At 44.7% G+C, this 57,671-nt stretch carries 58 protein-coding genes (2 of these 58 running past the window's edge); 37 read left to right on the top strand and 21 right to left on the bottom strand.

Annotated features, from left to right (window positions below):
- Nucleotides 1-434, top strand: partial view of an NADH-quinone oxidoreductase subunit A gene (locus tag LZG74_RS17250; RefSeq protein WP_233797777.1) — the 3' portion only. 37 nt of this gene lie to the left of the window's left edge; the window shows 434 of its 471 coding nt (coding positions 38-471); its start codon lies off the left edge, out of view; it ends in the stop codon at nt 432-434.
- A gap of 18 nt (nt 435-452) precedes the next feature.
- On the opposite strand, the gene LZG74_RS17245 is transcribed toward LZG74_RS17250, so the two are convergent.
- From LZG74_RS17245 to LZG74_RS17235, 3 genes are all read right to left on the bottom strand, one after another.
- The gene (locus LZG74_RS17245) at nt 453-908 is read right to left on the bottom strand and encodes a hypothetical protein (RefSeq protein ID WP_233797776.1); all 456 of its coding nucleotides are present in this window, start codon (nt 906-908) and stop codon (nt 453-455) included.
- Nucleotides 909-972: 64 nt separating this feature from the next.
- Nucleotides 973-1,428: a hypothetical protein gene (locus LZG74_RS17240; protein ID WP_233797775.1), complete on the bottom strand. Its 456-nt coding sequence runs from the start codon at nt 1,426-1,428 to the stop codon at nt 973-975.
- A 5-nt stretch (nt 1,429-1,433) separates the two neighbouring features.
- Nucleotides 1,434-2,681, bottom strand: coding sequence for a Spi family protease inhibitor (locus tag LZG74_RS17235; RefSeq protein WP_233797774.1), 1,248 nt, complete (start codon nt 2,679-2,681; stop codon nt 1,434-1,436).
- Nucleotides 2,682-2,920: 239 nt separating this feature from the next.
- On the opposite strand from LZG74_RS17235, the gene LZG74_RS17230 reads away from it, so the two are divergent.
- The gene (locus LZG74_RS17230) at nt 2,921-3,274 is read left to right on the top strand and encodes a helix-turn-helix domain-containing protein (protein WP_233797773.1); all 354 of its coding nucleotides are present in this window, start codon (nt 2,921-2,923) and stop codon (nt 3,272-3,274) included.
- On the opposite strand, the gene LZG74_RS17225 is transcribed toward LZG74_RS17230, so the two are convergent.
- On the bottom strand, nt 3,268-4,020 hold the full coding sequence (locus LZG74_RS17225; protein WP_233797772.1) for a hypothetical protein: 753 nt from the start codon (nt 4,018-4,020) through the stop codon (nt 3,268-3,270). The genes LZG74_RS17230 and LZG74_RS17225 overlap by 7 nt on opposite strands.
- A gap of 134 nt (nt 4,021-4,154) precedes the next feature.
- Here LZG74_RS17225 and nuoB point away from each other — a divergent pair, with 134 nt between their 5' ends.
- The 5 genes from nuoB (at nt 4,155) to carB (ending at nt 11,932) form a co-directional block, all read left to right on the top strand.
- On the top strand, nt 4,155-4,679 hold the full coding sequence (gene nuoB / locus LZG74_RS17220) for an NADH-quinone oxidoreductase subunit NuoB (protein ID WP_026629955.1): 525 nt from the start codon (nt 4,155-4,157) through the stop codon (nt 4,677-4,679).
- Between the two features lie 13 nt (nt 4,680-4,692).
- Nucleotides 4,693-5,235, top strand: coding sequence for an NADH-quinone oxidoreductase subunit C (locus LZG74_RS17215; RefSeq protein ID WP_233797771.1), 543 nt, complete (start codon nt 4,693-4,695; stop codon nt 5,233-5,235).
- 27 nt (nt 5,236-5,262) lie between these two features.
- Nucleotides 5,263-6,945, top strand: coding sequence for a hypothetical protein (locus LZG74_RS17210; RefSeq protein WP_233797770.1), 1,683 nt, complete (start codon nt 5,263-5,265; stop codon nt 6,943-6,945).
- 104 nt (nt 6,946-7,049) lie between these two features.
- A complete protein-coding gene (locus tag LZG74_RS17205; RefSeq protein WP_233797769.1) occupies nt 7,050-8,891 on the top strand; it encodes a hypothetical protein in 1,842 nt (613 codons plus the stop codon).
- A gap of 197 nt (nt 8,892-9,088) precedes the next feature.
- A complete protein-coding gene (gene carB, locus LZG74_RS17200) occupies nt 9,089-11,932 on the top strand; it encodes a carbamoyl-phosphate synthase large subunit (RefSeq protein ID WP_233797768.1) in 2,844 nt (947 codons plus the stop codon).
- Between the two features lie 118 nt (nt 11,933-12,050).
- On the opposite strand, the gene LZG74_RS17195 is transcribed toward carB, so the two are convergent.
- From LZG74_RS17195 to bshA, 4 genes are all read right to left on the bottom strand, one after another.
- Nucleotides 12,051-13,205 (bottom strand): hypothetical protein, encoded by a 1,155-nt coding sequence (locus LZG74_RS17195; protein WP_233797767.1) that lies wholly within the window; start codon nt 13,203-13,205, stop codon nt 12,051-12,053.
- Nucleotides 13,206-13,467: 262 nt separating this feature from the next.
- Complete coding sequence (locus tag LZG74_RS17190) at nt 13,468-13,716, bottom strand: DUF4834 family protein (RefSeq protein WP_233797766.1); 249 nt, start codon at nt 13,714-13,716, stop codon at nt 13,468-13,470.
- 111 nt (nt 13,717-13,827) lie between these two features.
- Complete coding sequence (locus tag LZG74_RS17185; RefSeq protein WP_233797765.1) at nt 13,828-15,174, bottom strand: NAD(P)/FAD-dependent oxidoreductase; 1,347 nt, start codon at nt 15,172-15,174, stop codon at nt 13,828-13,830.
- A gap of 46 nt (nt 15,175-15,220) precedes the next feature.
- Nucleotides 15,221-16,360 carry an N-acetyl-alpha-D-glucosaminyl L-malate synthase BshA gene (gene bshA / locus LZG74_RS17180; protein ID WP_233797764.1) on the bottom strand — a complete coding sequence of 380 codons (1,140 nt, stop codon included), beginning with the start codon at nt 16,358-16,360 and terminating at the stop codon, nt 15,221-15,223.
- Nucleotides 16,361-16,542: 182 nt separating this feature from the next.
- Between bshA and LZG74_RS17175 the strand changes: the two genes are divergently transcribed.
- From LZG74_RS17175 to LZG74_RS17125, 11 genes are all read left to right on the top strand, one after another.
- Entirely contained in the window at nt 16,543-17,424 is an 882-nt protein-coding gene (locus LZG74_RS17175; protein ID WP_233797763.1) for a geranylgeranylglycerol-phosphate geranylgeranyltransferase, read from the top strand.
- A 101-nt stretch (nt 17,425-17,525) separates the two neighbouring features.
- Nucleotides 17,526-18,221 (top strand): hypothetical protein, encoded by a 696-nt coding sequence (locus LZG74_RS17170; RefSeq protein WP_233797762.1) that lies wholly within the window; start codon nt 17,526-17,528, stop codon nt 18,219-18,221.
- Between the two features lie 124 nt (nt 18,222-18,345).
- Nucleotides 18,346-18,918, top strand: a complete 573-nt coding sequence (gene purN, locus LZG74_RS17165) for a phosphoribosylglycinamide formyltransferase (protein ID WP_233797761.1) — start codon at nt 18,346-18,348, stop codon at nt 18,916-18,918.
- A 9-nt stretch (nt 18,919-18,927) separates the two neighbouring features.
- Complete coding sequence (locus tag LZG74_RS17160) at nt 18,928-19,857, top strand: hypothetical protein (protein WP_233797760.1); 930 nt, start codon at nt 18,928-18,930, stop codon at nt 19,855-19,857.
- Between the two features lie 28 nt (nt 19,858-19,885).
- Nucleotides 19,886-20,959: a hypothetical protein gene (locus LZG74_RS17155; protein WP_233797759.1), complete on the top strand. Its 1,074-nt coding sequence runs from the start codon at nt 19,886-19,888 to the stop codon at nt 20,957-20,959.
- Between the two features lie 190 nt (nt 20,960-21,149).
- Nucleotides 21,150-21,791: a porin family protein gene (locus tag LZG74_RS17150; RefSeq protein ID WP_233797758.1), complete on the top strand. Its 642-nt coding sequence runs from the start codon at nt 21,150-21,152 to the stop codon at nt 21,789-21,791.
- A 145-nt stretch (nt 21,792-21,936) separates the two neighbouring features.
- A complete protein-coding gene (locus LZG74_RS17145; RefSeq protein ID WP_233797757.1) occupies nt 21,937-23,265 on the top strand; it encodes a DEAD/DEAH box helicase in 1,329 nt (442 codons plus the stop codon).
- 59 nt (nt 23,266-23,324) lie between these two features.
- Nucleotides 23,325-25,109: an ABC transporter ATP-binding protein gene (locus tag LZG74_RS17140; protein WP_233797756.1), complete on the top strand. Its 1,785-nt coding sequence runs from the start codon at nt 23,325-23,327 to the stop codon at nt 25,107-25,109.
- 140 nt (nt 25,110-25,249) lie between these two features.
- Entirely contained in the window at nt 25,250-26,830 is a 1,581-nt protein-coding gene (locus LZG74_RS17135; RefSeq protein WP_233797755.1) for a DUF4394 domain-containing protein, read from the top strand.
- 277 nt (nt 26,831-27,107) lie between these two features.
- Nucleotides 27,108-27,806, top strand: coding sequence for a ferritin-like domain-containing protein (locus tag LZG74_RS17130; protein ID WP_233797754.1), 699 nt, complete (start codon nt 27,108-27,110; stop codon nt 27,804-27,806).
- A 20-nt stretch (nt 27,807-27,826) separates the two neighbouring features.
- Complete coding sequence (locus tag LZG74_RS17125; protein WP_233797753.1) at nt 27,827-28,645, top strand: ferritin-like domain-containing protein; 819 nt, start codon at nt 27,827-27,829, stop codon at nt 28,643-28,645.
- Nucleotides 28,646-28,745: 100 nt separating this feature from the next.
- Here the strand turns inward: LZG74_RS17125 and hemA are convergent, their stop codons facing one another.
- Nucleotides 28,746-30,008 (bottom strand): glutamyl-tRNA reductase, encoded by a 1,263-nt coding sequence (gene hemA / locus LZG74_RS17120; protein ID WP_026629936.1) that lies wholly within the window; start codon nt 30,006-30,008, stop codon nt 28,746-28,748.
- A 205-nt stretch (nt 30,009-30,213) separates the two neighbouring features.
- On the opposite strand from hemA, the gene LZG74_RS17115 reads away from it, so the two are divergent.
- The gene (locus tag LZG74_RS17115) at nt 30,214-31,491 is read left to right on the top strand and encodes a PAS domain-containing sensor histidine kinase (RefSeq protein ID WP_233797752.1); all 1,278 of its coding nucleotides are present in this window, start codon (nt 30,214-30,216) and stop codon (nt 31,489-31,491) included.
- A 9-nt stretch (nt 31,492-31,500) separates the two neighbouring features.
- Here LZG74_RS17115 and LZG74_RS17110 read toward each other — a convergent pair whose 3' ends face one another.
- Nucleotides 31,501-32,028: a hypothetical protein gene (locus LZG74_RS17110; RefSeq protein ID WP_233797751.1), complete on the bottom strand. Its 528-nt coding sequence runs from the start codon at nt 32,026-32,028 to the stop codon at nt 31,501-31,503.
- Between the two features lie 30 nt (nt 32,029-32,058).
- Nucleotides 32,059-32,583: a hypothetical protein gene (locus tag LZG74_RS17105; protein ID WP_233797750.1), complete on the bottom strand. Its 525-nt coding sequence runs from the start codon at nt 32,581-32,583 to the stop codon at nt 32,059-32,061.
- 38 nt (nt 32,584-32,621) lie between these two features.
- Between LZG74_RS17105 and LZG74_RS17100 the strand changes: the two genes are divergently transcribed.
- From LZG74_RS17100 to LZG74_RS17080, 5 genes are all read left to right on the top strand, one after another.
- Nucleotides 32,622-33,677 (top strand): acyl transferase, encoded by a 1,056-nt coding sequence (locus LZG74_RS17100; protein ID WP_233797749.1) that lies wholly within the window; start codon nt 32,622-32,624, stop codon nt 33,675-33,677.
- A 238-nt stretch (nt 33,678-33,915) separates the two neighbouring features.
- Entirely contained in the window at nt 33,916-34,515 is a 600-nt protein-coding gene (locus tag LZG74_RS17095; RefSeq protein ID WP_233797748.1) for a gluconate 2-dehydrogenase subunit 3 family protein, read from the top strand.
- A gap of 67 nt (nt 34,516-34,582) precedes the next feature.
- Nucleotides 34,583-36,301, top strand: a complete 1,719-nt coding sequence (locus LZG74_RS17090; RefSeq protein ID WP_233797747.1) for an FAD-dependent oxidoreductase — start codon at nt 34,583-34,585, stop codon at nt 36,299-36,301.
- An 84-nt stretch (nt 36,302-36,385) separates the two neighbouring features.
- A complete protein-coding gene (locus tag LZG74_RS17085; protein ID WP_255699366.1) occupies nt 36,386-37,573 on the top strand; it encodes an acyltransferase family protein in 1,188 nt (395 codons plus the stop codon).
- A gap of 38 nt (nt 37,574-37,611) precedes the next feature.
- On the top strand, nt 37,612-38,001 hold the full coding sequence (locus tag LZG74_RS17080; RefSeq protein ID WP_233797746.1) for a VOC family protein: 390 nt from the start codon (nt 37,612-37,614) through the stop codon (nt 37,999-38,001).
- A 10-nt stretch (nt 38,002-38,011) separates the two neighbouring features.
- On the opposite strand, the gene LZG74_RS17075 is transcribed toward LZG74_RS17080, so the two are convergent.
- Nucleotides 38,012-38,494, bottom strand: coding sequence for a hypothetical protein (locus LZG74_RS17075; RefSeq protein WP_233797745.1), 483 nt, complete (start codon nt 38,492-38,494; stop codon nt 38,012-38,014).
- A gap of 344 nt (nt 38,495-38,838) precedes the next feature.
- Here LZG74_RS17075 and LZG74_RS17070 point away from each other — a divergent pair, with 344 nt between their 5' ends.
- The 4 genes from LZG74_RS17070 (at nt 38,839) to LZG74_RS17055 (ending at nt 45,211) form a co-directional block, all read left to right on the top strand.
- Nucleotides 38,839-41,136 carry a peptidylprolyl isomerase gene (locus LZG74_RS17070; protein ID WP_233797744.1) on the top strand — a complete coding sequence of 766 codons (2,298 nt, stop codon included), beginning with the start codon at nt 38,839-38,841 and terminating at the stop codon, nt 41,134-41,136.
- An 80-nt stretch (nt 41,137-41,216) separates the two neighbouring features.
- On the top strand, nt 41,217-42,590 hold the full coding sequence (locus tag LZG74_RS17065; RefSeq protein ID WP_233797743.1) for a peptidylprolyl isomerase: 1,374 nt from the start codon (nt 41,217-41,219) through the stop codon (nt 42,588-42,590).
- 51 nt (nt 42,591-42,641) lie between these two features.
- The gene (locus LZG74_RS17060; RefSeq protein WP_026629924.1) at nt 42,642-43,604 is read left to right on the top strand and encodes a MoxR family ATPase; all 963 of its coding nucleotides are present in this window, start codon (nt 42,642-42,644) and stop codon (nt 43,602-43,604) included.
- Nucleotides 43,605-43,618: 14 nt separating this feature from the next.
- Nucleotides 43,619-45,211, top strand: a complete 1,593-nt coding sequence (locus LZG74_RS17055; RefSeq protein WP_233797742.1) for an aldehyde dehydrogenase (NADP(+)) — start codon at nt 43,619-43,621, stop codon at nt 45,209-45,211.
- Here LZG74_RS17055 and truA read toward each other — a convergent pair.
- A complete protein-coding gene (truA, locus tag LZG74_RS17050) occupies nt 45,204-45,941 on the bottom strand; it encodes a tRNA pseudouridine(38-40) synthase TruA (RefSeq protein ID WP_233797741.1) in 738 nt (245 codons plus the stop codon). The two genes, LZG74_RS17055 and truA, sit on opposite strands and share 8 nt — an antisense overlap.
- Before the next feature lie 108 nt (nt 45,942-46,049).
- Here truA and LZG74_RS17045 point away from each other — a divergent pair, with 108 nt between their 5' ends.
- From LZG74_RS17045 to LZG74_RS17025, 5 genes are all read left to right on the top strand, one after another.
- Complete coding sequence (locus tag LZG74_RS17045; RefSeq protein WP_233797740.1) at nt 46,050-47,720, top strand: glutamine--tRNA ligase/YqeY domain fusion protein; 1,671 nt, start codon at nt 46,050-46,052, stop codon at nt 47,718-47,720.
- Between the two features lie 36 nt (nt 47,721-47,756).
- Nucleotides 47,757-48,035: a type II toxin-antitoxin system RelE/ParE family toxin gene (locus tag LZG74_RS17040; protein WP_233797739.1), complete on the top strand. Its 279-nt coding sequence runs from the start codon at nt 47,757-47,759 to the stop codon at nt 48,033-48,035.
- A 6-nt stretch (nt 48,036-48,041) separates the two neighbouring features.
- The gene (locus tag LZG74_RS17035) at nt 48,042-48,356 is read left to right on the top strand and encodes a HigA family addiction module antitoxin (RefSeq protein ID WP_233797738.1); all 315 of its coding nucleotides are present in this window, start codon (nt 48,042-48,044) and stop codon (nt 48,354-48,356) included.
- A 102-nt stretch (nt 48,357-48,458) separates the two neighbouring features.
- Nucleotides 48,459-48,806: a hypothetical protein gene (locus LZG74_RS17030; RefSeq protein WP_233797737.1), complete on the top strand. Its 348-nt coding sequence runs from the start codon at nt 48,459-48,461 to the stop codon at nt 48,804-48,806.
- A gap of 109 nt (nt 48,807-48,915) precedes the next feature.
- On the top strand, nt 48,916-49,440 hold the full coding sequence (locus LZG74_RS17025; protein ID WP_233797736.1) for a ferritin: 525 nt from the start codon (nt 48,916-48,918) through the stop codon (nt 49,438-49,440).
- Nucleotides 49,441-49,498: 58 nt separating this feature from the next.
- On the opposite strand, the gene LZG74_RS17020 is transcribed toward LZG74_RS17025, so the two are convergent.
- The 8 genes from LZG74_RS17020 to LZG74_RS16985 all read right to left on the bottom strand — a co-directional run bounded on the left by LZG74_RS17020 (nt 49,499) and on the right by LZG74_RS16985 (nt 55,468).
- Entirely contained in the window at nt 49,499-50,071 is a 573-nt protein-coding gene (locus LZG74_RS17020; protein ID WP_233797735.1) for a GNAT family N-acetyltransferase, read from the bottom strand.
- Between the two features lie 298 nt (nt 50,072-50,369).
- The gene (locus LZG74_RS17015) at nt 50,370-51,440 is read right to left on the bottom strand and encodes a hypothetical protein (RefSeq protein ID WP_233797734.1); all 1,071 of its coding nucleotides are present in this window, start codon (nt 51,438-51,440) and stop codon (nt 50,370-50,372) included.
- Between the two features lie 50 nt (nt 51,441-51,490).
- Nucleotides 51,491-52,054 (bottom strand): hypothetical protein, encoded by a 564-nt coding sequence (locus tag LZG74_RS17010; RefSeq protein ID WP_233797733.1) that lies wholly within the window; start codon nt 52,052-52,054, stop codon nt 51,491-51,493.
- Complete coding sequence (locus LZG74_RS17005) at nt 52,047-52,499, bottom strand: hypothetical protein (protein ID WP_233797732.1); 453 nt, start codon at nt 52,497-52,499, stop codon at nt 52,047-52,049. Before LZG74_RS17005 ends, LZG74_RS17010 begins: the two co-directional genes overlap by 8 nt.
- Nucleotides 52,477-52,827, bottom strand: a complete 351-nt coding sequence (locus LZG74_RS17000; RefSeq protein WP_233797731.1) for a hypothetical protein — start codon at nt 52,825-52,827, stop codon at nt 52,477-52,479. The genes LZG74_RS17005 and LZG74_RS17000 overlap by 23 nt, the downstream gene beginning before the upstream one ends.
- Nucleotides 52,828-53,147: 320 nt before the next feature.
- Nucleotides 53,148-53,441 (bottom strand): hypothetical protein, encoded by a 294-nt coding sequence (locus LZG74_RS16995; RefSeq protein ID WP_233797730.1) that lies wholly within the window; start codon nt 53,439-53,441, stop codon nt 53,148-53,150.
- Between the two features lie 22 nt (nt 53,442-53,463).
- On the bottom strand, nt 53,464-53,871 hold the full coding sequence (locus LZG74_RS16990) for a hypothetical protein (protein WP_233797729.1): 408 nt from the start codon (nt 53,869-53,871) through the stop codon (nt 53,464-53,466).
- Between the two features lie 250 nt (nt 53,872-54,121).
- A complete protein-coding gene (locus tag LZG74_RS16985) occupies nt 54,122-55,468 on the bottom strand; it encodes a helix-turn-helix domain-containing protein (protein ID WP_233797728.1) in 1,347 nt (448 codons plus the stop codon).
- Between the two features lie 161 nt (nt 55,469-55,629).
- On the opposite strand from LZG74_RS16985, the gene LZG74_RS16980 reads away from it, so the two are divergent.
- The 4 genes from LZG74_RS16980 to LZG74_RS16965 form a co-directional block, all read left to right on the top strand.
- The gene (locus tag LZG74_RS16980; protein ID WP_233797727.1) at nt 55,630-55,851 is read left to right on the top strand and encodes a hypothetical protein; all 222 of its coding nucleotides are present in this window, start codon (nt 55,630-55,632) and stop codon (nt 55,849-55,851) included.
- Nucleotides 55,848-56,612, top strand: a complete 765-nt coding sequence (locus LZG74_RS16975; RefSeq protein WP_233797726.1) for a hypothetical protein — start codon at nt 55,848-55,850, stop codon at nt 56,610-56,612. Before LZG74_RS16980 ends, LZG74_RS16975 begins: the two co-directional genes overlap by 4 nt.
- Before the next feature lie 362 nt (nt 56,613-56,974).
- Nucleotides 56,975-57,265 carry a helix-turn-helix domain-containing protein gene (locus tag LZG74_RS16970; RefSeq protein ID WP_233797725.1) on the top strand — a complete coding sequence of 97 codons (291 nt, stop codon included), beginning with the start codon at nt 56,975-56,977 and terminating at the stop codon, nt 57,263-57,265.
- A 2-nt stretch (nt 57,266-57,267) separates the two neighbouring features.
- Nucleotides 57,268-57,671: the 5' portion of a hypothetical protein gene (locus LZG74_RS16965; RefSeq protein ID WP_233797724.1), read on the top strand. 166 nt of this gene lie beyond the right edge of the window; only the first 404 of its 570 coding nucleotides appear in the window; its start codon is at nt 57,268-57,270; its stop codon lies beyond the right edge, outside the window.

The raw sequence follows: 57,671 nt of genomic DNA, 5'->3' as shown, positions 1-57,671 counted from the left end.
TTGCAGCAATCGCCTTGCTGGGCTTAATGCTTACCATTGCCAAATTTTTGCGACCGCACCGGCCGAATGAGGAAAAGCTGACCACCTATGAATCAGGTGAAGATCCATTGGGAAATGCCAACATTCAGTTCAATGTGCGTTTTTATGTGATTGCATTGATCTTTGTCTTATTTGAAGTTGAGCTGCTTTTCCTGTTTCCCTGGGCGATTGTTTTCGGAAATGAAGACCTCATCACCCAAACCAACGGACAATGGGGCTGGTTCGCCCTCGCCGAAATGACCGTCTTCATAGGCATCCTCATCCTAGGCCTCGCCTACGCCTGGGGCAAAGGCTACCTCGACTGGGTAAGGCCAAAACCACAAATTCCTGTGATTGACTCGCCTGTTCCGGCGGATCTGTATATCCGGGTGAATGCGAAGTATCAGAAAAAATAATCCTTTTTGGGTCTTAACTCACCAAACCTCTTTATAAAAATACTTCACCGTATCAGCCGCTGCTCCTAGCTCCGGTAGATAGGCGGATGCTTCTAGAATTGTTGGTTGTGATGTTGTTCTGTGCAGTTTATAAAAGCGTTTAAGGCCATAACGATAACTTATTGATACAGTCATATCCTTCGTTTTTGCGATCGGTGCGGGATTGATACGCCAAACTTCTGTTCCAGTGAGGGTGTCATCTCGAAAAGTATTTTCAATATGACCATCATTGGATATTATTACCAACTTTTCGGAAAAGCCAATTTGACTTCCTAGAAGTGTTCTTGATGGAGTTACTATCTTTTCGAGCTGCCAAGTTCCAAGCAGAAACATGGTTATCGGGCCACCAGCAGTCCAGCCATCGTGACGTCCACAACGACCGGCCAGCAGGATTAAACTAGCTAATATCACGAAAGGCACAAGTAACTTCTTCATATTTTACTTTTTAAAATTGGCTATGTTGACATTACATAAGCTTCTTAACTGGCGTTGTTATAAACTACTGCACTTCTTTATAGAAGAATTTGACGGTATCAGCGTTCCCGCCCAGCTCTGGCAAATACGCCGATGCTTCAAGAAGGGTCGGTTGGCCGGTTTGTTTCCTGATTTTATATGATCGTTTGAGACCGCTGCCCCGGTAGGTAACAATCACTGTCATTGTTTTGGTTTTAGAAACAGTTCCCGGCACACGCGACCATATGTGCTTGGCGAAAAGGGTGTCGTTTCGGTAAACCCGTTCAACCTCATCATCAATTTCATGTCCGCTTTCCAGGACTTCCTTGTATCCAATTTGCGCACTATCAAATGATTTTGTCGGTGTTACAATCAGTTCCAAAGCCCATTTTCCAATCAAATTTACCTCGATCGGTACGCCTCCGAACATCCCGGTGTCACGTTCACAGCTAACCGTAGTCAGCATAGTTAGGATGGCTAAAAGTCTTGCTAGCTTTATCATGTGCTTTAAGGTCTAATACCGGTTATGATATGCAAATTGCCGTTATAATTTTCGCCCTTAGGATTGTATTGCCCAAAAGCGTAGTAGTCGTTCCACTTCCCGTCCCAGCCCCAGTTCATCCGCAGGTAAGTATATGACCACTCCTTGCATTGTTTTGTTGCGCAGTCAAATTCACTATACTGATTTTCTTGATATCCCTCACAAACCCAAATGTGATACTTTTCAAAGCAACTCAGACATGTAGAGCCCCAGAAAAGTACCGGATGAGCACCGCCTAGCTCGCTTTTTATAATTGAGTAATTATAGGCTTCACTGCCGGAGCCACCACTTGAAAACCCAAAGCTTTTCAATCCACTCTTTACATCTGCAGGCCATGTGAATGTGTTGCAGGTTCCCATATAATTATAGCTTGCTTTTGCTTTGTCTCCCATCGTTTTCATGAGCGAGCCCAGACTGTGTTGCCCGGCAGTAGTTGCAATGCAGATCCCCTCAGAGACGCGTGGACGTAAGAGATCAGGATGATAATATTCTTCCAACTGTGCCATTGCCACAGGCCCGCACCCGGCGAGTCTTCTCCCACAGTCATCACAGTCTCCTGCAGTACTCAGTTTAGTAGTTGATAATGCAGTTTGTCCCCAAACCGTTGTCATCAAAGGGCCAATGATTGTGCTTTTATTCTTACATTGATACTGGCCCCATTGATACCATTCAATACAATTGGTGTCAGTCACCCTAAATTTTCTAGTAAGAAATTTCTCCCATTCTTGAAGGACAATAGGATGCGGTGGGGATTTGTCGGCTTTGGCTCTTTTGATTTTCGTTGTAGCAGTTTCTAACCAGAGCTGGATGCCGTTTGGAATGTTGTGCGGGTCGATTTCAGACTTGTCTGAAAAAGCCAGAATGGGCATTACCCGCAAATCTGCTGATACAACTGTGAATCCTCTTGCTTTCTTGAAAATATAGAGAAGCGGAGTGCCGTCTGTGGAATCCCTGATGGTTACCTGATCCACAATTTCATTTCTTTCACCTCCTATTCTGGCGGAGGAATCCGTGGTCGCGCCGGTTACAGCGGCGTTTGCGGCAGAGGCAACCTCAGACGCTTCAATTAGGGAGACCTGCAAAGAATCAGACCTGGCCTCTTTTAACGATTCCGATTTTCTGATCGGCTCATCGCGATGGCATTTTAAAAATACAAGCGCGATGATTAATAGCAATAGCGCAGTCTCAGCTGCTTGATAGTGTGTCTTTATCATATAAAAGCATGTGTTAAATCCCACCCTCCCGCCGCACTATTTCGAACGACTTTGGATGGTTTGCAAAATTGCTTTGTAATGATACTTCAATCCAACAAGCTGTGCTTATAAGTCAATAGCTAATGCTTATAAAATATAACCGGTGCTTATAATTGAATTTTGGGCTTGGTTGAAATGGAAAAAATATTGATTTTGCGCACCGAATGGCTTGCGTGCTTAAATACTTTCAACACACTATTATGAACATATTTGCGAATAACCTGCTCACCAAACGTGAGGAAAAACGGCTTACACAAGCGTATATGGCGTTTCTCAGCGGGATGTCACAACCTAATTACTCGGACATTGAAAGAGGCAAAACACGCCCGTCGATCGACCAGCTCAAAAAGTTTTCTGAGATTTTAGAAGTGTCTGTCGATGAGCTGATTTCAGATGTAAAAGCCAAGAAAAACCCTTGGGATGCCGATGTTACGGAGAATCCCAAGGGAAAACAATCTGCCCTGATCCGGGCCATTGAGGAAAAAGACAGCTATATAAAAATTCTGGAAAGGCAGCTGGATGACTTACGCAAAAAAGATATGGGATGTCAGTGATGTTTTCCCATTCCATTCCACATTTTCGCATCCTTTTTCGGGAAAAACACCAGACCCAGTTGCAGATAAACCTGGTTAAGTTTCAGGGACGACAAATCGCTGATCGTTACGTCCTCTCCTTTCCATTTTCTACGTCCCAGCAAGGGTAGATGATACGATGCTTTTCCGCTCAGATATACCTGATCATGCCATTTGGGTAGCACATTCATTTTATAATCGGCCCCGATACCCGCATGGAAGTTGATATTCCCTGTCCGGAGCCTTACAGGTTGATACGATTGCGGATTTTGCGTTACCTGGCCAATAGTTGCGGTCTGGTTGCTTTTGATTTTCAGTTGGTACAACATCAGGTCAAAACCGATGGGAACCAGCACATTCCAGCGACGGTTGTTGACCAATTTCGGCCCTCCGTCTGTTCCGATCCCGATGCCGTTGAGATATGCTTTTCTTAGGTCCTTATCCGTTGTATAATTGGTGCTGTTCATGATAATAATCCGGCCTTCTGTAAACCAGCGCTGGGATTCGGTCCGCTTGGCGAGGACGATTGAGCCCATGAAGGAAGTGAAAGGCTTAATCTGCAATCTGTCAAGCTGTTCGCGCATGGTTTTGTTATTGGGAAGCAATCCGAATTCGGCATAAATGGCCATGCCGCTCTTGAACATCCGCACGGTGCTGTCGGTTTGGGCCTGCACATTAGTGAAAATAGACATAGCCAGAATGGCGCTGAAAAGTAATTTGTTTTTCATAGAGTTGTGTTGTTGAATGGCTTCCAGATGAAAGCTTGAAACAGATTTTTGCTAAATATGGTTACTTTTGTATACATTGATGTAGCTTAACAAGCAATATCTGTACCACTGGATTTTTAGGAGCACAATATAGGATGAGTGATAAAATAAAAACAGGAGACGGAGGCATTATTCTTACAAATGCAGAGGATCTGATGAATTGGGCGAGACTGTCGTCTCTCTGGCCGATGGGGTTCGGGATTGCTTGCTGTGCTATTGAAATGATGGCTGCATATGCTTCAAACTACGATCTGGAACGTTTTGGTATACTACCCCGCCCTTCCCCGCGCCAGTCGGATGTGATGATCGTGGCGGGAACTGTGACATTTAAAATGGCAGACCGGATCAGGAGATTGTATGAACAAATGCCCGAACCGCGCTACGTTATTTCGATGGGCAGCTGTTCAAATTGTGGCGGGCCTTATTGGGAACATGGTTATCACGTTGTAAAGGGTGTCGACAGAATAATACCGGTGGATGTATACGTTCCTGGCTGTCCGCCGAGACCCGAGGCCCTGATCGGTGGTTTTATGAAGTTGCAGGAAAAAATCAGAGGCGAACACCCGCTCGCTCCGGAGCTCTTCTTGGAAATGGAAGCAACTGAAACCGCAACTGTCTAATTAATTGATTACAATGACTTTTCAGGAAATTTCGGAGCTGGTAATTACTACTTTTTCGGATAAAAATTTCGAAACGGACACGAAAGGGCCGCAGCCTGTTTTGATTGTTCCTGTGACGGATATCTACGGCATCTGTGATTTTTTATATCGGGACAGCCGCTTGTATTTTGATTTTCTGGCTTGTGTTACCGCGATAGACAATGGCTTGGCTGCTGGCACGATGGAGCTGATCTATAACCTCACATCCATTCCATACGGGCATGATCTGATGCTGAAAACAGTTTTTGCAAGAAGTGCGGAGGGCGCTCCCCTGCCCGTTGTCTCTTCCGTAGCAAGCATTTGGCGTACAGCTGATTGGCACGAAAGAGAAGCATATGATCTGATGGGCATTCATTTTGAAGGACACCCCGATCTGCGCAGGATCCTGTTGCCTGAGGATTGGAATGGTCACCCTTTGAGAAAAGATTATAAGGTCCAGGATCGTTACCATGGCATTTATGTGCGTTATGAAGATGGCGTTTCTGAGCAACTCCCCGAGAATGAGGACAGGGCTTAATGTTTTAAATTGATAAATTCCTAATGTATGGGCATGCGCTTCATCGGTCTGGCGATTATTTTTTCAGGCTTTTTTACATTCTCTTCTGCTTCCACTGATTCCCTAATCGTTAAGGGGCGCATATTAAACCTGAATGGCAGACTATACCGCCAAGCTCCTGTCATCACCTTTTCAAGAAACAACATTTTACAACCACAGTCCGAGCTTAGCAAGCAGACGCCACTCGAAGCGGACGGAAGTTTCAGGGTGTCGCTCCCTATCCTGTTTCCGCAAGAAGAATTTTATCTGGATTACGGTGGAAAAGCTTTTACAACATTTCTGGGCTCACCGGGCACTGTGGAGATCACGTTTGACGGCGATTCGATTGCTATGGCTTCAAAGCTATTTTATTTTGCAGGCGTAAATGCGGATGCGAACAATCAGTACGCTCAATACTTGGCTGCTGAAAACAAGCTTCTGGCAGCGAACAGTTACTTAGGCGCCAATTTTTTCAAAAATTTCTGGCAAAACAGTGCTTCCGGCGCCCGCGAGATCGCACAGCAACGCGCTGCCCTGCGACTTTCCGCCGTGAAACAAGCCGCAGCCAACACGGTGCCTTCTCCTACATTATCCCAATGGGCTAAATCGATCACGGACGAAGAACAGTTGCAAATCCTGTACGAACATGCATTGAGCAACCAAACAGATGTGAGTAAGGTGCTGCTCGACAGCCTCAAACGCCTATCGGAGCCGCCGCTGACTGCGCAGCGCGTGATCTGGGCTAATCGCTTCGGTAACTATGCCGACCTGAAAGTGGAGGAACGGAAATACACAAATCCAAGCAAAACAAATTCACTGCCCGTTCGCCTTATGGCTACATTGATAAAAGACAATGCGGCGAACCTGACTCCCACGGAAAGGCAGCGCCTGAATGACATTAATGCAAATGGCCTGGCAGAGAAAACTGACCTGGATTTTTTGAATAAACTCTTTGCAAAAAATGAAACGGTGCTAAACATTCTTTTCAACTACGAGCGCGAGAGCCGTATTTATGCGGATCTGTTTGACAGCACAGCGACTGAATTTCTCAAAATCCGGTATCTGGCTAAAAACCTTTTCAAATTTACCTACCGACAACAACTACAACTGAACAGGCACATTCAGTCAAGGAGCAGCCTGCCTGTATTTCGTGAATCGCTGGATGAAATCGTACGTCTGGAAGTAAAAGATAGCGCTGATATCCGCAAAATTGTAGAATATAAGAATGTAAAAACCGACCCGACCGAAGCATTACCGGGCTATTTTCTGGCAGCTTCCAATGACCGTGGAACAAGCTGGTTTAATCGCGTTCTTGATCAATACAAAGGCAAAACGGTGTATCTCGTAAAATGGAACCTGGACGACGCTAAAAGCCGCGAAGAACTCGACTATATTCCTGCATTAAAGGCGAACGTGCCGGAAGATGTCGTGTTCCTTTTCCTGCATTTATCAGGTGATGAAGTCGTTCCTGCTGATGCATTGCTGAGACAATACATTGTGCGGCACAAGCTTAAAGGCACACATTTATTCATGGACGCTAACCAGATGATGGACCTGCTTTTCCGCCTCAACCCACTGGACCCAGGCACTTTTTCACTAATCCGGCCCAATGGTAAGTTTGCATCCAGGAACGCCTCGGCACCCAGCGCCACCGACAAGACGATCAAAGCCATATTGGATGCCGGGAAGTAGCGGCCTCTTTTTTCATATCAATTTTGAAACCGGTTTACAACGCCATATATATCTATCATTCGTACCTTATCGTTTAGTCTGTTGATTTGGAATTGAAAGTACACATGTTTAGATATGTCCTGTTTTTTTTGCTGTTATCCACCTATGCGTCGGCGCAAAAAAACCCCGATAGCCTGGAAGTGTACAGCAGAGACAGCCTTCGATATACCAACCTGAAAGTACGGATGTCGAAAACCAAGTTTTCGCGTGCGGTTTACAGGCTTTTGTTCAGGGATGTGTATAACCAGGGGCAGGTGACGGAGGTGAAGGAAATTGAAACCAACCCGTTTACGCCTTACGAAGGGATGGTGATCCGGAAAATCTACATCCGGCAACTCGACATCCTCGGTGAATCGGTTTATGACACCTTGCGAGAAGGGAAAAGGCTCGAAAAATTTCTCAGTAAAAATCTGCACACCAATACGCGGGAAGGCATCATAAGGCGTTCTTTTCTGCTGTTTTCCGAGGGGGACGACATTAAAGCACAGATCCTGAAAGATAATGAGCGTCTGCTGCGGACTAACAAAACAATTACCGATGCGCGTATCATTGTTGTGCCCAGGAAGGACGTAACCTGGATGGCAGACGTGGTCGTGCTGATTCAGGATTCGTGGTCGCTCAATTTCAGGGGCGGTTTCAGCTCTTTTAATAAATTCAATGTTGGCGTCGAGGATATCAATGTACGGGGAACGACGCATTCACAGCTCACGCGGGTCCGATGGGACGGAAATGATGACCTGGGCAAAAAATTTCAGTTCCGCACGATTTATACGGTTCCTTACATTAGTAAAACCTTCATAACCGGACAAGCGAGCTTCATTTATGAGAGGGACCTTGAAGAAAGATCGATCCGGTTTTTTCGTAGGTTTTTGACCAACGAAACAAAATACGCGGGCGCGGTGGAAGCCGGTCAAATGATGGTCAGGCAGATAAAAAGAAATCCAAACGATACCGAAGAACCTATCATATTCCCCACCAGATTCAATTATTACGATATCTGGTTGGGTCGCTCATTCAAGTTTCCGTTTCCAGCCAGCCGGTTGGCCGAGAATTCCAGGATCGTAATTGCTGCCAGACACAACAAATATCATTATACAGAGCGCCCGGAGGTTTCACCCTATATCAATAAAGTATACTGGAACAAAAGCGCAACATTGCTCAGCTTGGGTTATTCCAACCGAAATTACAAGCGAGACGTCCTGATCTACGGTTTCGGACGGACGGAGGACGTTCCGGTAGGTAACCTGTTTGCGCTCACCGCGGGACGTGAGGACACCGAATTTGGCGCCAGAGGGTATGCGGGCCTGCAATATGCACGCGGGAAATATCTGCCGCACAACCTCGGTTATATGTACGGATTGATCAACATTGGTTCCTACATTAAAGAAGCCAAAGCGCAGCAAGGCGTCATCAGCGCGCAGCTCAACTACATCAGTAACCTTATCCCGTTCAGATACAGCTTTTTCCGGCAATTCTTAACCGGCCGTTACACCCGGGGTGTGAACCGCGATCCGCTTGATTATCTGAACATTAGCGGGGATCAGGGCATCAGGGGCATTAACAGTGAACAACTAATCGGGACGACGCGGCTGACGCTGGGTACGGAAACCGTGTTCTTTTCAGATAAAAGTTTACTTGGCTTTCGTATTGCCTACTTCGTTTTCGCAGATATCGGCTTGGTCAATGGCGCCGAGTCGATCTGGAAAAGTCCGCTTTATCAGGGTTACGGGCTTGGTTTGCGACTAAGAAATGAAAACCTGACGTTTAATACCGTCCAGTTCCGGATCGGTTACTATCCGAATATTCCGGGAAATACTTCGGTGTTCCGTTTAGGCGCTAATGGCAATGTTCCGCTGAGATTGAGGGATTTTGACATCTCTGCGCCTTCAATTGCGCCACTCCAATAATTGCATTTAACTGATAATTAGTTTGTTAAATATCTTGCGGTAAAAAATAACAGTAATTTCCGCTAACCTTCCCTTCTTTTTCGGATATGTGAATTAACTTTGTGGAATTTTTGGACGTACCCCTGCTGAGATTAACAGGAAATGTTGCCAAAAGTTGCTAAAAAAGTTTTCCTCATTTCTACAAATTACCAATTACTGTGCCCAAAAATACGAATATCAATTCCGTTCTAATTATCGGTTCAGGTCCAATTATCATCGGTCAGGCATGCGAGTTTGACTACGCCGGCTCTCAGGCCGCCCGTTCACTTCGCGAAGAAGGGATAGAAGTTGTATTAATCAACTCTAACCCTGCGACGATCATGACTGACCCGATTAGCGCAGATCATGTCTATCTGCTTCCATTGGAAAAGAAGTATATCGTTGAAATTCTTGAAAAACACAAAGCGATGGGTAAGCCTATCGATGCGGTGCTCCCTACTATGGGCGGGCAAACTGCATTGAACCTGGCCATCGACTGTGATAAAGCAGGTGTTTGGAAAAAATATGATGTTGAAATCATTGGGGTTGACATCAAGGCCATTGAAACGACGGAGGATAGAGAAAAATTCAGGCTGAAAATGCTTGAACTTAATGTGAATGTCTGCAAAGGACGCACAGCACGGTCGTTTTTGGAAGGAAAAGAAATTGCGCAGGAAATCGGTTTCCCGCTGGTTATCCGGCCTTCATATACATTAGGAGGCACAGGAGGCGGATTTGTGAACTCGGAAGCTGAGTTTGACAAAGCATTAAACAACGGCTTGCACGCATCGCCGGTTCATGAAGTTTTGGTAGAACAGAGCGCAATGGGCTGGAAAGAATACGAGCTGGAACTGCTTCGCGACAGCAAAGGAAACTTTATCATCATTTGCTCGATTGAGAACTTTGACCCGATGGGGGTTCATACAGGCGACAGCATTACGGTTGCGCCGGCGATGACGCTTCCGGATACATTGTATCAGCAAATGCGTGACCTGGCTATCAAGATGATGGACGGGATCGGTAAGTTTGCAGGCGGATGTAATGTTCAGTTTTCCGTAAATCCTGCGGATGACCAGATTATTGCGATTGAAATTAACCCGCGTGTTTCGCGCTCGTCTGCACTGGCATCGAAAGCGACCGGCTACCCTATCGCAAAAATCGCTGCTAAAATGGCGATCGGTTATAACCTGGATGAACTGATCAACCCGATCACAGGAAGCACATCTGCATTCTTCGAACCATCTATCGACTACGTGATCGTGAAAGTGCCGCGTTGGAATTTTGATAAATTCGTTGGCGCAGACCGCTCACTGGGACTACAAATGAAGTCCGTTGGAGAGGCCATGGGAATCGGCCGGAATTTCCAGGAAGCATTGCAGAAAGCTTGTCAGTCACTGGAAATCAGAAGAAATGGTTTGGGAGCAGATGGTCGCGAGCTGCGTGATCAGGAAGCGATCAAGCACAGCCTGGCGCACCCGAGCTGGGACCGTCTTTTCCATATTTATGATGCTTTCAAGATCGGTTTGTCATTCAAAACGATTCAGAACCTTACTAAGATCGATTCCTGGTTCCTGCGTCAGATCGAAGAGTTGATCGAGCTGGAACATGAGATAGAAAAATTTGATCTCAATGACCTTCCAAAGGAGCTTTTGCTTACGGCCAAACAAAAAGGCTACGCGGACCGCCAGATTGCTCATTTGATCGGAACCAAGGAAAGCAAGGTTTACGATCGGCGGAAAGAGCTCGGAATCAAGCGTGTATACAAGTGCGTTGATACTTGTGCAGCTGAATTCGAAGCCAAAACGCCTTACTACTACTCTACTTTCAATACATCTCAGGAATATCCGGACAACGAATCTGTGGTAAGCGACCGCAAGAAAGTGGTTGTTTTGGGTTCAGGCCCGAACCGGATCGGACAGGGAATTGAGTTCGATTATTCCTGTGTGCACGGAGTTCTTGCTGCGAAAGAGGAAGGTTACGAGACCATTATGATCAACTGTAACCCGGAAACGGTTTCGACAGATCCGGATATCGCTGATAAACTTTACTTTGAGCCGGTTTTCTGGGAACATGTTTTCGACATTATTGAGCATGAAAAACCGGAAGGTGTCATTGTTCAGCTCGGCGGACAAACTGCCCTCAAAATGGCAGAAAAGCTTGAAAAATACGGCATTAAGATCATCGGAACCAGTTATCAGTCACTCGACTGGGCCGAAGATCGCGGACGTTTTTCACCGCTTCTGGAAGAGCTCGGGATTCCTTTTCCAAAATTCGGAACCGTAAGGACATCAGACGCTGCCGTAGAATTGTCACGCACGCTGGGCTTCCCGCTGCTGGTTCGTCCGAGCTACGTTTTGGGTGGACAGAGCATGAAAATTGTGATCAATGAGAAAGAACTGGAGCAGCATGTGGTGAAGATCCTGCATGACATTCCGGACAACAATATTTTGCTTGACCACTTCCTGGAAGGTGCATTGGAAGCAGAAGCAGATGCGATCTGTGACGGCGAAGATGCCTACATTATCGGGGTTATGGAGCACATTGAGCCAGCGGGTATCCACTCCGGAGACTCGCATGCTGCACTTCCGCCATTCGATCTTACCGAAGATGAGATTCGTCAGATCGAGGAGCATACGCGCAAAATTGCGCTGGCGATGAATGTGATCGGATTGATCAACGTGCAGTTTGCGGTGAAAAACGGCATTGTTTACGTGATTGAAGCAAATCCAAGAGCATCCCGCACGGTTCCATTTATTTGCAAGGCCTACAAAGAGCCTTATGTGAATTATGCAACGAAGCTGATGCTGGGCACGAAAAAATTGAAGGACTTTACATTCAATCCGGTGAAAAAAGGCTGGGCGATCAAAATCCCCGTGTTCTCCTTCAACAAATTCCCGAATGTGAATAAAGAACTCGGCCCGGAAATGAAGTCGACGGGTGAAGCGATTTATTTCATTGACGATTTGCAGGATGATTTCTTCCAAAAGATTTACAGCGAGCGCAATTTATATTTGAGCCGCTAGGGTTTTAGGGTGTTTCATTCAATTTGAAACACCCTCTTTTTATATACCAAATGCCACGAAGGATTTAAATAATCAACGATTACTCTGAGCAGACTTCCTGAGGAAAACAAGTTTAAAGCTACTGCTTTACGATCAAACGCCCGCTAAAATTGCCCCCTACCATGATTAAGGTCTCACCCTCTGAATTACTTATATTATAAGCTTGTACGTTAACAACATCTCCCTGTTCCAGTAGAACATCTGTAGAAATCGTATTGAAACTCGAGGTCGGGCTCCAAATAACATCGGTTTCTATCACAGAAGTATTTCCATTTCTAGTAAGTTTGATGTCCAAACCTGTTTTGAACGAACAACCGGATGGACACTCCCAACCCACTCGAACATCAAAATGATATATACCCTTTTCTGGCGCTGTAAACGAGCTATGTGGCGATTGGGATGAATTCTTGTAGTCACCGGTAAAATCGTAAACCTCTATGGCGAAAGGCACTTTTACACTACTTTGTACTGCAACGTTTTGACTTCCGTTACCCAGGATGTCAACTGCCTTAAAAGCAACATTTCCTGCAACATTCTCCCAAGTTGCGTTTCCATTTTCGTCGGAAGTAAACACCTTACCTTTTCCGGGAGACTGCCCTGGCCCAGCAATTTTAACAGGTCCGCTCACTTCCAGCGCTTTTCCGTTAGTGTTTGCAGCGGATGCAGAAACACCGGTACCAGTTGACGAAGTGTAGCCAGTAACACCAGATCCAGAACCATCGCTTCTCCCAAAGATTCCGTCGCCTGTAAGCGTTTGGCCTTTTACACCGACGGAACTTTCACTTTCCCCTGTTATAGCCGAGCCGACAGAGATCCCACCTGTGTTGTTGATATGGAACAATGAGCTGATACTGCTTCCACTCTGCGAAAATGGAAGCGTCAGACTCCCACCTTCACTAATCAAGCTCCAACTTGGGCTCTCAGATGTGCCTGCATTGAAATAAAAACCTGCTTTACCAAGTGCAACATTCGTATTGTAAACCAGCAAAGCCGTTGCTGGATTTGGGATGGTAGAGTTATCGGATACGGATTGCAAAGAAACCCTGGGAATTAATAATCCCTTATTAACACCAACAATGTCTAAAACAGCACTGGGGTCAGGTTGGGTTGTGTTGATTCCTACGCCTTGGGAAAAAACATTTGTAGTTTCAACAAAGAGCCCAATACAGAAGATAATTGCAAATGCGAATGGATAGGATTGTCGTCTGGCTGATTGTAGAATAGATAGTTGCATATAAATGACAAGTTTAAATTATATCACCCAATATCAGCGACCCACATGAATTGAACTAGGATCCTTGAATTACCGGTTGTATTGAGTTATTTGTAGGTAAATGTCCAAACTCATAAACCTTATGTATTTTAGCTTTATAGACTTTTTTTTGGAAAATTTCTGGGGAAAAAATCTTCATCTAAATACTCAATTCTTGAAGATATAAAAAGCAAAAGCCGGCACAAATGTGCCGGCTTTTGATTTTATATATTATAAAAAAAATTTACTTCACTTCTTCATAGTCTACATATTCACCACCGCGAAAACGGGATGATGGATTTGCGTCGGGGGGCGTGTTATCCACTTTCACACCCGCATTCGCACGCTGGCGTTGCTGCTGGGCCTTGTATTGCCTTTCCTGTTCTTTAATAAGCTGGCGGCCTACAAGCAAGTGGAAAATAAACCTCCTGAAAAACGGGACAAAAGCAATCAGAAGTAAGAATATGAGGATTATATTGAATAGCAGTTTCATTTTTCAAATTTTGTTACATTAATATATAACGTAAAGCTGGCATAAATAGCACACGAATATAACGAAAACCTAATGAATGATCCAATCCCTCATGGGAAAGGCCATATGAAATTATGAGTGGCTATGCTGTGCTTCCTGTTTAACTGCTTCTTCGTTCTTCTCGTTTTTGTTTGATATCTGCTCAATGGTCTTGGGTTTCAGGATAAGACGCAATGACTGGTCATAAGTTGCATAATTCCAAACCCAGTTGATTAATATCAGCAAACGGTTTTTCACACCGACAATGGAAATCAAATGCACGAACATCCAGGTCAGCCAGGCAAGGAACCCCTGGAATTTGATAAAAGGCAGATCTACAACTGCCCTGTTACGCCCGACTGTGGCCATCGAGCCCAGATCTTTGTATTTGAAAGGAACCGCTTTTTTCCCGTCCATCACACGCCACACATTTTTGGCAAGCGCCTTACCCTGCTGAATCGCCGGCTGTGCCAACTGCGGATGCCCGTTTTCCCATTCACCTTCCTGCATAGCAGCGACGTCACCCAAAGCAAACACATTGTCATAACCTTCAACGCGGTTGTACTGATCCACTTTAATGCGGCCACCGCGCACGATTACTTCCGGATTTAAGCCATTCAAAGGATTGGCCTTGATTCCTGCCGCCCAAACGAGATTATCTGCCCTGATGCGCATTCCTTGTTTGGTAGTCACATATTTTCCGTCAAAGCCTGTTACAACTTGCTCAGTATGAATGTGAACACCCATTTTTTCAAGATACTCGCGTGACCTTTGAGACGATTCGTCCGACATAGCGCCCAGCAATTCTTTGGAACCTTCGAGCAAGTGGATTTCCATGGACTTGAAATCCATTTCAGGATAATCTTTTGGCAGAATAAAATGCTTCATTTCAGCCAGCGTTCCCGACAATTCCACGCCGGTGGGCCCTCCGCCTACTACAACCACGCTCATGAGCCCCGCGCGCTGCTCGTCAGAATCCACTGACAATGCGTCTTCAAAGTTTTGTAAGATTCTGTTTCTTAATGCCAAAGCCTCGGAAACCGTTTTCATAGGAATGGCGCGTTCCTCGATTTCTTTCATTCCAAAATAATTGGTGATAGCACCCGTTGCAATAACCAGATAATCATAGGTAATCTCACCCAACCCCGTCATGATGGACTTTCGGTCGGTGTTTACACTCTGCACCTCGGTGATGCGGATATGTACGTTTTTTTTGGATTGAAAGATTTTCCGGAGCGGAAAGGAAATGGAGCTGGGTTCAAGGCCAGCCATAGCCACCTGGTAAAAGAGCGGCTGAAACTGGTGATAATTATTGCGGTCGATCAGCACAACCTGGAGGTCTTCGCGCTTAGCGATTTCTCTTGCCAATGCAAGCCCGCCAAAGCCCGCGCCTACGATTACTACCCGCTTGTATTGTGTATATGGAATATTTGGTAACATGGTCTGGTCGTTTGTGAATTTCGACCAGACCATAAAAATACCATACCTATATCGCTACTGCTTTGCTATTTTCGACAACTTTCTCATAATAAGCTTCATAATGAGGAAGTATCTTGGCTATATCAAAATCTTTTGCCCGCGCCAATGCGTTCGCTTTGAATGTGGGCAGATTCGCGTCATCCAGGATGTAAGCCGCATGCTTCACCATGTCATCCACATCGCCGACATCACTCAAAAATCCGGTAATGCCATGCAGGTTCAGTTCAGGAAGTCCTCCGGCATTCGACGTTATCAAGGGAACTTCGCAAGCCAGTGCTTCCAATGCTGCCAGGCCAAAACTTTCTGATTCAGAAGGCATTAAAAATAAATCAGCCACAGAAAGCACTTCTTCAATGGCGTCGAGCTTGCCTAAAAACCGGACATCCGAAAGCATATCCAGGTCTTTGCACATGCGTTCAATGCGTTGTCTGTCGGGACCATCGCCTACTAATAAAAGTTTGCTTGGCAATAACTTGCGCAGCTTTTCAAAAATCATGATCACATCATCAATCCGCTTCACTTTCCTGAAATTGGATGTATGTACGATCAGTTTTTCGTTATTCGGGCAGATGGCCAGTTTGAAATGCTCTTTTTTCTGACGGTTGAAACGATCCAGGTCAATAAAGTTAGGGATCACTTCAATGTCCTTTGTAATCGCAAAATGCGCGTAAGTATCTTTTTTCAACGATTCCGAAACAGCTGTTATGCCGTCCGACTGGTTAATACTGAACGTTACAACCGGCTCGTAGGATTCGTCTTTTCCTACCAATGTAATATCCGTTCCGTGCAATGTCGTTATCACCGGAATGTGAATGCCCTGCTGCGCTAGAATCTGTTTGGCCAGATACGCAGACGACGCATGCGGGATGGCATAATGCACGTGCAGCAGATCCAGATTAGCGCTTGCGGCTACATGGACCATTTCACTGGATAATGCGGATTCGTAAGGCGGGTATTGAAACAGCGGGTAAGCCGGGATATTTACTTCGTGATAGTAAAGATTTTCATTGAAGAAGTCGAGTCTTTGAGGCTGCGAATATGTAATAAAATGAACCTGATGTCCCACTTTCGCAAGTGCTTTGCCAAGTTCGGTAGCTACCACTCCGCTTCCACCGAAGGTAGGATAGCATACAATACCAATTTTCATAATGCTATTTAAAAAGTTGAAAGTCGCACTCGGGCGAGCTGCTGTAATAACAGATCTTTTAGCCTAACAACAAATGATCCATTTTTTATCCCCAAAATGGATAAAGATGTTGAGATTTGTCGTTAATGGGATAAAATGAATAATTTTATTCCCTAAACCTTCTGTTTCCAGAGTTAGCCTCCATGAATGTGTCTGCCAGACCAAAAATTACTTTATGGGATTACATTACCGGAAGTGCCCGTCTGGTCCGTATGACCAATCTGGTGATTGTGGTCGTAACGCAGTATTTTACACGCATTCTCCTCATAGGCCCCCGCGACGAATGGCGCAGCATCATCGCGAATGCGGATATGTTCTTCCTATCGCTTTCCACAGTCTGCATCGCCGCAGCAGGTTACATTATCAATGATTATTTTGATATAAAAATCGACATTGTAAACAAACCCGAACGCGTTGTCGTGGGGCGCTATCTGAAACGGCGCTGGGCAATGGGCGCGCATCAGATCCTTAATGTTTTAGGCGCAGTGTTGGGGCTTGTGGTCAGTCCTTATATATTTGTGATCAATGTTTTCTCAATTACATTACTCTGGTTTTATTCCGAGCGTTATAAGCGACTTCCTTTTATAGGCAACTTTATCGTTTCGCTGCTTACCGGTTTCTCGTTGCTGATCCTTACCGTTCATTTTCCGGCAAATCGGCATTTGGTGTTCATTTATGCGGCTTTCTCTTTCTTTATTTCCCTCGTCCGGGAAATTGTGAAGGACATGGAAGACATCAAGGGCGACGAAGCGCATGGCTGCCGCACATTGCCTATCATATGGGGCATCCGCCAGACGAAAAATTTCCTGTATGTGATTCTTTTAATGTTCGTTACCACTTTATTTGTGATGGCGCGGGCGCTGGACAATAATGTGCTGATCATCTTATTCTTCCTCCTTTTGATCCCTATTGCCCTGCTTACGGCAAGCCTGGCGCGGGCGGATACACGTCGTGATTTCAAGCGTATCAGCAGCCTGTGCAAGATCATTATGCTGCTTGGCCTCATTACGATGGCTTGGGCATAGCGCCTTACCGTAAAATCAATATTCCAAACAAAAAGTGTATTTCTGGCAGCGGGGACTATCTTTGTTTACCGCAAACTAAATCACGTATCCACGTTACATTCATGAAAAAACTGCTGTTGTGGAGCCTGCTGCTGCTCTTTTTTATCCAAACAAAATCCATTGCCCAGGACTGCGGCGGTCTTGTATTAAAGCAAGGCAGCGGATTTGAGATGATGAACTACGATGGGAAGGGAAAGGAAACTGGAAAGATCATTTACAAGATCCTGGACGTTTCGACAGAGGGCGCCTTTACGGTTTTCAACATTGAAATGGAGGCAATGAATCCCAAGGGCAAGTCGGAGCTGAAAAACGTTTATAAAATGAAATGCGACGGAAATGTGATCAGCATGGACGCCAAATCGCTCATCAGCCAGGAGCAGCTCAAATCATTCCAGAACATGGAAATGAAGTTTACCTACGAAAACATTGAATATCCAACCAAATACAATGTCGGGGATAAATTAAAAGATGCGTCTGTGAAAGGAAATGGTCAGTCGGGGCCTATGGCAGTGAATTTTGATATGATGATCAAAAACAGGAGCGTTACCGGCCAGGAAAAACTTACGCTGCCAGCCGGAACATTTGATGCCTACAAGATCAAATCAGATCTGAGTTTTGAAATGAGAATGGGCTTTCCTGTAAAAATGGAAATGGAAAGTATTTCCTACCGCGCACCCGGCGTTGCCTGGGATTTGAAAACGGAAACTTACCGTAAAGGCAAGCTGATCGGGCGCAGTGAACTCACTAAAATTTATTGAGACTCAAACATTTAACTTATTATTCTTTGGGTACGGCTTCCGGTCATCTACCGTGAGCCGTTCTTTTTATAAATTTGCCAAAGAATTTTGACACTACATTACGAATAATTAATTCTTGACGACAATGAAACGACTTGCCATCTTCGCCTCCGGATCCGGATCAAATGCGGAAAAAATCGCTGAATATTTTGCTGAGCGGCAAGATGTAGAAGTGTCACTGATTTTCACCAACAATCCTCAGGCCGGTGTAATCAAGAGGGCTTGTAAGTTGCAGATCCCCGTTGTTTTTTTTGATAAAAAGACATTCTACGACACACGCAAAGTGCTTCAAATTCTGCAAAATGAAAGAATTGACCTGGTCGTGCTTGCAGGTTTCATGTTACTAGTTCCTGCCTTGCTGGTGGAAGCTTTCCCCAACAAAATCATCAATATTCACCCCGCTTTACTCCCTAAGTATGGCGGGAAAGGCATGTACGGGCAGTTTGTTCACGAAGCGGTTGTGAACGCAAAAGAGTCAGAATCTGGCATTACGATCCATTATGTGAACGAAAATTATGACGAAGGAAACGTAATTTTCCAAGCCACCTGCCCCGTTGCTCATACCGACACTTCGGACGATGTGGCAAATAAGATCCATGCATTGGAACACGAAAATTACCCGCGCGTGATTGATGAGGTTCTTTATCAAAAGCGCTAGAAACTGCTCATGCTTTATTTCCTGCTGTCGGTCCTCTTCACCGTTGCCCTTTACCTGATCATGCGCGCGTTTCCGCGCTATAAAGTGCATTCTTTCCATGCAGTTGTGTTCAATTACTATGCATGCGTGCTTACCGGGCTGGTGCTTACGCCGGACTTGGGCCTGTTCAGGAATGTGATCTGGAATTCGGAAGGAACGCTGGTAACCCTTGCGTTGGGCGGAATGTTTGTGGTCACATTTATGCTGATAGGGCTTACTGCGCAAAAGGTGAGCGTCACCGCTACGTCGCTGGCTGGCAATATGTCGCTCGTTATCCCGGTGCTTTTTGGTCTGTTTGTATTTCAAAACAACAATAAGGAATTCACTGTCGTCAACTATGCCGGGCTTGTTATTGCACTTGCAGCACTAGCATTAGGCGCAATTCAGCAAAATAATAAAGATGCTGCCTCCGCTACAACCACCTCGTCTGCAAATTCGGTTTCAAGGGCGAGATTGTTGCTGATTCTTCCCCTGCTCACTTTTCTTGCCGCCGGAACCAACAACACATTGATCAATTACTTGTCGGTAAAGTATTATGCAGCCGGAGAAACCACGCTGTTTATGATTATTGCCTGCTCGGGGGCTATCCTTATCGGGTCAGTCATTTTGCTTTTCCGCGTTTTGGTTAATGGTGAGAAATTACATTGGCGGAGCATTTTGGGAGGATTCATTCTGGGAGTTCCTAATTTTCTTTCCCTTTATTTCCTGCTGCTCGCGCTTGCATCATTCAGCAACAGCGCCGCTTTCGTATTCCCGATCTACAACATTCTGACCATGCTGGTATCTGCGGGTGCCGCCTGGCTGATTTACCGCGAAAGACTGAACCAACTTAACAAATTTGGACTTCTATTGGCAGTCATTGCGATCATCATGATTTCCTATCAGGAGTTAGGCTTTTGATCGCAAATTTTTCCATAAAATTACCTACATGCCCGAAACTGCTATCTTACATATTAATGAGCGGAAAAATGTCTTGAATAAAAGACAGAAAGAGTTTAACCAGCTGTCCGAAAAAATAGAAGAACTGGATCGCCTGATCCCCGAGCTGGAAAGCGCTTATGACCAGATGATCCAGCGAATTCCCACGGATCTCGACCCATTGGTCAGAGAATATCAGGAATTCCGCGCGGAGATTGTTCACATTATGGACCGAACATATTCCGCCGATCTTTTCAGGAAAATTTACCAGGATAAGCTCGCTTACCTGATCACTGAAAGTGCTTATGACCTCATTGCACATTACGGGTTCGATGATTTGAAGCCGGTTTTCAATAAATACAGTGCGGTTGACATTGAAGTCCTGCTTGCAGCGGAAAGGGCAAAATCCGAAAAAATTACGGACCCGGCATTTTTGATAGAAAGTGAGTCTGCGCAGGAGCCCGTCGAGTACGAAAACTTCCATGACCTTCCCGAGGAAGAACGACAGCGCATTAAAGCCGAGCAACGCGAAGAACGGCTTAACAAGCGCATACTGGAAGCAAAACAAAACGCAGAACAGCAGAAAACGACGAAGTCGGTGCGGACCGTCTATATGGACCTGGTAAAGGCTTTTCACCCGGACCTGGAAAAGGACGAAGCGGAAAAATTGCGCAGAACGGACATTATGCAACAGGTGACGCAGGCATATCAGGAAAATAACTTGCTGAAACTTCTGAAATTACAGATCGCGCTGGATAGGATTGATCAGGATCAACTGGAAAATTTGAGTAAAAACCAGCTCAACTACTATAATAAGGTGCTTAAACAGCAAGTAGAGGAACTGGAACTTGTCAAAGAAGCCATTCAGAAGAAGATCTCAGCCGTTTGCGGATTGCCATTCCAGCATGCCAATTCTCTTACGACCGTAATCGTCAAGTTCAATACCAATGTGAATGAGATGAAAGCGGAGATAAAAAACATCCGTAATGTGATCAAAAACTGGAAGGTGCCTTCACAGCTTAAAGCCTATCTGAAAACCTATCAGATACCTGGCCAGTCTTTCCTTGATGAAGAAGAAGACTAATAAGTGAATCAGCCGATTTTTGAGGGTAACGTATACAGTTGTAGAGGTAATTCCCCGGTTCAGAGTTTAGTCTAAATATAAATATACGAACATTGCGCTTGCAATGAGCACATTGACTAGCGGGCGTTTTTTCATTCGTGTTGGTACATGTTTTGTTGTTTTGCAGCGAATGTATATTTAACCTACTCAGATGAAAAATTGTATTATTCTATTACTTGCGGTTACATTGTTTGTAACGCAGGCACAAGCACAAGAGAATGTTTCCATTGGACCTATTGTTGGGGTTTCCATCGCTAATTTCAGGGGAGACGTGGCTAATACGGACTGGAAACCGGGCATAACGGTCGGTGGTTTCTACAATTACAGTTCAGAATCCGGCTTTGGATTTAGCGGACAGCTCTTGTTTACGCAGATGGGCGCTCAGAACAACAACAAGACAAATGAGCTTAACCTGAACTACATTCAGGCTCCGTTGCTGGCAACATTTTTCTTCGGACAGTATGGTGACAAAGTTCGCCCGAAAATTTTCCTGGGACCAAGCCTTAACTTTCTAGTAGGCGCACGGGACAAAGACGGAAACAACCTGAATGGCGATTCCAACAACCGCGTTTATTCTCCATTTGACCTTGGGTTGACTTTGGGAGCAGGAATTAACATTCGCCTGCAGGAAAAAATCTGGCTGAACCTGGACGCACGTTATGGATTAGGCCTTATTGATGTAACCAAAGATGGCAACACCAATGTGAAGAACCAAAATTTCGGAATCAATGCTGGCCTTAGCTTTCCGCTAGGAACTTACAACAGCAACACCGGCAGATTGAGGACGCGCTAACTAGCCAAGCTACTTAGCAATATTTAGAAGAACCAGATGCGATCATCCATCTGGTTCTTTTTTTGGCGTTGCCCTTTATACCGGCAAATGATGCCGCGCTAACCGCAGATTAGGCGTAACTTTGTGCTTTATTATAATCATTGTTATGACTTTTGAAGAATTAAATCTCACCAAACCTCTATTACAGGCCCTCGCTGATCTGAATTACGAAACGCCGACAACGATCCAGCATAAGGTTTTTTCAGTAATGATGTCTGGGAAAGATGTATGCGGGATTGCGCAAACCGGAACTGGAAAGACTTTTGCCTATCTGCTTCCTACCCTCCGGCAAATCGAGTTTTCCAAAGATCGCCTCCCACAATTGCTGATCCTGGTTCCTACCCGCGAGCTTGTGGTGCAAGTGGTGGAAGAGGTGAAAAAACTGAGCGCATACCTGACATTGCAGGTCGTAGGGGCATATGGCGGTGGCAATATTAAAGTACAAATGGCTGAGCTGAAAAACGGGGCAGACGTAGTTGTCGCTACACCGGGCCGGCTTTTCGACCTGGCATTGAATGGCTCGCTCAAAACAAAAGCAATTAAGAAACTGGTGATTGATGAAGTGGACGAAATGCTCAACCTGGGCTTTCGTACGCAGCTAAAAAATATTCTTGACCTCCTGCCGCAAAAACGCCAGAACCTGCTCTTTTCCGCGACATTAACGCCGGAGGTTGAAGCATTAATGCAGACTTACTTTAATAACCCGGTAAGAATTGAAGCAGCACCCGTGGGCACACCATTGGAAAACATTGAACAGAAAGCATATTACGTTCCGAACTTTTATACCAAAGTAAACCTGCTGGATCTGCTGCTGGAAGAAAACCCGGATATGACCAAGGTGCTGGTGTTTGTCGCGACTAAAAAGCTGGCCGACCAGCTCTTCGGACAACTGGAAATGGGTTACCTGAACAAGATAGGTGTCATCCACTCCAACAAGGAACAAAATCACAGATTTAACACTGTTAAGCAATTTCACGAAGGTAATTATCGCGTTCTGATCGCCACAGACATCATTGCGCGTGGATTGGACGTTGCAGAAGTTTCCCACGTTTTCAATTTTGACATTCCGGAAATCCCTGAAAATTACATTCATCGCATCGGCCGGACTGGTCGCGCGGATAAAAAAGGCGTAGCCATTTCCTTTATTACAGAAGGTGAAAAAGAACGCCAGGAGCAGATCGAGGAGTTGATGAATTACCAGATCCCGATCGCAGATCTTCCCGAAAACCTTAAAATATCAGAAATCCTTACGCCGGATGAAGAGCCGCAGATCTACATGAAGAGCATTGATGTGAAGCTGCCCAAAAGAGAAGCAGGCGGCGGTGCATTTCACGAAAAGATAGATAAGAATAAGAAGGTAAACGTCAGAAGAAATCACGCGCAGGAAAAAATGCAGAAATACGGACGCCCTATCAAGCGCTCCGGCAAAAAGTAGGGCATAGTTATTGGGATAACTCCTGAAATGAATCTAATTAGCTTCCCCGAACATTCACTATGAGTATCTGGCAAATATTCCAGCGCCTGCAGCCTTACGTAAAGCCGTATAACAAACAAATCGTTTTCGCGCTCTTCCTTACACTGCTTGGCGCGGTGACTGCCCAGGTTAACCCCTGGGTTTTGCGTTATACAGTGGATTCCGTGCAGGCAATGCTCGACAGAAACTGGGGCATCATTCAAGGTAAGGATTTGCTGATCAAGATTTCCCTCATTCTTTTTGTAAAGGAAATTGTTAACTCGCTCATCGTTTTTGGCCAGCGTTATTTTGGTGAAAAAATCAGGATTAAGGTGTCCAGCGATCTCGCTCAGGAAGCCATCAGCAGAATCCTCACCTATAACCTCGCCTTTTACAGCGACAATGACAATCAGAAAGGTAAGCTGCAAACCCGCATAGACCGTGGTGTGGAAAGCCTTACCAAACTGATTCAGAACTTTTTTATTGACATTCTCCCGCTTTTTGCCAATTCCATCGTTGCGCTTGCGATCATGTTCTCTGCCAATTTTTATGTCGGAGCGATTGCCCTTGCGATCTTACCGGTTTACTTCTGGATCAGTTACAAGCAGGCGGGCGAATTGCAGGGCGTAAGGCGCAAACTGAAAAGGCAACGAGAGAATAAAAGCAGCGGACTGATCAACCTGATCGAGTCTATCATTGTTATCAAATCATTTGTAAGGGAAATATTTGAGGGGCAAAAGCAGTATCAGACGCAGATGGAGCTAATGGAGACGCAGCTCAAAACGCGCCGCACCAACTTTGCCTACGACGGCATTAAAAGCTTTATCGAGCAAATCGGCGTCGTGCTGATTATCATTCTTACGGCCTATCTTGTGCTGGATCAGCAAATGTCCATCGGGGCGATTATGTTCCATATCCTGCTTTTCAATAATGTGTCCGCCCCTATCCGCCAGCTGCACCGGATCTACGACGAGATGAACGACGCATTGACCTATTCCGAAGGCTTTTTTGAAATACTGGACGCCGATAATGCAGTTGAACAAAGTGGAAAGGTTATTCCCGAGACGATCCGCGGCGATTATGCCTTGAACGATGTTTCCTTTACTTATCCGAATGGCACCAAAGCATTGTTTAATATTGATGTCAACATTAAATCCGGGCAAACGACTGCGCTGGTTGGGTTGTCGGGAGCTGGAAAAAGCACATTGATCAACTTACTCATTGGTTTTTATGCGCCGGATTCCGGCACGCTTACGCTGGACGGGCGTCCTCTGGAAGATTATGATCTGCCTGCATTGCGTAACTCCATCGGAATGGTTTTACAGAAAAACCACATTTTTAAAGGGTCTATTGCGGAAAATATCCGTTACGGGCAAATGAACGCAACCCAGGACGAGTTGATCGCCGCAGCGCGAAAAGCATATCTGCACGATCAGATTATGGAGTTGCCTGCGCAATACGAAACCGACGCGCAAATGCTTTCAGGCGGTCAGCAGCAACGCATTGCCATTGCACGACTTTTTCTGAAAAATCCACCCGTCATTTTCCTCGACGAACCCACAGCCAGCCTTGACGCCATCGCAACCGAGCAGATTAAAAACAGTTTGGATGCCATTAAAGAAGGCAGGACAGTTGTCATCATTTCGCATAGCCTTTCCCAGATCCTGGATTCGGATCAGATTTATGTCATGAAAAAAGGACGCATCGCAGAGTTCGGGACGCACGCCGAACTGTATGAAAAAGAGGGCGTTTACAGGGAAATATTTGACGCTTCGGCCAGAAGCCTCAACCTGGATAAGATGATCGGCATGATGTCCAAAGAATAACCAGTCTGCTCCACCCGCATTAAAAAACCATTAAATTGAACCGCATACGCATTAAAAATTAATTAAATGCGATTGATCTAAATCGGGTTGAGGGTCGTATGTGGTGTGTCAAATTACTTGTCACACTCAACCCAAATGGTATGAACATCTCTAAAATTTTGCGATCCGTCTCGGGCAGTTCGCTGCTTCTCGCTGGTCTGGTCTTCGTCAATCAGGCATGTACGGAACAAACCCAACTTGATAGCCAGCCGGTGCCGCTGGTGAGCGCTCCTAACCAGATTTTTTACGCATTAACAAGCGACAACAAGATTTATGAATTAAATGTACAAAACCCAGGTACGCCCATCCGCACACTTACGATTTCCGCAGGATTAGAGCCGGATGAAAAATTATTGAGCATTGATTTCCGCCCTGCAACAGGCCAGCTTTATGCAGTAGGAAACAAAAATCACATCTACACCGTCAATCTCCGCTCCGACATTAATCCGGGAAGAGTTACAGTTATTAGCCCTGTTCCATTTAATCCTGGCATTTCGGGCCCGGAAGTGGTTGGTTTCGACTTCAACCCAACTGTTGACCGCATCAGACTGGTTACAAACACAGCGCAAAATTTACGTTTACACCCTGAAACCAACGCATTAGCTGCGCTTGATGGTTATCTGAAAGGTTATAATGATGTGAAAGTGGCTGCTGCTGCCTATACAAACAATGTTGCCGGTTCAACAACTACACAACTTTACGACATTGATCCGGACGTTGATAAACTTTTCCTGCAAATGCCTCCTAATGACGGCGTTTTGAAAGAAGTCGGCCCGTTGGGAACGGACATTCAGGATGTAGGCGGGTTTGATATTTCTTCTGTTAATAACTACGCGATTGCATCCGTAAAGGTGAACAACATCTGGGAACTTGCCGAAATTAATCTTTCGACAGGTGCACTTTCAAAAATCGGCAATCTGCCTGCTGGCAAGATCATTGGCGTTGCCATTCCTACCAGCCCGGTTGCTTATGCGGTTGATGCTTCCAACAAGCTGCTGATCTTCAACCCGATGAACGCCGGAACACGCATCGAAAAAGCGATTACAGGCTTGCCAATGGGCGTTAACATCGAAGGAATCGATTTCCGTCCTGCGGATGGTCGCTTGCACGCACTGGGTTCTGATGGAAAACTGTACGGACTTGATCTGGCATCAGCTGCTGCAAAAGCGCTTCCTCCATTGCATTATCTTGGTGATCCTAACTTTAAAGTAATGGGTACAAGCTTCGGTTTCGACTTCAACCCTGTTGCTGACAGGCTGCGCATCGTGAGCAACACGGGACAAAATCTGCGTATCAATGTTACCAGCGGCATTACACTGCTTGACGGACCATTGAAATTGGTGCCGGGACCTGGCACGCCATTCGTGAATGCTGCGGCTTATACAAACAGCTTTGCAGGCACAACCAGCACGGTGCTATATGATATCGACAGCGAGTCGAATTCATTATTCAAACAAAATCCACCAAATGACGGCGGTCTCGAAAAAATCGGTGCGTTGGGCATTGATATCGATGCAGCCAGCGGATTTGATATCGGTGGCACTACGGGCATGGCGTACGCTTTGCTTACGGTTGGCGGAAACACCGGACTATACTCCATTAACCTGACCACCGGAAGCGCAACGAAAGTTTCGGATTTCGCAGGATCTGTAAAAGGATTTGCATTAGGCTTTGGGTTGTAATCAAGCATGGTAGAAAAGGGCGCTATTTAGTCATAGCGCCCTTTTTTTTATTTATTTTAAAGAATTTCAAAAATATTTTTAAGTAAATAATACAATGTTTACACCAAATATCCTTCGTTTAAATTGGATTAATACAAAATCAAAAAATAGTATTCCTAAAAGTTGCAAGATAATTCCCTGATACTTAATCCATAAAGATTTATACAGCGTAAGTCTGCCAGGACCAGGATGGAAATTCTGAAATGGTTCACAATAAACTTCAAACACTTTCCTGATTATGAAACAAACATTAACTCAAATTTCTGAACCTTCTGAGGGCGCAATGCTATCAAAAGTGGGCAGACGTTACTTCCTGAGATCTGCGGGCGTTGCCGCTGCCACGGGAGCATTCATCCTTGGTGCCTGCACAGAGCAGGATCTGGCATCCGACGATACTGTAAACCTTGGAACTGGTGATCTTGGTATCCTGAACTATGCGTATGCATTGGAACAGCTTGAAGCTGCATTCTACACGCAAGTAATGATGACTCCTTATCTGAACATGACAGATATGGAAAAATGGATCCTTACCGACATTCGTGATCACGAAATTATCCACAGAGAATTTTTCAAAACAGCACTAGGCAGCAACGCTATCAAAGGCCTTACTCCTAATTTTTCTGCTATTGACTTTGCTGACCGCAAAAGTGTACTTGGCGCTGCAAAATTGTTTGAAGATACTGGCGTAGCTGCTTACAACGGCGCTGGCAAGCTGATTAAGGACGTTAATTATCTGCTTGTTGCTGGTAAGATCGTATCTGTTGAAGCAAGACACGCTTCTGCAATCGCCGATTTGATCAACCCGAATGCATTGGAATTCGCAGGTGGACAGATCAACAATATGGGCTTGGAAAATGCTTATTCTCCGTCCGTAATTTTGAGCGGTGTTGCACCATTTATTATGGATAAAATCAGTGGAAAAGATCTGCCACGCTAACTTTTAAAAAACTTACTGACATGAATATTTTTAGAATACTAGACAGCATTCAACAAGTTGACGGTGATGCAGCAGGACGTCTAGCGCACTCTACCCGTCGCATGTTTATGAATCGTGTAGGCAGCACACTCGCTTCGGCAGCTGTCCCAACCGTTTTCGCTTCCATTGTAAATAAGGCATATGCCGCTACGCCATCTGTAACAGATATACTTAATTTCGCTCTGACGCTGGAATATCTTGAAGAGACATTCTACTTCCAGGCAAACAGAATGACCAATTTCATTCCTGCGGAATACACATTGGTTTTCTCACAAATCGAAAGACACGAAACACAACACGTTGAATTCCTCAAATCTGCTTTGGGAAGTGCTGCTGTTGACCGTCCTCAGTTTGACTTCACATATGGTGGAGCTTTCCCAGATGCATGGACTAACTTCATGACATTCATCACGATCTCATCTGCTTTGGAAGACACGGGTGTACGTGCTTACAAAGGACAGGCAGGAAACCTGATCGGTTCTCCTCAGATCCTTGAATATGCATTGCAGGTTCACTCGGTAGAGGCGCGTCACGCTTCACTGGTAAGAAGAATCATCGGTCACCTGAAAAAGGATCCAATGATGAAAGGGTGGATTACACAAGATAAAGGTTTCCCGGAAGCAGTTTATAAAGGCGCAACGCCTGAGTCTAACACAGTTCACGCTGGTTTGGACGCTGCTACGCTACCAGGTGTTGTGGGCATCAGCAGAGACGCTGTAACAGAATCATTTGACGAACCTTTGACTATGGAAGAGGTTTTGGCAATAGCAGGACCATTTATCAAGAAAATGGGAATGTAATAAGAAACAATTAATTATTGTGGAGGGTAAGGTAATACATAAGAAAGGATGGCAAATGCCATCCTTTCTTTTTGATATATATAAAAATATAGAATCTTGATTAATGCTTTTCCGCTTGTTTTTCCAGATTGAAGAGGTCATTCAACACATCGATGAGCGTTTCTGCTTCTCCTCTTTTGCAGGCTGCTTTCAATTGAAGCACAGGAAGTTTGAGGATTTTCTGCATCATGCTGGTTGTGATGCGTTCCACTTTTTCAAGTTCCGAATCCGTCAGGTTTTTGGTAAAACGCGTCAGTTCTTCTTTTCTGATCTGTTCCAAAGCCCCTTTCAGTTTCTGAATGGTTGGTGACACCACCATTTCTTTGGACCAGTCGTTGAATTCAATAACGGCTTCATCAATGATCTCACGCACATGCGGCACGGCTTCCAGGCGGCGGTGCAATGCCTGATCCGCTTTGGAACGGATGGAATCAATTGTATAAAGCATTACGCCAGGAATTTCCTCTACTTCCGGGGAAACGCTGCGTGGTACGGAAAGATCAATGAAATATTTGAAAGACATTCCGCGCAAGCGAACCATCATTTCCTTGGTAAAGAAAGGATCATCGCGAACGATGGAAGAAACAATGATATCCGCTCTGGAAATCTCGCCTTCAATGTCAGAAAAGTCTGCTACGCGGAAACCGAGCTCCTCAGCCAGCTTATCCGACTTATCCCTTGACCGGTTTACGATGGTAACCTCGGCAGTTCCTTTTTTCTGGGCCAGGTTACGGCAAACATCCGCTCCTATCTCGCCCAATCCCACGATTAGCACTTTCGGATTTGGCATTAATCCTTCCAGCAATTCTACGGCTGCATAAGAAATAGAAGCAGCTCCATCCCGGAAGAAAGTCTCCTGCGCTACGCGCTTATTGGCAAAGAAAATGGTATGTAAAAGTCTGTGTAAGAACGGCCCGGCCATATTAAGGTCTGCCGACCACTGATATGCATGTTTGATCTGATTTGGAATCTGCATATCGCCCACAACCTGCGATTGCAAGCCGGTAGCAACCTGAAATAAATGCTGCACTGCACTCTCTCCCGCTGAAAAGCGCTCAAAATAGGATTTGAACGATTCAATGTCAGCAACGCCCTTTTGGATCAGGAGCATTTTGATGATCTCCTCATTCAGGTCCGTTGCGGCGGAATAGTATATTTCGGTGCGGTTGCAGGTGGAGACAACAAGGACATCGGAAACATCAAAGAAATCTTTCAGCCTGAGCATCATGCTTTTCGCCTCCGCCTCATTCAATGCAAGCTGTTCTCTGATCGCCAGAGTCGCATTCCGATGTGATAAACTTATTGATTTGAACTGATTATACATCACTGGTTCTTATTCGGTACACAAAAGTACGGCACAAAACTTACAATAGGAACGTGTGTAAAGCACCGGAAGTTTATTTAGAAATCTTACAAATAACAATCGCCTGCAAACACCGATTTCTTTCGTTACAGGCCACTAAGCACGAATATTTTACGTTATTTACAGGATATAACATTAACTGCGGGAAATGCGTGCCCGCCCATGAATGATTAGCGAAACTCCAAAACAAAAGCCTCGTTTTCGACTGCATCCCGTTGCCATTCTCAACAGCCAGCGCCTGCGCCGCTCTCTGATGGACACGTATGATCAGAAAAGCTTTTATAAATACATTATTGGCATTATCCTGCTTTTGCTCAGCATCGGATCATTATTTTATACTGATAAACTGGTGGAAGAGCTTGAACAACGGGAAGAACGCGAAGTGCAGCTTTATGCGGAAGGAATGCGATATGTGTTCAACAGCCCTTTTGACGAGAACTTCAATGTGGTGTTCCAGGTGATCCAGGATGCGGTGAATTTTTACCAGATCCCGGTTATTTATGTCAATGAAAATAATCTGCCCAATCCCAACAAGAATATTGAATTCCCGAAAAATGCCGGCCCTGCCGAGCGCGAGCGCATTATTCAGGATAAGCTGGCTGAAATGAAACTGGAACATCCGCCGATCCCGGTTGATTTGGGCAAGGGTCGGACTGGGAATATCTATTATAGTAATTCATTCCTGCTTACACAGCTACGTTACTACCCGTTTTTGCAGCTTTCGGTCATGCTTTTGATTGGTTATCTGGCTTATCTGGCGTTCAGTTCGGCCCGAAAAGCGGAGCAAAACCGTGTTTGGGTTGGTTTGGCCAAAGAAACGGCGCATCAGTTAGGAACGCCACTTTCGTCATTAATGGCCTGGGTGGAATATTTCCGGAGCGATCCCAGCATTGATCCGTCCATCGCAGAAGAAATAGAAAAAGATGTGATCCGGCTCGAAATGATTACTACGCGCTTTTCAAACATTGGTTCGGTGCCCACTTTGAAGGAAGAGCCTGTTACCGAGATCGTGACGAATTTTATCAGTTACCTGGAAAAACGTGTTTCTTCGAAAGTGAAATTTTCGGTCTTCAACCAGCTCGCGGATGAGCAGACGGCATTAATAAATAAAAACCTGTTTGAATGGGTGATTGAGAATGTCTGCAAAAATGCTGTGGATGCGATGGGTGGGATCGGCGAGATTAATGTTACACTTCAGGCACCGCCTAACACCAAAGAAATCTGGATTGATATTGCAGATACAGGAAAAGGAATGAGCAAGGCCAATATGAACAAGATTTTCAATCCCGGATTCAGCACGAAGAAACGCGGCTGGGGATTGGGATTGACATTAGCCAAAAGGATTATTGAAAACTACCATTCGGGCAAGCTCTTTGTCAAAAGCTCCGAAATAGGTCGGGGAACAACTTTCCGTATCCTGTTGAATGCAAATATTATTGAGTAGCGAGAGCTTTTATCTATAACCGGGAACAGTGACAATGTCCGTTTCGACCTGGTTGCTGTAATGCAATGCCCTGTCGCGTATCCGGACCTTGTATTTTTGCTCAATATCAATGGAGGAATTCCCATAAGGTCTCTTCAGCTCATAATCGAGCTTACCTTTTATAGGGCCTGTCCTACCGTCGGGTTTAAGGATAGGCATCCACATAACAGAATCACTGGACAGAATACGCTCATCCCAGGAGCCATCGGTATTTTTGGTAAGCGTTATAAGTTCATAATTACCACGCTTGCCATATACGGAATTGAAGTTTTCGTCAGAACGTTCATCCGCCGTCGCTCCCAGATCTCCGTCCTTATCTTCAAAAGTGACTGTAATCACCACATTCTCCCGCAGCTTCTTGCCTGTCACAGGATCTGTCTCCGTGGATTGATCAATGGACGCATATTCGATTCTGGGGACCGAATCGAAATCCGGCGCAGGCACGCAAGCGGTGAATGAGGCTGATATACAGAGAAATAATGCGCTGGAAACTTTCATAATCAATCTGTTGAAGGGTGTGAACAATGCTTAACGGTAACCTGGGACCTGAATGCTGTCTGTCTGGATCTGGTCGCTGACATTCAATGCCCGGTCACGGATACGCACTTTAAATCTCACATAAACCGGAACCGTGCTGTTACCATATAGAAAGCTTGTATTCAAGTCTAACTTTCCTTTGATAGGACCTGGCTTGCCGTCAGGTTTCAAGATAGGCATCCATTTGTATTGATCCTCGGCAAGAATAGACTCAGTCCATTTGCCGTCGGATCCTTTTCTTGCCGTGACAAGCTCATAGTTACCCCATTTTCCGTAAGGCCTTACAAAGGACGAATCCGAACGTTCATCAGCGGAAGCGCCCAGGTCACCGTCACCGTCTTCAAAATCGATGGTAATGATCACATTTTCGCGAACTTTCTTGTCGGCAGAATCAGTTTCTGTAAACTGATCGATACCATTATAATATATTTTGGGTGTGTTATCAAAGTCCGGGATATCCACGCAGCCTAATGCTCCTGCTGCCAAAATGATGAATAGGGAAACTTTCAATTGCATATTAGCTTTGTATTTATATTTCTACGAAAGTAACAGTATTGGAACTTCAAAACAACAAATCTCAAACCGAAAAACGGCAGGCACTGCGTGAGCAGATCCTAGCTTTACAACCTGCTAATTTCGAGCGCCTTACACTGGAAATTTTCCGCTATCAGGCAGCATACAACCCGGTTTACAATCAGTATATCAAAAATCTGAACATTATCCCGGAGCATATAACCCGCCTGACCCAGATTCCGTTTTTGCCCGTCCAGTTTTTTAAAAACCACATTATCCAAAGCGGCGACCTGCCAGCGGCTACCGCTATTTTTCAAAGCAGCGGAACAACCGGCCAACAAACAAGCCAGCACCATTTGTTCGACGGGACATTATATAAGGACGTCTCCGCTCGTATTTTTCGGGAAAATTTTGGTGACCTGAAACAGTTCCATATTCTGGCGCTGCTTCCATCATATCTTGAACGAAACAACTCTTCGCTGGTGTATATGATGCAACATTTTATTGAGGAAAGCGGGTCAGATTTGTCCGGTTTTTATCTTAAAAATGTGGATGAACTGCTTCAAACGCTCACTTTTCTTGCAAACAACCCCGATGGAAAGAAGGTCCTCATGCTGGGTGTAACATTTGCCCTGCTGGACCTGGCCGAGAGCGACCACGATCTCTCGTTTTTAGCCAAGATCAAAGAACTTACGGTAATGGATACTGGCGGCATGAAAGGACGCCGGCAGGAGCTTTTAAGAGAAGAAGTGCATGACATTCTTACGGGCAGACTTGGGGTTGACAAAATCCATTCTGAATACGGCATGACCGAAATGCTTTCGCAAGGCTATTCACACGGAGCCGGGCTGCTCATGCCAGGATTTTCAATGCGCATTTTGCTGCGTGATATCAATGATCCTTTTGCGATTTACGATCACAATATCAACAGTTCCAAAACCGGCGGCATTAACATTATCGACCTGGCCAACCTGGATAGCTGCTCATTCATAGAAACCCAGGACCTCGGCAGATTCGGTGAAAAGGAAGGCTCGTTTTATGTCATGGGCCGCTTTGATAATTCTGACATCCGGGGTTGCAATTTAATGGTAATGTAAGTCGTTCATTGTTGCGGCAACCAAAATTGACCATGCTAAGAAAGTACACATTAATGCGTTTTTAATATCGCCGTACGCATTGACAGTGAGTTACATAACCTTTGTTTACATTATATAGAATTGTTCTAAGAACCCGTAAACAGAGAATATTTCATAAATTAGCAGGCTTTTTAAAATTGCATTAATCAAATGTATTATTACATTTTGGATTGTTAACCTATCATATAAAGTATATCAAATGAAAAGACGTGATGCCCTTGGTCGTGTGGCACTTTTAATGGGTGGTGCACTCTCAGCCCCCACCATGCTGGCTTTTCTCGAAAGCTGCAAAAAAGCTTCTGATACTGCTACCGGGATTACTTTTCCGTTTACCCCGGAAAGACAGGCGCTGGTTGCGGAGGTTAGTGAGATGATCATCCCAAAAACAGACACCCCGGGAGCAAAGGATGCGAAAGTCGGTGAGTTTATCGAAAAAATGATGAAGGATTGCTATTCCGAGCCTGAGCAGAAAAGCTTTAACAAAGGATTGGAAGAGCTCGAAAAGAAGGATTTCATGAAGGCAACGCCACAAGACAGAACGGCAATACTGACCGAAATGGAAAAAGCGTCGAAAGCAGATCAGGCCAAGGCCGACACGGAAAAGAAAAAGTATACAGAAGCCGGAAAAGAATACACGGATGCACCGGTTCCATTCTTCCGTTTGTTGAAGGAGCTTACCTTACTGGGTTATTTCACATCCGAACAAGGCGCAACACAAGCACTTGAATATGTGGCAGTTCCGGGTCGCTACGATGGATGCATCGATTACAAGCCGGGACAAAAAGCGTGGGCCTTGTAAGCACCGCATTTCCAGAATTTATCAGGCCGGCATCTGGCCAAGTCATTAATATCGAAAAACATTCATCATGAATTTAAACATAAAGGCAGCGAAACAAACCACTTACGACGCAATCGTGGTTGGATCGGGAATCAGCGGCGGCTGGGCAGCTAAAGAATTGACAGAAAAAGGCTTGAAAGTGGTCATGCTCGAAAGAGGCCGTGATATCAAGCACATTACCGATTACAAAACAGCAACGCTTGCCCCCTGGGAATTTGAACACAGAGGCCGCGTTACCACCATTGCCAAAGAGCAATATTGGGCAGGGATCAGGACAGGTTATACAGCCAACGAAGAATGGGCATATCTGTTTGAAAACGATAAAGAGAACCAATACGAAGAAACCCGCAAATTCGACTGGATCCGTGCCTATCACGTAGGCGGACGCTCGCTGCTGTGGGGACGCCAAAGCTATCGCCTCAATCCAATGGATTTCGAAGCGAATGCCAAAGACGGCATCGCGGTAGACTGGCCGATCCGTTACAAAGACATTGCTCCGTGGTATGATTACGTGGAGAAATTCGCGGGAATCAGCGGCGCAAAGGACGGACTGGATGTGTTGCCGGATGGCAATTACCTGCCTCCTATGCAAATGAACTGCGTTGAAAAGCACGTAAAAGGAGAAGTAGAGAAGAAATTTGCAGGCCGCCACATCATTATGGGCCGCGCTGCGCACCTTACCCAGCCACAAGCTTTCCATACAGAACTGGGACGTGCTGCTTGTCAGTTCCGTAATATGTGTATGCGCGGGTGCCCTTATGGAGCCTATTTCAGCACACAATCGGCAACGCTTCCAGCTGCTCAGAGAACAGGTAACCTTACATTAGTGCCTGATTCTATCGTTTCAGAAGTGATCTACGATGATAAATTAGGCAAAGTAACAGGTGTTCGTGTGATCAACCAGAACACATTGGAAACCAAGGAATATTATGCGAAGATCATTTTCATGAACGCTTCGGCTATTGCTTCGGCTTCTATATTAATGAACTCGAAGTCGAAACGTTTCCCGAATGGTCTGGGAAATGAAAGTGACCAGCTGGGACGTAACATTATGGACCATCACCTGGCAGTTGGCGCGAGAGCGGATGTGGATGGATTTGAAGACAAATATTATTTCGGAAGACGTGCAAACGGAATCTATATCCCACGTTACCGCAACTGGGGCGACGACAAGCGCGATTACATTCGTGGCTTTGGTTACCAGGGAGGCGCAAGCCGCGAAAGCTGGGGACGCGGCGTCGGAACGGACGGCTTCGGTGCTGATTTCAAAAAATCGCTCTCAGAGCCAGGCGGATGGAATATGAACATTCAGGGCTTTGGTGAGATGATCGCGGATGAAAAAAACCGCTTCACATTGCACCCGACCAAGAAAGATAAATGGGGTCTTCCGCTTGTGGTTTTTGATGCAGCTTACGGTGAAAACGAGCGGAAAATGCGCGTTGACATGATGAATGATGCAGCGGAAATGCTGGAAGCAGCAGGTCTGAAAAACGTTACACCATACATTGACGATTCCAAACACCCGGGCATTGGTATCCACGAAATGGGCACAGCCAGAATGGGTAATGATCCGAAAACCTCTGTTTTGAATAAGAACAATCAGGTTTGGGGCGCAGAGAATGTGTACGTAACAGACGGCGCATTCATGACTTCCGCATCTTGCGTGAACCCGTCGCTTACCTACATGGCTATGACCGCACGCGCGGCCGACCATGCCGTGAAAGAGCTTAAAAAGATGAATGTTTAGTTAAGCACATTTTAATTGAAAAAACCTCGCTGGGTATATCCGGCGGGGTTTTTTCTTTTATGCTCTGACTAAACCCATCAAAATTTGAAAGAGTATATACCCGCTCCGAAACGTGTTTCCTCCATCGATGCCTATCGGGGATTTGTAATGTTCCTGATGATGGCCGAAGTGCTGCGGCTGGGAAAAGTCGCGGAAGCCTTTCCGGGCAGTGCATTTTGGGCATTTCTGGATTATCATCAAAGTCATGTGGAATGGGTAGGCTGCTCCTTGCACGACATGATTCAGCCGTCTTTCTCGTTTTTGGTCGGGGTGGCACTTCCCTACTCTATCGCCAGCCGTGCAAGCCGGGAACAAAGTACGACTGTAATGTGGCTGCATACATTCAGGAGGTCGCTGACGTTGATCTTGCTTGGCATTTTCCTGCGTTCCATGCATAGCGAGCAAACCAATTTTACATTCGAAGATACATTAACACAGATCGGCTTAGGCTATCCTATCCTGTTTGCACTCGGCTTTACGGGCGAACGCACGCAATGGGGCGCGCTAGGCGGGATATTACTTGCATACGGACTTGCATTCGCCTTATACAGCCTGCCCGGGCCATATTTCGACTGGTCGGAAACGGGCAATGTTGCCAACTGGGAGCACAACCTCAAAGGCTTTGCCGCACATTGGAACAAGAATACAAACATTGCGTGGGCGTTTGATCGCTGGTTCCTGAATTTATTTCCACGCCCCGAAACATTCAAATTCAACGGAGGCGGATATAGCACAATGAGTTTCATTCCCACATTAGGAACCATGATCCTCGGCCTTATTGCAGGGAAATGGCTCAAATCCGCCACATCTTCCGCGTGGTTGCTCAGACGCCTCGCTATGACAGCAGCAATCCTGCTGGCCTTGGCCTTGGTCCTTAATTTCGCGGGCATTAACCCCATCGTGAAACGCATATGGACGCCTGCATGGACGCTTTTCAGTGGAGGAATTTGTATGTTTTTCCTGGCTGGATTTTACTTTATTGTTGATGTAAAGCAAAAGCAGCGGTTCTTCTTCCCGCTTATCGTGATTGGCACCAATTCAATTGTGGCCTACGTTATGGCTGAAACCATTGTCAGCTTTATAGACAGCTCATTCCGCATCAATGTCAGCCAAAACTATGACCTGCTCTTCGGGCCCAATTACCAGCCATTGGTTCGCGGTGCAATTATCCTGCTGGTGGAATGGGCGATCCTGTATTGGTTATACGTGCGAAAGATATTTATCAGGATTTAAAATATGCGGTCTATATTTGAGCCCTATATTCCTGTATCATGAAACTACTCAAAGCCGTACACCACATTGCCATCATTTGCTCGGATTACGAAAAATCCAAGCACTTTTATACCGATATCCTGGGTTTTGAGATTGAAAGAGAGGTGTACAGATCAGAAAGGGATTCTTATAAGCTTGATCTTTCGCTCAACGGGCAATACATTATCGAGCTATTTTCCTTCCCAAGTCCGCCTAAGCGCCCGTCGCGGCCCGAGTCGACCGGCTTGCGGCACATTGCTTTTCAGGTGGATGATATTGAACCGGCGATTGCACAGTTGCGAAAAAAGGGGATTGTTACGGAGGCTGTGAGAGTGGATGAATTTACCGGCAAAAAATTTACATTCTTTGCCGATCCTGACGACCTGCCTATTGAATTATATGAGATCTGATTTTTGTGGATCAGGCAGCAGCGGTATAACCTACCCTGCTTCTGGTTCCGACTTCCAGCTTGCATAAAGATTCGTAAAACTCAGATATACGCACCAAGTGTTCGTCCAGCATTTGTCGTGCTTCGGAATCCTTATCAACGTAAGTACGCAGCTTTTTGTAGAGCTGCAATGTAGCTGCTTCTACCTTTTTTAGACAAGTTGCGATTTCTTCTTTTTCTTCCACGTCTTCCAGCAGTTTTAATGCTGTCCGGGCTGTGATATGATTGGTCTCGCCCAACTCTTTGTCCGTCAGAAAACACTTAAAATAATCATAAATCCACTTGATCTCCTTCTGGAATAATAAAGCACTTACATGGCCCTGGCTGAGAATGCGCCTGCAAGGGCCCATATTGTCCTTCTTCAATGCTTCTAAATAAAGGAGTTCTCTGGTTTTCTGCTCGATCCACAATGCTCTGATTGCCTGAACGAAATCATTTTTTCTACTCTCTTCCATAACCAACCTTTTTTAAGAACTACTTTTGCCCGCGTCCGCTAAAAAAATTGTGCCTGAAACGCCAAAAAAGGGCATTTATGATAATTAAACCAAAGATTCATGCAGGAGTACAAATAGAGGGACTTCTACACCGGCTTCCTAAGAATGGCCATGTTGCAAACGTTTGCAGTGGGGCGATCACGCCATACTGAAAATCACAGCTACTGTGGACAACAGAGAACAAATCGCCAGCCTGTACGTTATATTTTTGATCTGTTCGGAAAGCGTCTAACTTTGCCGGCTTTACCAGCGTCGTAAGGCAGCCGTACATTGCCGGAAGCCCCTTTAAAATTCGATTTGTAGATATGCCTAAAATACAATACAACATTGCCCTGCTTGCGGTTTTAGCCGTAAGCTCCTGTAAAACAACCGCACCTCCTCAACAAGCAGCAGTAGTAACCGAAACGCCCGCCTTACTGGAAATTGGGAACGAGAAATTTTCGATTGAGGATTACCAGGATTCATACAATAAAAACAAAAATGCTTCTGATTCAACGCGTGAGTTAACTCCGGAAGAATATTTTAATTTATACAAAGACCTTAAAATAAAGGTCCTGCATGCCAAGCAAGAAGGAAAAGACACCACTCAGGACTATAAAGAAGAAATCACCTCCTACCGCGAACAGCTCGCAAAAAACCACCTGGTTGACAAATCACTTGTCGAAAAACTCTCGAATGAAGCTTATAACCGCCTGAAACAGGAAGTGAGAGCTTCCCATATCCTGATCGGTGTTTCGGAAGATGCTTCTCCGGCCGATACTTTGGAAGCCTACCGCGCGGCCATCGCATTGAGGGGAAGATTGGAGGAAGGCAATGATTTCGGCGACCTGGCCGCAAAATTCTCGAAAGATCCCGTTGCATCAAAAACCAAAGGCGATCTGGGTTATTTTACCGCTTTTCAGACCTTATATCCCATAGAAACGGCAGCTTATACGTTGCCCGTCGGAAAAGTTTCGCAGCCCGTGCGTACGAAGGGAGGCTATCACCTGGTAAAAGTAACAGATCGCCGTTCGAACCGGGGGATGGTTCGGATTGCGCATATCATGGTTCAGCAGGATACGGCAGGAACTGCGGCGCAGAAAGAGTCTGCGAAAGCGCGGATCGATGAAGCCTATGCCCTGTTACAAAGCGGTGAAGATTGGGAAGCAGTCGTGGAAAGTTTTTCAGACGATAAACAATCCAGGAAAAACAGCGGGTTACTCCCCATGTTTGGCATCGGGCAAATGGTGCCTGAAATTGAAGAAGCGGCCTTTGCATTGACCAAGGTGAACGCCTATTCCAAACCTGTGCTGACCATGTATGGATGGCACATTGTGCGACTGGCCGAAAAGCGCAGCCTGGAACCATATGCAACCATGGCGCCATCGCTGCGGAAAAAAGTGGTGACGGATTCGAGAGGAAAAGTGCTGGAACAAGCCAATGCGAAACGGCTCAGGGAGAAATACAAAGTCCAGGAATTTGCAGAACAGTGGAAAACAGTTGCGGCGTTGGGAGACAGCAGCATTACCAGCGGAAATTGGGATTATTTAAGTGCAGTATCAACAGATTGGGCTTCGGTTGCGTTATTTAAGATTGAAGAGCAATCGTACGATGCACTGGGCTTTTTGAATTATGTAAAAAGAAAGCAGCAGGTTAAACCGAAAGATGCATCGCCTGCGGTTGTGTTTCGGAAATATTATAATGACTATTTGACGGAAAGCCTGGCTGATTTTGAAAAGGAACACTTGGAAGAGACTAATGCTGAGTTCAGGAGCCTGATCAGCGAGATTAAAGAAGGGGTGCTGCTTTCACAAGTAATGGAGGAGAATGTATGGGGACGTTCATTGACGGATTCGACGGGTCAGAAGGCTTTCTATGACCAGCATAAGGACCGCTATAAGTTCCCGGAACGTGTGCTGGCGACCATTGTGTCGGCTAAGGACACGCAAACTGTGAATGCGATCAAGAGAACATTGGCACAAAGCCCTTACAAGCTCGAAAGAAGATCGAAGGAAATATTGTTCGCAGCCAATGCCAGCGAAATTGATAATGAGCAACTTGATGCACTGACCGACGTTTATATTGTAATGGAAAAGAATCCTGATTACATTGTAGAAATTGCAGGTTACAGGTCAGCGGACGAGGGTGAGATCACATCCGCCAACCGCATCAGGAATGTTGTAAAGTATTTGAATGGCCGGAATATCCCGATTTTACGGATCATTGAAAAAGACTATGGCTCGTTCAGGCAAACGGCCGAAGCCGACCGCAACCGGCGGGTAGGCTTCCAGTTTTACAGCCAGTCGAAAGGTGATGTGGAGAAGGTCTATAATGCAGACGCTCCCGACGCCGTTATGATCCGGGATGGATATTTTACAAAGGACAACCCTTTATTTGCCCGATTCAAATGGCAGACAGGCGAACAAACTGTGACGGACAACAACATGGTTTTCTGGACTTCCGTACAAAAAATAGAGCCATCACGCGGGAAGACATTTGCAGAAGCGCGTGGAAGCGTGATCAACGATTACCAGAAAGAGTTGGAAAAACAGTTGGTAAACCGGCTGGAAGCGAAATTCCCTATTAAAGTGAATGCGCAAGAATTAGAAAAAATTAAGCGTTAAGCGTATTTTAGCATTTCGTAAACCGTTTTGTAATCAAAACCATAGTAACCCGAACAGATTAAGGAGAATCAAATAACCATATGAAAATAAATAAAGTAATTGCGCCCGGTCTGATAGCAGTATTCTCACTGTTTTTCAGTCTCATCAGTTTCGGACAGGGGCAGCAGGGGATCAGCATTGATAAAATCATTGCCCGGGTTGACAATCACTACATTTTGAACTCCGAATTGGAGGAAATGTACAATCAATACAAAGCAGAAGGACGCGCCGCTCCTGAAAAATGCCAGCTTCTGGAATCACTTATTATCAACAAAATGCTTCTTGCCAAAGCCGAAATTGACTCGGTTGTGGTGGAAGACAAAGAAGTCGACGGCGAGCTGGATGCCAAAATGGGCTATATGGTACAGCGTTTCGGATCTGAAAAGAACATTGTAGAAGCCTACGGTAAAAGCATTGAAAACCTGAAAAGCGAGCTTCGCACGCAGGTGAAGGAGCAAAAGATCGTAGAAAAAATGCAGCGGACCATTTCAGGCAATGTAAAGATTACGCCGAATGAAGTGCGCAAGTTTTTTAATTCTATTCCAAAAGACAGTCTACCTTACATTCCTTCCGAAGTCGAAATCGGCCACATTGTGAAGCTGGGAACTGTTACCCGCGAGCAGAAGGACAAGCTGAAACAACAACTGCTGGAATTGAAGCAACGCGCTGAAAAAGGTGAAGACTTCGCTACTTTGGCGCAGATCTATTCAGAAGACCTTGGTTCAGCAAAAAATGGCGGTGACCTAAACTTTGCCAAACGTGGTGCAATGGTTCCCGAGTTTGAAGGAGCTGCATTATCATTAAAACCAGGTGAAATGTCGGATATCGTTGAGTCGCAATTTGGTTTTCACTTGATCAAGCTCATCGAAACGCGCGGCGCTGAATATCACGCCAGACACATCCTGCTTCGTCCTGATTATAACAAAGGAACAGATATGACTTCTGCGGTCCGCGCCCTGGATAGTCTTAGAAATCTGATTGAAATCGATACATTGAAATTCGCGAAAGCGGCTTTGGACAATTCGGAAGATAAAGAAACAGCCGAATCGGGTGGTTTGATCATGGATAGAAATACAGGTTTAGCTCGTCTTACACTGGATGCTTCTATGGACCCGGCACTATATTTTGCTATCGACACCATGAAAGTAGGCGAATTGAGCAAACCGGTTGCCTATCGAACCGAAGATGGAAGAAGCGCCATGCGTATCATCTGGTACAAGAGCAAATCGGAGCCGCATACGGCCAATCTTCGTGATGATTACGAAAAACTCGCTCAGATCGTGTTGAGTAACAAACGGAACAATGCATTGGAAGAATGGTTTAAAAAAGCGCAGGGCGACGTTTTCATCAGCATCGAGCCTGAATATAAAGATTGTAAAGTGCTCGGATTAGAGGCTTTGGCAAACGATATTTAGCTTTCAGGACAGGATTGCGGTTAAGGAATTGAAAATTTAATCTGACACATTGTGAAGTATTCATCGGACGTTGAAGCTGCCGAAGCTATGAAAGTAGCTTATGATAAAATCCGGAGTGAGATTGGAAATGTAATAATCGGGCAAGATGAGGTTGTTAAAGGACTACTGACCGCGATTTTCTGTCAGGGCCATTGCCTTTTGGTGGGTGTGCCCGGACTAGCCAAAACGCTTCTTATCCAGACGATCGCTTCTTCGCTAGACCTCAATTTCAACCGGATCCAGTTCACGCCTGACTTAATGCCGTCAGACATTCTGGGTTCTGAAACATTGGATCAGAACCGCAATTTCAAATTTATCAAGGGGCCCGTTTTTGCCAACATTATCCTGGCCGACGAGATCAACAGGACGCCACCCAAAACGCAATCTGCACTGCTGGAAGCGATGCAGGAATATTCTGTTACAATCGCGGGAGCAAAGCACGCGCTGGAACGTCCTTTCTTCGTACTCGCTACTCAAAACCCTATTGAGCAGGAAGGAACTTATCCCCTGCCAGAAGCCCAGCTCGACCGCTTCATGTTCATGATCCAGCTGGATTATCCTTCCTATGCAGAGGAAGTTAACATTGTTAAAAACACCACCAACGACGTTCGTTACCAGGTAAAAAAAGTCGTGACTTCCGAGGAGATCATGGATTTCCAGCATTTGGTACGACGCGTTCCGGTAACCGATCACGTCATTGAATATGCGGTGAAACTGGTCCACAAAACCAGGCCCGCTGCCGGCCTTGCCGTAAAAGACACCAACGATTACCTCGACTGGGGCGCTGGTCCCCGTGCCTCACAGGCGCTGATCCTGGCAGCCAAATGCAACGCATTGCTTTCAGGTAAATATTCTCCCGACATTGAGGACGTAAAAGCAGTTGCATTGCCTGTACTACGGCACAGAATCATCCGGAATTTCAAAGCCGAAGCCGAAGGAATTTCAGTAGATGACATCATTGCACGTCTCGTCTGACACAATCTTAACTTATGGAAATCAAAGGTAAAAACTACATTGGCTATTCACTTTCTGGCCAGGGCGACCGCACATTTCAATCCTATGTGCCAGCCAAAGATTCATTTCTCCCTGAAAATTTCCATACGGCGACGATTGAAGAAGTCGAAAACACCATGGCGCTTGCCAGCAAGGCATTTGGCGAATACGCAAAAATTCCTGCCGCAAAAAGAGCTGATTTTCTGATTGCCATTACCGAAGAGATCCTGGCGATTGGCGACGTCTTACTTGAAAGAGCAAATCTGGAAACAAGCCTGCCCATGGCCCGCCTGCAAGGTGAACGCGCCCGCACGATCAATCAACTGACTCAATTTGCGGAATTGCTTCGCGAGGGCTCATGGGTGGATGCATCCATCGACACAGCCCTACCCGACCGCACGCCCGTTCCCAAGCCCGACATCCGGAAAATGCTCGTTCCGATTGGTCCGGTTATCGTTTTCGGTTCCAGTAACTTCCCTTTCGCATATTCCGTAGCCGGTGTGGACACAGGCCCGGCTTTGGCAGCCGGAAACCCGGTCATTGTAAAAGCCCACGCAGCACATCCCGGCGTAAGCGATCTGACGGCGCAGGCCATTGTAAAAGCCGCGCAAAGGACCGGAATGCCTGATGGCGTTTTTTCCATGCTATATGACGATGGTTTTGAAGTGGGGACAGCATTGGTTAAGCATCCTGCCAGTAAAGCTGTTGGTTTTACAGGTTCTATGAAAGGTGGAATGGCGCTGTTTAAAATGGCGCAGGAGCGCGAGGAACCCATTGCCGTCTTTGCTGAAATGGGCAGCGTTAACCCCATCGTTGTTCTTCCGGACTATCTGGAACACAATGCATTGGAACTTGGGAAAACGCTTGCAGGTTCGGTAAGCCTGGGCGCCGGACAATTCTGTACCAATCCCGGACTTGTGTTTGTTACAAAATCACAGGGCCTGATCGCATTTACGGACTCTTATAAAAATGAAATCCTGAAAACCACATCTGCCACAATGCTTACGGCGGGCATTTGTAAAAATTATTACAAGCTCCGCGATCATGCGTTTGAACAGGAAGATGTTTCCAGACTCGCCGTTTCAGAGCAAATGTCTGAGGGAGAAAATCAGGCGCAGGCATCCATCGCAACAGTTTCCGGGCAAAGCTTTATTGCCAATCCAAAATTGCATGAAGAAGTTTTCGGGCCATTTTCGCTGCTTGTCATTTGTGAGCATACGGCTGAATTGCTTGAAGCGATTTCACATTTAAAAGGACAGCTTACCTGCTCGCTGATGGCAGAGGAGCATGAGGTGCTGGCCCATCAGGCTATTGTAGACAGGCTCGCGCAAATTTCCGGCCGATTAATCCTGAATGGCGTTCCTACCGGCGTGGAGGTTTGCACTTCTATGCATCATGGAGGGCCTTTTCCGGCAACTGCGGATGCGAAATTCACTTCTGTTGGCAGACATTCAATCTTACGTTTCGTCCGTCCGCAATCATTTCAGGGCTGGCCCGACGCACTGCTGCCGGATGAATTGAAGAACAGCAATCCGCTGGGAATTTTCAGGCTGGTTAACAATCAGTTCAGCAAGGAGGACATCAAATAAAATCATAGCCCACTTCAACCAGGAAAAGACCTTCCGCAGGTGCCTGGGCGCCTGCTGCTTTTCTGTTTTTTGCCAGGATAACCTGTTCAAATTCAGCAACGCTCCGCTTGCCTTTTCCTACTTCCAGCAGCGTCCCCACCAGCGCCCTCACCATTCCGCGCAGGAAACGGTTTGCACGGATATGAAAAACGAGCATATCTCCCGCTTCAATCCAAATTGCCTCCGTAATCGTGCATCTGAAATTGTTCACTTGTGTATGGATCTTGCTAAAACTCTCGAAATCATTGTATTGCAACAGCAGCGCTGCCGCTTCGTTCATTCGATCAATGTCAAGATCCGCTTTTAATTGAAAAGCCAGATCAGTTAGAAAAGGATTTTTGCGTTTCGTGATGCGGTATTCGTATTTGCGGTGCGTGGCTGCAAAACGGGAGTTAATATTGTCCCCAACCGGAATGATGCGCTTTACAGCAATGTCCCTGGGAATAAGACCATTAAGCTTGTAAATCAGCAGCTCAAAATCGGCTATCTCATTTTCTAAATCAAAATGCGCAAATTGTTGTTCTGCATGTACGCCGGTGTCTGTCCTGCTGCTACCTGTGATTTCAATGGGTAACCTCAGGACTTTCGCGAGTGCTTCTTCCAGCACCTGCTGGACGCCTAATGCATTGTTTTGTTTTTGCCAGCCATTATAGGCCGTTCCTTTATAGCTGAATTCGAGAAAATAGCGCATTTTGCAAAAGTAACGGAAACAGCCCGGATTTGCGATTTGCCGCGGTTCGTTGCTGATAATGTTCGGAAGAAGGTTAACTTTGAAAATCGAAAAATATTTCCAGTTAGTATGATTACGGAAGAGAAAAAAGAAGAGAAAAGCCTGAATTTTATTGAGGAAATTGTGGAGGCGGATTTGCAGGCAGGAAAATACACCCAGATCATCACCCGATTTCCACCCGAACCAAACGGCTATTTACATATCGGCCATGCATCCAGCATTTGCCTGAATTTTGGTTTGACCAAAAAATTCCCTGGCTATACAAACCTTCGTTTCGACGACACAAACCCGGTTACGGAAGATACGGAATATGTGGAAAGCATTAAAAACGATATCCGGTGGATGGGTTTTGAATGGGAAAACGAACTTTACGCTTCCGATTATTTCGATACATTATACGAATATGCCGTTGAGCTGATCAATAAAGGGCTGGCCTATGTGGACGATTCAACTTCCGAGGAAATAGCGCTGCTTAAAGGCACTCCGACGGAACCCGGGAAAGACAGCATTTACAGGAGCCGTTCGGTTGAAGAAAACCTTGCGCTTTTTGAACAAATGAAAAATGGTGGTTTTCCTGACGGAAGCCGCACATTACGCGCCAAAATTGACATGGCGCACATCAATATGCTCATGCGCGACCCGATCCTTTACAGGATCAAACACGCCCATCACCATCGCACTGGCAACAAATGGTGCATTTACCCCATGTACGACTTTGCGCACGGACAAAGCGATTCAATTGAAACGGTTACACATTCTATATGCACATTAGAGTTTGTGCCGCATCGGGAATTGTATGACTGGATCATTGAAAAGCTAGGCATATATCCATCGCATCAATACGAATTCGCACGCCGCAACCTGAATTACACTGTGACCAGCAAACGGAAGTTGCTGCAACTGGTTCAGGAAAAGCATGTAAACGGCTGGGATGATCCTAGAATGCCGACCATCAGCGGCTTGCGCAGGAGAGGTTACACGCCGGAAAGCATCAGAGATTTCTGTGAGCGGATCGGTGTAGCGCGACGCGAAAACATGATCGATGTAGGTTTGCTTGAATTTTGCGTTCGCGAAGATTTGAACAAAAAAGCGCTCCGCCGAATGGTGGTTTTGGATCCTTTGAAAGTGATCATTACCAACTTCCCGGAAGGTGTTACGGAGATGTGCCACAGTGAAAACAATCCGGAGGACGTAGCAACAGGGAACCGCGAAGTTCCTTTTTCAAGGGAGATTTATATTGAGAAAGAGGACTTTATGGAAACGCCATCCAAGAAATATTTCCGTTTGGCGCCTGGAAAAATGGTCCGACTGAAAAGTGCATACATCATTCAATGTGATGATTTTGTAAAAGATGAAAATGGCGAAATCATAGAAGTGCATTGCTCATACATCGAAAACAGCAAGAGCGGGCATGATACGACCGGCATCAATGTAAAAGGGACATTGCACTGGGTGTCCGTTCCACACGCGCAGGAAGTCGAAGTTCGCCTTTACGACCGTCTTTTCTCCGTTGAAGATCCGTCTTCGGAAGAGGGTGATTTCAAAGATTACATCAATCCCAATTCACTGGAAATCATCACTGGCTATGCCGAACCGGCACTTAATGAAGCCAAAGAAGGCGAATCATTCCAATTCCTAAGAAAAGGCTACTTCGCCAAAGACCCCGACAGCACCGCCGAAAAACTCGTTTTCAACAGAACAGTAACATTAAGAGACAACTGGGCCAAGGCTGGGAATTAGCATTTCCGTTTTTCTTAATTACACACACTAATATAAATGATTGTCACCTTTAAGCATAAAGGGTTGTTGGTATATTACCGGGATGGCGACGCCTCCGGATTGCCGTCAGTGTATTTGCGAAAAATTAACCGGATCCTGGACCAGCTCGACGCGGTCACTTGTACTGACGACGTTGCTCAACTCGGATCCGGTATACATAGGCTCACTGGAAAACTTAGCGAATTCTGGTCAATCAAGGTTTCGCCGAATTACAGGATTATATTCCGGTTTGAAAAGGGAGACATTTTTGATGTTGATTATTTAGATTATCATTAAATGATCATGGTAAAAAGAAATCTTGCTCCGGTTCATCCCGGAGAAATTTTACGAGAAGAATACATAGTAGAACGAGGCTTGACCATTACAGAAGTGGCTCATGGGCTGGGCATAACACGCCAAACCCTTTCTGCCGTGGTAAACGAAAAATCCGCTATAACTCCGGAACTCGCTGTTAAGCTTTCGGAAGCTTTCGGTAACACTGCACAATTTTGGATTAATCTTCAAAAAAATTACGAGATATGGCACGCGGAGAAAAAAGTGGACCGCACCATTATCAGGCACTTTGGCAAAGATCACAATATGCAGACGGCCTCATAACATCTTCCATGTACTTAGATTGCTTACAAATAAACTTGCTTGACATTTAGTTTGCGGTTATATTTGTGCAACAATTTCCACGATTCAAATAGATTGCTGTCAGTGAATACCCCAAATGAATTGTTTAGTACTGCGAAAGGATCTAGCTTACAGTGCGATTTAACTTCTAAGATCATTCTTCATTTTGGTGAAATGCAGGCTTCGTTCAGGATTCAGGACTTTCTGAGTTTCCGCCGCTTCATTAACAATATTGACATTCACAGCAAGATTTTTGACCTGTCAGATGAGTCTGACTATGAGTTTGTTGAAGCGCCTCAGCTTAACATTTACCAGAAGCTTACTCTTTGCGAGCTGATCCAATTGAGAGAACTGGTAAACGGCACCCACTTCGCAATCGAACTCAATTCCCTTCTGCACCAACTTCTGTTTAGCGAGCCGGAATTAGTCTAAATAGCTCATTTCGATCATATTAGACCAATTCCAAATTTCGGGTTTCGTTTGCAATGCTGAACTTTCGCATGATATTTGTACTTGTTAATACAAATAAAAGAAAGTAACCATGAGAGATTTATTAAGACAACGGACTTCCCTGAAAGAGGAAATAGAAATACTTTTGAACAATCAGGTAAAGATGGAAGCGGAAGCTTCCGCAAAATATCTGGCCATGGCTTCATGGTGTGACCGTAACGGATTCAAAAACAGCGCAAAATATTTCCTTAAGCAGTCTGACGAAGAGCGCGGACATATGCTTAAAATATTCAATTACATCATGACTGTGGGCGGAACCGCCGTTTCACCGGAAGTAGCAGCAGTAAAACAAGAGTTTGCAACATTCAGAAGCGTGTTCGAAGCAGCATTGCAAAGCGAGATTGCAGTAACGCAATCTATCAACCGCATTGTTACGCAGAGCCGCAGAGAAGAAGATTATGGCACGGAAAGCTTCCTGCAATGGTTTGTAAACGAGCAGATTGAGGAAGAAGACAACGCACGCCGCGCTATTGAATTATTTGACGTAATCGGCGAAGAAGGAACTGGTCAGTACTTCATTGACAAAGCAATCTTGAAAATCGGCTCTGAGAACTAAGCCAAGTTAAGGTATTTATATAAAGTAAAATAGCTGTCCCGCAAGGTGCAGCTATTTTTTATGCCGTTTTATTAAGCAGCGAGTAAATCTCAGTATCGAGGAATTTACCATTCTCATAAAAGCTTTCCTTAAAATAAGCCTCTCTTTCAAAACCGTGTTTCAGCAAAATCTTTCTTGAAGCCTGATTATCAGGGCTTATTTTAGCCTCAATGCTGTGAAACTGCATGTTTTTAAAACCGTAGTCAATAATCCGCCTGACAGCCTCGCTCATTAGGCCTTTTAACCAATGTTCCGGATGGATCATATAACCAATCTCAGCGCGGTGATTATAAAGATCCATTTTATGAAAGCCTATGGTGCCTATCAGGCCAGTGTTGTCTTGCAGGCCTTCCACGCGCTTCATTGAAATGCCCCAGGTAATGCCAATCTTATCCCGCAGATTTCTGGAATAAGCATCAATCAGATCCTTTGCATCGCTTTCCGATTGCATCAAGGGCTTTCCAATGTACTGCATGGCAAGCGGATTGCTTCGCAATCTGAACATATCTGCCACATGCTTTTCTGACATTGCGTGCAGAAGCAAACGGTCTGTCTGCAATGTCGGAAAGGTGTCAAAGTTTACAAATAGCATTGTCTTCTGATTCCGTTGAAAGCTGTTTCCGGAAGCAATCCGGTTCTGGATTTACCAAAAATACAAAAACAACGCAATATCCGTGACGGCTATCCCGACACAAATAATCCTGATATTTGGAACGCGTTTTGTTGCTTGTGGATTATTAATAAGTAGTATTGCACAGCTACCGATTGCCGTTTTCATGAATTACCTCGACGAATTCAAAGGCGTTGAAAAAGTGTTGTTAGGAGCGTAAATGAAGGGATTTCAATTGTATGAACCAAATAATCACAGTGAAATTCACAATGACTGTCAACTAACTCGCTGCTTTGTCTTGAATTTGGATTGCTTCTTCAAGTAGGTCAATTTCAGCTCCAATGTCCAAAATATCACTCGCGGTGTGGCTGTCGCCGTAGGTGCTTTTTATTTCTTCTATTAACTGAAGCGCTGCTCTATCATCTACATGCAAGTAATTTTCCTTCAGGATTTTATAGATACGCAACGCATTGTATTTGGTTTGCAGTCCAGCACAAAATATCCTGATTACATCTGCATCACGCGAATAGCGCGTTTGCCTAAGTCCAGCCCAAATCTGAACAACACGTTGATGCATTGATTCTGCTGGCAGTGCTAAATATGCTCTGAGCGCCTCCGGAATCGATGTGCAAAGGTCTACTTTGAAACAGTTCCGAAAGATAGGAATGATATAGCCGAGAATAATATCTTCCAAATCTCGATCACTTGAGCTTTTATATGGAAAGTGCTGAAACATCAGCGATGCAAATACACCGGTTGATGTATGATCATGTAACTGAGCATCCCTTGAAACCTGGTTTAGCATTGCAACTTTCAACATGAGATAATCTTGTTGTGTAAGATTGGCTGCAAACAATTGTGCCCCAAGATTATTAATATCTTCGGGTCGGTCTTGAAGCCTCTTCAGGATATTCTCAATCTCAGCCCGCTTTATAGAGTTGTAGATTTTATCAATGTCATTTTCTATCCAATCCTTAACCTGTTCAGAGCGTCGGGCTGCTGATTCAGCATTTGCCCGAGCCTGCTCCGCCATGCTTGCCATACTCATTATTTTATCAGTCTGCTTGCTTACATATCCACCTAGTAATAAACCTATTATCGCTAAAAACAATCCAGCCCCGGCAAAGAAATATCCATTAAGTGCTACAATGTCTTGTATTCGCTCATGATGCGCGTCGTCCAATGCCTTTTGTGTAGCAAACGCTGATCGCAGCTCAGATACTTCCTTTTTTACGGCCAGATAAGTCGTATCGTGTTGATTCGTCCCTTTACCGATTTGCTGTGCAGATACACCAAATGTTAAGGTAAGAAACAGAAGAACTGTTAAAATGGAAGCGGGCGCAGATAGCATATTACGCTAGATAATAATGTCGTGAGAAAGTATAGCTTCGGAAGGCCGAATCATTCTTGACCTGCATCGTCTAATGATGTCTTTGGTTCTTCACTTTGACTTGATTCTATGCCAGGGAGCGGATGCAAAATTATTTCATGGCTTTTTCGCAAGATCATTCGAAGTGCATCTTTTGCTTGTCTTGAGTTAGGCGGGTTTTGATTGATATCATTTACCATTACGTGAATTTCCGTATGGGGGTACATACAATCTTCTGGTCTATGCACAATGTCGAAACGGCATGTGAATGTTTCTTGCCCTCCCGAATATTCAAATTCAGAAGTTCTTATAGATGAAATTTGAATTTCAATAATTCCGTGGTCCTCGAAATGAGGAACATCTAGCTTAATACTGAACAGGACATCGCCTGGTACTTCGCATAGAGAGGCAAGATTATAAGAATCGTTTTTAAGAGGAAAGGCGACTGCCGATATCTTTCCACTGACATCTCCAGGGAAAAAAAAATGTTTAGCAACTCGCCTATAGAGAGAGTCATCTTCTCCGATTTCAATATTGGGTCGCTCTAATTTCCATAGATGCTCGGGGATCCCTAGTGCGGTACAAACCTCACTCATTAAGCTTTGTATTTAAATCCCTATATAAATTCTGAGAAAGAATTTCAATACTGATAGGGTCATCATTTCTCGCATAAATGATGTAGCCATCATTATAAATATTTAAAAACTGATAGGTTTCTCTGTGATAGAACTCAATTAGTATTCCACCGTCTTCTGTCGGATTAACATGATCAATGCATCCGTTATTTTTTTTAATGAGAAAGTAGGCCTCATTCGCCAAAACAAAACTTGCCTTTGAAGGTTGTTCAAATCCGAATGTGGAAGATTTTGCAATAATAGCTCCTTCGTTTAGATAATAGTCCAAGCTACCAAACCCGCCAGCATTAGGGCTGTAGCCTCGCCATAAAGTAGTTCCACAGCCTGTGACAGTATACGCAAGTTGGTGAGCCGTATCTCTAATCGTGTCTGTAATTTCTATATCAGGACTTACTAGTGGCATCATTCGCATCTGTATTTTTCCTACCGTGTATCATTAGCTCTTGCTCCTTAATCCAGTTCCCAAAGAACTCGTAGAAACTTTTTGCAGTCGGATAGTCCATAAGGACACCCATCTGAACTTCTCTTACGATTCCTGTCTTTCCGTCCTTGTGTTTTTCTCTTGCTACTTGCGTAACAGGATCAATATCGAAAATTATCTTTTGAGGAATTGGAACGCGCTCAGTAAAAAGGTTAACGTTAAGCATTCCATTTCCCATAACTCCTCCCCATACACCAGTTATTTGGACAGTTTTGAAATCCGCAGATTTAATAAAATGCGCCTCTATTTCCATATGTTTCTTTATTGTGCACTCAATATAACATAACGCTATATCATAACGCTCGATATAACGACAATTATCTTTGTATGTCTTGTTATTGATACTAATGCTATACTGTAAACCTTAAAGCATTTAGAGTAGTTCACCTACTTGCGCGCGCACAGATGACTTTTAGCTTTTTAGGGTAGGAAGTTACCACATCGAATCCTTCCGTCATCGAATATTCATCAGGTATGATATTCACCTGGTATGAAACTGGAGACACTAGCCCCTACTTATCTTTGCAGACTCGTTCATTATAACTGTTTAGTGAATGCATTTACACATCGGCTTCAGATTTCATGAACATAGACATTGACAAAAACTTCCGCGTTCTCCATCTGCGTTGACGTGTATTTGTAGTCCCAAATGTTTATCTGGATGTCATTCACCTTATAAAGTTTGCCGTCAAAAGAGAATTCATTTCCAATTGCTAAAAACTGTGAGCGTGGATCCTCATCCTCACGCTCAAGATTTGAATTAAAAAAGAACTTGGACAGGCTATTGTAATTGCGAAGGTCTTGTAAAACGATAGTTGGATCGCCACTGGCAGTGATGTTCAGGTGATATACAATACTGTTTGCCATGTTGAAAAATGAATAAATTCTGTTATTTGATTAACCCGATGACTTGGAGATAGGCATTAAACTCCCTGCCTGATAATTCAGAAATTGGTTTATCGAAGGTTATCCTCTTTACCTCTTGAATGTAATGTGAACGATAGAGTGGCAGAAGCAGCTTAAATTGTTCCCTATGTATCGTCAGAAAATAATTCAACCTCGACTCGTCAGCCGTTAGTCCATCATATCCACTTTCGAAAATCAAAAAGTTATCTCTATTGGTCGCTTTCATATCCTCCATCATACCTTTTACAGCAGGCTCAATCGTATTTAAATACTGCTTTTCTGTTTCTGATGGATTGAGAGCTTTCTCTCGGTCCGTACCGACCATTGTGTTGAGATAAGAAGAAAACAAGTCAATAGTGGCTAAATCAGTTGAAAGTACGCTATTCTCCATATCGATCATCGGTTAGTGTTCCAGAAAGATATGAAATAACTATGTAGTACAATTATTTATTGGATTTATTTCATGCCTAGCTTGACTCTGCATGACTTCGACACCCTCCTGGGACTCTATTCTGTTTTCTTAACGTCAGTTTTCCACTGCATTGAATCATTCACATCTCGAAATTCATAACTTATCGTAAAAATATATGGGATTTTTGTTATCGATTCCTTCTTGTGTTCAAAATTGCGCAGTTCGCCTGCTAAACTTTGTACTGCGTCACCGCATGAATTTCATAAATTTCAAGTATGTCCGAGTCGTACAATACCAAATCACTTTCACCAGTGATGGGATTTAAGCAAGTCAGGGAGCTTTCATAAGAATCCCATTCTGAAATCGTCGTAAAAATGATTCTATCCAGCAGGACTAATACGCATTGTGTCCCTTCGATCGTATCCATTTTCCTGTCAGAAAGTTTTTTCTCGAATCTCCTGCCAGTTACAATCATTCCAGCTTTCAATTCATAAGGATCAGTCGCGGCAATCGACCCGTCAGCAACGACAAAACTGCAGTATGTTCCTAGGTAAAGCTTATTTGTTACCAAAGAGTGTTTTGGCAACGAGTTTAGAAACCCAGATTCACTCAATTTATCAAAATACCTCTTTGGTGGAATCTGACTAACGAGAGGGCTGATTATGAGTATATCATCGTCTCCTATTCGTCTAAATTCTGTTCCTCCATCTCGCTTTATCAGCTCCAAGTAGATCCTATCAAGGTTCTCTAAAACAACTGAACCATCTTCATTGTTCTTTGCAAGAGATTTGTAATGGTTTTGATCGATTAAGGGCTCACCTATGCCATACAACAGCCATTCACGGCTAATGTGTGGATAGTTTTTCAACAATGCGTCGACAACGATTTTGATAAGATCCTCGTGACTAAGTAAAGATTTTTTCGTAAAGAGTTCACTAAAGAGTCCACCGTACACGGAAAAGCTTGCCTTCAACGACCTAAGCCCTTCTGATAATATTGTACTAACTGGCGTTCCTGCCGCGACAAATTGTTCAGTTTCTTCATTTACCGTATACATAACCAATCTAGTAAGGATTGGCATTATCTCTTTCGGAATATCGGACGTATCGATAGGGCTATCGTCAACTTTAAGCATTTCGCCCGAACCCTTAAGAAGCCAGTTGGCATTTAAATTTGGATACTCTGTCAGAATCTTGGCAATAAAATCTGCTGATGGGTTGGCGTTTTTCTTGACAATGTTATAATATACTTGCCTGCTATAACCAATCTTGGGCATCAAAATGGCTGGATTAATTTTGAACTTCTTAAAGAACACTTCTAATCTTGCCCCAATTGTCAATGAATCTTGCGATACTGGCAAAGACCTACTCTGCTCACCAGTGCCAGTCTCAAGCCATTCGGTGTTCACTTTGAAGTACTCGCTTAAAACCTGTAAGGTACCAGCGCTTGGATCATTCTGCCCCTTTAATAATCTGCCTATCGTTGTTTCCGACAACTCTGTTGATTTTGCGAGCGAGTATGCAGTGTCACCACTCTCTTCCATTAAAGCAGCTAATCTCTCATTAAAATTAGGCATATTAATAATCATTCTAAATTACTCACATTTGTAAACTATTCTTACTTGATGTTAGGATAGTTTACAGATGCGAGTATATATTTGCATATAACTTTAATTCTATACAAAAGTAGGCACAAAAGTTTACATGTGAGTATCAATCTGATTAAACGGCAAAAAAAATGGAAGATTTACGAACGCTCCATGTCATTAAGAGAGAAGCGCGTGACATGGAAATTTACAATGAATTCTCACGTCTATCTCAGCAGCCCGGGGCGATGAAGAGTCGAGTAGCGCACATGATTAATATTAAATATGACTTGCAATCAAATGCAACGCTGCACAACATCAGAAAAAGAGTTGAGCGAAGACTTTTAAATCAACTTTCAAACGAGCGGCCATGAAAACCAACATCACACTCACAAGCCAAAGCAGGGAGTTATTCGGGGTTACGATTCGCCAAGAAACCAAAACGGGACACTTAAACCTTTCTGATTTGGAGCGTGCATACCAGTCTGCACGACGGGAATACGGCTGGGCTGAACGCGGTAGACCAAACGACCTTCTTGCGCAAAAAGAAAACTCTGAAAGAATATATTATGTGCTCAAGGAGACCGGTCTCATAAATACAGACTTCCCTGTATTTATGGATATGATTCAAAATGAAGGAGTTATTAAGGTATTGAAATCATTGGAGTGTTATCGAACATCTGGCAGAGCTGCAAATAAAACTACCTGGTGCAACCCTTATTTATGGGTATTAATTGCAATGGAGCTTAACCCAATGCTCTATGGTAAAACAGTCGTTTGGTTAACGGATAGACTGATTTTCAATAGAATAGAGGCTGGTAATATGTTTAAGGGCCTCACAAAAGCCGTAGCGAAATTTACAAACGTCGATTATCCTAGTTTGGCAAGAGCACTTAATCATATCGTGTTTGGGCGACACGAATCAGGGATTAGAAATACCGGGACAGAAAAACAATTGCAGGAGCTTGAACGATTGGAATCCAATTTGGCATTTTCTATTGATGGAGGTTTTCTTAAATCATTTGATTCAGTAATGGAGCATCTGCGGACAATTTGGTCAAGCAAAAACTATTCCCTAATAACTGTTAACAAGCAACCCAATGAGTACAAAAATAGAAGTCCACTACCAGTGTGAACACTGCGGCCAGCACTACCTTAAGCGAGATTCATGGCAGAAACACGAAACCGCTTGCGCTAAAAAGTACGTTAAAGAATCACCATGTTTCAAGTGCGCGTTTATTGAGGAAGGTTCAGAGCCCCGATACGACGGTAAAAGGTTAACAGAAACTAAAACCCATTTTTGCGATAAGCTAGGTTATAACCTACAAAGTGCCGCCAAGCGCTCTGTTACAAATTCTTACAATTCAATTCCAATGCCCAAACAATGCCCATGCTTCAAAAAAGCATAGGTAAGTCGTTTAAAACTACATTTTTTAAAACCATTTAAAATTCACAAGCAACGGATTTGTAAAAATTCTTAACAGGAAAGCTATGCCTATGGAAAATCCATTTGAAAAGTTGCTGAACGAGATCGCGGAGTTGAAGCAGTTCGCAAAAGACGCGATTGAATCTGGAATACATCGGAATACGCCCGAGCCGGAGGAATTCTTAACAGTGCAGCGGGCGGCGGACTACACCGGATTACAAGTTTCAACCATCTATGCGTATATCCGATCACGTAAGATTCGGCACTACAAAACCGGCTCAAAAGTGTACTTCAAAAAGTCAGAAATCAACGCTTACATAGAAAGAGGTCTAGTTCAAACAAAACCATTAAAAACGTATTAATCATGAGTAAGGGAATCGAAATTGAAATTTCTGATTGGGCCCGCAATCAGTGCGCAACAAAGTCTGGATCCGCAGAAATATGTCAGAAATTTAACAACATCTTTTGCAACTACCTTGCCTGTCAATTCAATGACGCGGATTGCAGGTTTCTTGACAACTTCTCTCCCGCTAAGGCGTCAGATGTAGTATGGTATAGTCAAGTCTTCAATGAAATCTTGGGAAAGATCGCCAACATGCCAGAAGGTACGCGCCATTTGGACTTAAAGGAGTACCAGGAGTTTTTCTTTTGGGATTTTAATCAATTGAAAAAATTGATAATCATAACCTGCGAGGCGTTCGGCTGCTACAATATGGATCGCGACATAGCTTCGACTCTGAAAAACGAAGAGGTTAAGCTTAGCATCAA

The sequence above is a fragment of the Dyadobacter sp. CY327 genome, from assembly GCF_021390415.1.
GTDB lineage: Bacteria > Bacteroidota > Bacteroidia > Cytophagales > Spirosomataceae > Dyadobacter > Dyadobacter chenhuakuii.
This window is presented reverse-complemented; position numbering and strand designations above follow the sequence as displayed.

Coding starts and splice junctions, on each gene's coding strand:
- LZG74_RS17245 (WP_233797776.1), bottom strand. CDS start 908: ATGAAGAAGTTACTTGTGCCTTTCGTGATATTAGCTAGTTTAATCCTG.
- LZG74_RS17240 (WP_233797775.1), bottom strand. CDS start 1,428: ATGATAAAGCTAGCAAGACTTTTAGCCATCCTAACTATGCTGACTACG.
- LZG74_RS17235 (WP_233797774.1), bottom strand. CDS start 2,681: ATGATAAAGACACACTATCAAGCAGCTGAGACTGCGCTATTGCTATTA.
- LZG74_RS17230 (WP_233797773.1), top strand. CDS start 2,921: ATGAACATATTTGCGAATAACCTGCTCACCAAACGTGAGGAAAAACGG.
- LZG74_RS17225 (WP_233797772.1), bottom strand. CDS start 4,020: ATGAAAAACAAATTACTTTTCAGCGCCATTCTGGCTATGTCTATTTTC.
- nuoB (WP_026629955.1), top strand. CDS start 4,155: ATGAGTGATAAAATAAAAACAGGAGACGGAGGCATTATTCTTACAAAT.
- LZG74_RS17215 (WP_233797771.1), top strand. CDS start 4,693: ATGACTTTTCAGGAAATTTCGGAGCTGGTAATTACTACTTTTTCGGAT.
- LZG74_RS17210 (WP_233797770.1), top strand. CDS start 5,263: ATGGGCATGCGCTTCATCGGTCTGGCGATTATTTTTTCAGGCTTTTTT.
- LZG74_RS17205 (WP_233797769.1), top strand. CDS start 7,050: ATGTTTAGATATGTCCTGTTTTTTTTGCTGTTATCCACCTATGCGTCG.
- LZG74_RS17195 (WP_233797767.1), bottom strand. CDS start 13,205: ATGCAACTATCTATTCTACAATCAGCCAGACGACAATCCTATCCATTC.
- LZG74_RS17190 (WP_233797766.1), bottom strand. CDS start 13,716: ATGAAACTGCTATTCAATATAATCCTCATATTCTTACTTCTGATTGCT.
- LZG74_RS17185 (WP_233797765.1), bottom strand. CDS start 15,174: ATGTTACCAAATATTCCATATACACAATACAAGCGGGTAGTAATCGTA.
- bshA (WP_233797764.1), bottom strand. CDS start 16,360: ATGAAAATTGGTATTGTATGCTATCCTACCTTCGGTGGAAGCGGAGTG.
- LZG74_RS17175 (WP_233797763.1), top strand. CDS start 16,543: ATGAATGTGTCTGCCAGACCAAAAATTACTTTATGGGATTACATTACC.
- LZG74_RS17170 (WP_233797762.1), top strand. CDS start 17,526: ATGAAAAAACTGCTGTTGTGGAGCCTGCTGCTGCTCTTTTTTATCCAA.
- purN (WP_233797761.1), top strand. CDS start 18,346: ATGAAACGACTTGCCATCTTCGCCTCCGGATCCGGATCAAATGCGGAA.
- LZG74_RS17160 (WP_233797760.1), top strand. CDS start 18,928: ATGCTTTATTTCCTGCTGTCGGTCCTCTTCACCGTTGCCCTTTACCTG.
- LZG74_RS17155 (WP_233797759.1), top strand. CDS start 19,886: ATGCCCGAAACTGCTATCTTACATATTAATGAGCGGAAAAATGTCTTG.
- LZG74_RS17150 (WP_233797758.1), top strand. CDS start 21,150: ATGAAAAATTGTATTATTCTATTACTTGCGGTTACATTGTTTGTAACG.
- LZG74_RS17145 (WP_233797757.1), top strand. CDS start 21,937: ATGACTTTTGAAGAATTAAATCTCACCAAACCTCTATTACAGGCCCTC.
- LZG74_RS17140 (WP_233797756.1), top strand. CDS start 23,325: ATGAGTATCTGGCAAATATTCCAGCGCCTGCAGCCTTACGTAAAGCCG.
- LZG74_RS17135 (WP_233797755.1), top strand. CDS start 25,250: ATGAACATCTCTAAAATTTTGCGATCCGTCTCGGGCAGTTCGCTGCTT.
- LZG74_RS17130 (WP_233797754.1), top strand. CDS start 27,108: ATGAAACAAACATTAACTCAAATTTCTGAACCTTCTGAGGGCGCAATG.
- LZG74_RS17125 (WP_233797753.1), top strand. CDS start 27,827: ATGAATATTTTTAGAATACTAGACAGCATTCAACAAGTTGACGGTGAT.
- hemA (WP_026629936.1), bottom strand. CDS start 30,008: ATGTATAATCAGTTCAAATCAATAAGTTTATCACATCGGAATGCGACT.
- LZG74_RS17115 (WP_233797752.1), top strand. CDS start 30,214: ATGATTAGCGAAACTCCAAAACAAAAGCCTCGTTTTCGACTGCATCCC.
- LZG74_RS17110 (WP_233797751.1), bottom strand. CDS start 32,028: ATGAAAGTTTCCAGCGCATTATTTCTCTGTATATCAGCCTCATTCACC.
- LZG74_RS17105 (WP_233797750.1), bottom strand. CDS start 32,583: ATGCAATTGAAAGTTTCCCTATTCATCATTTTGGCAGCAGGAGCATTA.
- LZG74_RS17095 (WP_233797748.1), top strand. CDS start 33,916: ATGAAAAGACGTGATGCCCTTGGTCGTGTGGCACTTTTAATGGGTGGT.
- LZG74_RS17090 (WP_233797747.1), top strand. CDS start 34,583: ATGAATTTAAACATAAAGGCAGCGAAACAAACCACTTACGACGCAATC.
- LZG74_RS17080 (WP_233797746.1), top strand. CDS start 37,612: ATGAAACTACTCAAAGCCGTACACCACATTGCCATCATTTGCTCGGAT.
- LZG74_RS17075 (WP_233797745.1), bottom strand. CDS start 38,494: ATGGAAGAGAGTAGAAAAAATGATTTCGTTCAGGCAATCAGAGCATTG.
- LZG74_RS17070 (WP_233797744.1), top strand. CDS start 38,839: ATGCCTAAAATACAATACAACATTGCCCTGCTTGCGGTTTTAGCCGTA.
- LZG74_RS17065 (WP_233797743.1), top strand. CDS start 41,217: ATGAAAATAAATAAAGTAATTGCGCCCGGTCTGATAGCAGTATTCTCA.
- LZG74_RS17055 (WP_233797742.1), top strand. CDS start 43,619: ATGGAAATCAAAGGTAAAAACTACATTGGCTATTCACTTTCTGGCCAG.
- truA (WP_233797741.1), bottom strand. CDS start 45,941: ATGCGCTATTTTCTCGAATTCAGCTATAAAGGAACGGCCTATAATGGC.
- LZG74_RS17045 (WP_233797740.1), top strand. CDS start 46,050: ATGATTACGGAAGAGAAAAAAGAAGAGAAAAGCCTGAATTTTATTGAG.
- LZG74_RS17040 (WP_233797739.1), top strand. CDS start 47,757: ATGATTGTCACCTTTAAGCATAAAGGGTTGTTGGTATATTACCGGGAT.
- LZG74_RS17035 (WP_233797738.1), top strand. CDS start 48,042: ATGGTAAAAAGAAATCTTGCTCCGGTTCATCCCGGAGAAATTTTACGA.
- LZG74_RS17025 (WP_233797736.1), top strand. CDS start 48,916: ATGAGAGATTTATTAAGACAACGGACTTCCCTGAAAGAGGAAATAGAA.
- LZG74_RS17020 (WP_233797735.1), bottom strand. CDS start 50,071: ATGCTATTTGTAAACTTTGACACCTTTCCGACATTGCAGACAGACCGT.
- LZG74_RS17015 (WP_233797734.1), bottom strand. CDS start 51,440: ATGCTATCTGCGCCCGCTTCCATTTTAACAGTTCTTCTGTTTCTTACC.
- LZG74_RS17010 (WP_233797733.1), bottom strand. CDS start 52,054: ATGAGTGAGGTTTGTACCGCACTAGGGATCCCCGAGCATCTATGGAAA.
- LZG74_RS17005 (WP_233797732.1), bottom strand. CDS start 52,499: ATGATGCCACTAGTAAGTCCTGATATAGAAATTACAGACACGATTAGA.
- LZG74_RS17000 (WP_233797731.1), bottom strand. CDS start 52,827: ATGGAAATAGAGGCGCATTTTATTAAATCTGCGGATTTCAAAACTGTC.
- LZG74_RS16995 (WP_233797730.1), bottom strand. CDS start 53,441: ATGGCAAACAGTATTGTATATCACCTGAACATCACTGCCAGTGGCGAT.
- LZG74_RS16990 (WP_233797729.1), bottom strand. CDS start 53,871: ATGGAGAATAGCGTACTTTCAACTGATTTAGCCACTATTGACTTGTTT.
- LZG74_RS16985 (WP_233797728.1), bottom strand. CDS start 55,468: ATGCCTAATTTTAATGAGAGATTAGCTGCTTTAATGGAAGAGAGTGGT.
- LZG74_RS16980 (WP_233797727.1), top strand. CDS start 55,630: ATGGAAGATTTACGAACGCTCCATGTCATTAAGAGAGAAGCGCGTGAC.
- LZG74_RS16975 (WP_233797726.1), top strand. CDS start 55,848: ATGAAAACCAACATCACACTCACAAGCCAAAGCAGGGAGTTATTCGGG.
- LZG74_RS16970 (WP_233797725.1), top strand. CDS start 56,975: ATGGAAAATCCATTTGAAAAGTTGCTGAACGAGATCGCGGAGTTGAAG.